Source organism: Vibrio sp. Vb2880 (assembly GCF_033337975.1).
Lineage (GTDB): Bacteria > Pseudomonadota > Gammaproteobacteria > Enterobacterales > Vibrionaceae > Vibrio > Vibrio alginolyticus.
In genome coordinates, this window is sequence record NZ_JAWORT010000002.1 from 1 (window position 1) to 57671 (window position 57671).

Genomic DNA, 57671 nt, shown 5'->3' on the forward strand with positions numbered 1-57671 from the left:
CGTGCTGGATTTATCTAGCAAAGCAGCATCCGATTCTAATGCTTCAATTTGAGCAAAGCGCTTTTGCTTTGGTGAGAGGATGACCTTGATCGGCTCAGGCTAGTCGTAAATTGAGTTTTTGATGTAATTGAACATTAATACCGTAACAATAGCTAAATCATTGAATCAATTGGGCCTAGAGTACTTTCCTTCTTTGTTTTTCTTCCATTCGACTATGGCTCTCATCAATCCAAAAGATCAGAGAGCAAAGGTTGATTAGGGCTGTATTACACTGGTCCCATATAACTGTTTTGTTTCGAGGTTTAAGCATTAATCTACGACGATCCTTGGAATTCGTTCAGATCGCAGCTTATTGATTTAATTCCATCGATTTAAGCAACAAAACTCCAATAAGCAACCAGTATAGTTGAAAGGGTGTTTATAAATCACACATCCAATCGAAGTAAAAACAGGATGTTTATTTACCCGTCCCTACTACTAAAAAGCGTAAAAACTGAGGAGCCTTCCCATTCAAACTTACAAACTCAAATCGTTTATAGCGTTGTAAACTCAGTGACTTCTCCATCTTTGTAGACGAACTGAGTTTTTACACCGTTTTCAGTCCAAAGTAGTTCTTCACCATTAAGCTCACCTTGGGTAAAGTGGCTGGTTGACTGCGGTTTACCATTCTTGTACCAAGTTTGTTGCTTGCCTTGTTTCAAACCAGCTTGATACTCAGCAGTGCGCATTAATTGCCCATTTTTATACCAAATTGACTCTTTGCCCTGCTTAAGACCGTCTTTGTATGTCACGTCACTTTTCAGTTGACCATTCGGATACCAATAACGTTCCCGACCTTCAAGCTTCCCACTAACATATTTGGCTTGGACAGCAATGTTGCCATTTTCAAACCAGTGTTCATGTTTACCGTTATATTCACCGACAGTAAACGTAGTTCGCTGTTTCAGCTTGCCATTGCTGTAATACCAAGTTTGCGTACCTTGCTGTCGGTTATTTACGAACTCACCGCTGAATATCAGCGTACCATTACCGTCCCAACCCTGTGTTAACCCATGACGCTCACCTTGATTCATATTGATGAACCATTGCTTACGGCCATATGTGTCCCAGTATTTGGTTAATCCGTGTTTTTTACCATTGAGATACTGACCTTCCCATGCCATCTGATTAATCAGGTGTGTGTACCAGATAGCAGCGCGCCCATTCAACACACCATGCTCATAAGTATTCAACATTTTAGGGCGACCAGAATAAGTCCAAAACTTCTCTTCACCGTGCTTTTTACCGTCAACATAGGTGATTTCACTAAGCTTATTCAAAGATTGCTCAGGCTCATCTTTATCCATAAAGTACTGTAAGTCAGTGCCCGTGAAAGGTGTTGTATGACCTCGCTCATAAGCAAGCATTTCTTTTTCACCTTTAAATTCAAGAATAGCTGCATTAGCAACCAGCGGAATTAAACACAAGGCCAGCAATCCATGTTTAATAAAATGGCGTGCTTTATCGTACATACTTGTCTCTTCCAACATATAAACGCTTTTAATACTCTGTATTAGATCCATTATGATTACAGACTCCATGATTTTTCTGAATGCAACGTTCCGTCATCCAACCATTTTGTCTGCTTGCCAACGAGCTGACCTTTAACATAGTGAGCTTGCTCTTTCAGTTGACCATTGCTGTACCATTGCTTTGCTTCACCATTCAATACACTCCGATTACCCCACCTATTCTTTTCAATAACGTAACTTAGTTCACTCTTTAGTTGGCCATCCTTGTACCACGCCTTATGTGTACCAATTTCGCCATCACGAACGATAATACCTTGTGTTTTAATCTGCCCGTTACCGTACCAAGATGTTTTTGAATACCTCTCCGGATTCTTAGTCGCTTTTATCTCATGTTTTTGATTACCATTTTTATACCATTCAGCCATACCAATATAAGCTGATTTATAAGGTCCCTTTTTATTTATATCAAGGCGGTCTATCGTTTCAATACTGCCTGAGTCATACCAGGTATATTGCAAATCATCAAAGTGACCACCAAAGGTATACTTCTCACTAGAAAGTAAGTTCGTGTTTCGATGATATCGAAGCCACTTGCCAGTCAGCGTCGGTCTCATACTCAGTAATATACCCTGAGGATTATAACTTTGGATAAAACCATAGTTCTGCCCATCACGGGTACTGTATATCGAACGAATCTTACCTTTGTAATGTTCCCACTTAATCCCTTCGTATTTGCCGTCTTCTCTAAAATAAAAAGACCTCTCATTGTATCGCGCAACACCATCAATCATGTCGATATCATAATCGAGCACCATGCCGTCTTCCCTTCCGCGATTGAAATACTCTTCTCCTTTGAGGCGATGATCAGCAAAGTAGCTGCGACTTAACCCCGCTCTGGTACCGTCAACGTATTGTTCGTCGCTAGAAAGATATCGATTGCCTTGTTTATCAATATCCCATTGCTTTTTATCACCTTGGTATTTGTTATTTACATACTGCACCTCGCGATAAAGACGACCTTCACGCCAAAACTTCTGTTTGCCGTTATAAATACCATACTGATAGGTATTGAGCTCTTCGAGGTAATAGCTTGGCTGGCCTTGGTCATTCTTAACAGAACGATCTATTTTCCACTCTTGTTCAGTACCGTGTTTCTTACCATTAAGCCAATGGCTTTTTGATTCTAAGCGACCATCTTCAAACCAACTAAAGCTTGGTCCATGCTGCTTTCCATTTAAGTAATAAGCCTCAGCACGCTTAGTCCCATTATCATAAAAAGACTCTGCAACCCCGGTATAAGGGCTCTTATCTACCTTTAGTAGCGCCGTCACATCGTTTCGATTACGTATATTACGTTCAAACTCAAGGTCATTGAATGGAGTCGCCGATACCGACAATGAAAACAGTAAGCACTGACTCATTAGTGCTATTGTCATGCTTAATGACAAGGCTTTTTTATAAGGCGAGCCTAATAACAGCATTATCGTTTATCCTCTTCGTTACAAACTTCAGGGCTACGGTTACAGATGATGGGCTTCATATTCATATCAAAATCATATTTTTCGATCATGAGTTTGACCCAAGGATACACTTCCGCATCACGCTCTTTTGGCATGTATTGGTACACTTGAACTAACATGTTCAGCGCTGATGCGGATTCTTTCGCAACAAGTTTAAGATACTCAATCCCTCGCTCCCGATCTTTCTCAACTACCATGCCTTCTAAATACATGTAACCTAAGTTGTAATACGCACAGCTTTCCCCCTTAGCCTCGGCTTGTCGTAACAAAGCTAAGCCTTTCTCACCATTGGCACTGTCCTTGTGTTCAAGGCGAACATAGTCAACGCCCGCTGCGCACATTGCGCCTGGGTCACCTTGTTTTGCGCCCAACCGTCTTGCTTCACGCGCCAATTTCCAGCGCGCATCGCCCTCTTCATAAAGTTGATAGTGATCGCCTAATAGTGCACTTGCTTCACCGTCCCCCATCTCAGATGCCTTAATTAGTAACGCTTTCGCCTCATCGTAATAGCGTGTGTTGGTCAACGCTTTAGCTTTGGCAACCAACTGCTTTGACTTACTCAATGAAGTGATATCTAGTTCAGGCGCAGTTTCAGAGCAATGATTCATTACGCGGGTTAGCATTTCAGCGAGACCACTAACAGGGAAATCATCGTCAAAGTCGTTAGTCATCTGGCTGAGTTGACCTTTAGTATTGATCTCAACATGCACAGCACTGTTGCTTTTGAGTGCATCAATGAACGCCGCTTTAGGTTGAAAAAATTGTCTGTTAGCAGCAATAGTTGGTGCGTACTGGTCTGCATTTTCGCCATGCTCAACACGGTAGTAATGACGAGTTCCATCTCCAAAGGTGAACAAATAATCACTATTTTTAAGGTAGAAATCCATGTATGACTTGTTGATACCAAATTGCACTTTATGGCCATCACAAAAAGCATAGAAACCGTCTGCAACTTCCCAGTCGAATTCCGGGTCTCCGATATAGCTCGCGCCTTGAACTTGCACGTTACCATTATCATCTTCTTCAACCGTAGATGCGTAATAAATGCTCGCATCAGGTGTATAACCATGGGTGACAATGCCTTCAGTGTCACTGGATACACGTTTCTCTTTAATATCGGTATAAACAAACGGCTCATTTTGAGCATAGACATATGAACTTGCTGCAAAAGCAAGGCATGCAAGCTTGATTGATGTATTATTCATTTGAACTCTGTTTTAAAATCTTATTTACTGGAAGTAACTTTTAAGGAATGCTATCGATTCGTTTGTTACAACTAGCTATTATTGCTTCTCCAGTTAGTCCGACAAATTGCTCCATCAAAGTTGGATTTTGTTGCGGTGTAGCCGACAGCGGAGACAACTATAATCGTCAAACCCAAGCTGAGTAATATTTTCTTTTTCATTCTTAATCCATTCTTTAATTGGGTTGCCATGGCAAATACGCCCCCAACAGATTAAAAAATATGAGTATATTTCCCAGCTCTGACTTGTGGGACGCAGACAAAGAATGGTTGACAAAAATTTGAGGTTAATCAGTTAAAAGGACCTTATCATTTTGTCCCTTCAGTATTCTCAGACATCTAGAAATCATATAAATTAGACACATCGCTATAGCAGCCAATAGACTTAATTGGGTGTAAAGTAACACCTCAGTACTGCCCCAAGCCTCTCTTAATTCAGAATAATCACCAACAGCGGCGTTAATAACCACGCCAAGGGCAATAAAGAGGTATAACAACCACAATTGAACTTTATTTCTAGGGAGAGTCTTCCACGGACATCTTTCACTAGACTGAAACACTCTGATAGCCTCACTATCTGTCTTTGCATCAATCATTTCTTCTTCAACGAAAAAGCCTTCCGTTTTTAGCCTATTGATATCAGATGACGATGTTGCACTCATTAGGTCAATCGCCACCGCAATCTTATCCCGATGTAAAATAACGTAACTATTCATTAGTACTCCCATAAAAATGAGACACTTTACGTTATATCAGTTGACGATTCAGCTTTCAGTTTTACTAAAATATTAGCGAATAAGTCGCTTTCCGGACTTCCGTGATCTTGCTCGAATATTCTATATGGAAGACAAACGTCTGCGTCTGAGCCTAGGTAATAAAGCCTCACTGGAGCCAGAAAAGACTGCCTTCAGTAGGTGCTTGCAACACTCTACAGCTAACTACGGAAGCACAATAGTAACTTGAGATACAGGTCCTTTGGTGACAAGCTATGTTGCTCCACTAAATCATAAGCCATCATTCGATAGCCCAACATACAAACTTATATTGAAGTCAATGCCTATTTCGCCAGTACGTAGAATATACCATTGCCACCCTATCCGTCTTTCACGCTCGACGACTGTTATACGGGGGCAAACGGTGATATACACTGAATCGATCACTTTTATTTTTGACTTTCATAAAGCTTCGGTAACGTAAAACGGTTTGCAGGGTAAATCCTTTAGAGCTATTGTAATCTAACGTAACGGCTCAGCTATCTATATTGCCATCAATTCGTTTCAGACACTAAAGTACCCAACCTTACCAGAGCTAGCGAAACTGAAGTTTTCGCCTTTAAATCAAAAATTTACGCCAAACCCAGCTTTTGTATGCCAATCAAATATTCGACCTTCATCCGTATTGTAGCTGTAGAATAAAGCGCCAAATAAGTAGATTTCATCATCGTAGGTTCTGGCCATTATTTAGCCTCCTTAAACCAGTTGCCATGATTTGCAGAGAGGTTATACACAATTGCAGGATCTAACGTGCGCCCATAACCCAATGGAGACCAGCTCCACGCTTGTTTAGTATGGTTTTTCTGCACCGACATCAGCATCGCGTTGTAATTTGTTAGCGAAAAACGATTATTTAAACCGATGGCATATTGCATTGCTCCATCACGCTTAATCTGTTTACCTTTCGCTAGGTCGACGACAAACACATTGTGATAGTTGCGATTAGCCGCCCAGACAATGTCCCCTTCTGGACTTATGGCTTTATAATCCGCTTTTGATTTATTCGTCGCTAAGTCCTTATCCCAAAAAACTGCTTTTGCTTTTTGATTTGTATTTGCATCGTAAATAAGCGCAGCAAAATCATTTACCTGATATCTTTTCCCGTCCTTTATGAAGCCAGTATCACTGATGTAAAGATCGGTCTTTTCCGCCTCACCTTTAGCAATATCCCACTTATAAACCACACGACCAACCTTACCAGTGCGGTAATAAACGTAGCTGCTATCTTCCGCCCATAAAAATCCGGAAGGGCCTTCAATATCATGTGGCAGCTTAATCAGCTTCTGGTTTTTGATATCAAAAAGGTAGTTAGTCAAACCAAAACCGACTGCAACGTAACGATTGTTTGGCGAGCGACTGGTTTTATCAACAGTTATGTCACCATCGCCAAGCCATGGCAAATCGGTCACCAAACGTAAATCGGTGCCATCAGTCTTCATACTCCAAATTTTGGTTCGTCCTTCGTATTCATTATACATAGGGTCTGGCTCATAGCCTGAGTCGTTTGATAAGTTGGCCCAAGTAAACTGAACGCGTGGCAAATCGTAAGAGCTCGCGTCATTTAAGTCTTCCCTTGGCCATTCTTTGGCGCGATGGATAAAGTAACGAGGAAAGTCACGTTGTTGGTATGTCGCAGAGTCAGATTTAAAGATCTCACTTGGCTCCATGGTGTAATAGTTGTGTTCACCAATGTAAGTGCGGCCGTCATCTTTACAACCCGCTATCGATAAAGCAGCAAGCAACAGTAATAGTATTTTCTTCATGGTTTAACCTAGCAATTCTGAAATGGGTACATTTTCTTCTACAACGACAAGACGTTGGCTACCGGTGGAGAGGCTCGAATGAACACCTCGAACAATATCGACGCTCTTGACCTCTTCCGGCGGGAATGCGAACCGAAGCGTCATATAACCATCGTCATCTTTCATTGCTGAACGAAAGTACGATTTGTGAATCCAATCCTGTTCTATGTTACGAAGCCCAAAGAAATCGTCCGGCTGATCTGTCAAAGGCTCGTGAAGGTAACGTATAGAAGGCAATGCGCCTCTTGGAGCCAACTTAAGCCCCGCGATATTGCTCTCTTTGTGTTCGTTGATGATTCCACTGCCAGTGCCTGTCGATGTGGTACCAGAAACTGGAATAATATTCTCGCCCGCATTATTAAAGCTTTGGGATGAGGAGTATATTTGCAACTCTGAAAGAGACTTAGCAATTGAAGCAGGATCACTCTCTAGCTCAGACAGTTCCGTGTTTGTCAAAGCCAACTCGGAGTAATGGATATAACATTCTTGTGCTTTTCCCGCGACTTTATATGGCACCCAAATATGCGGTAGAGGAACGCCTTGCGCAATACGCAAACCATCTTTGCCAGCTTTATAAGGGCTTAGCACCGTTTTAACAGTGATAGGATCAATATCTAATTCTGGAAAAACAACATCTACTTCCTCATCTACAAAGCGGAATACCCTAGCACCTTGATCAAGGCTTAGATGTCCCGAATACACTTTCTGACCGGATTGATAAATCTCAAATGCTTCTTCGCCAATATAGTAGTCTGGTACAAGGTTGGCCCCATCAATGTTGACATGTCGTGTTTTCATCGAAGGTTCAGGATCATTATTTCTGTAGTACTCTAAATCGACATCAGCAAAGTAGCCTTTTGGTGTAACTTCAACCTCTCGCCAAACTTTGTTATTCCAGATTACATAGAAATAACCTTCTGCAACCAACTCATGTCCATTTGGGCCCTCTAGCATAGGTAGTACAGGCACCAACACGTTATCCCACTCATCCATCTGAGTTTCTTTATCAACGGGTTGCATATCTTCGGCGAGTTTAAGCAAAATTGGCTGAGGCTGATCAGTGCAAGGGATTTTGATATAGAGCGTTTTGCCCTCAGCTTCGAGATCTTTAAATGTCGCGAGGCTGCGGTGTTTGTTTTCTGTATCAGCCTTACCTACAGTCACTTTTTCTTTTTGAGCGTCCGTTTTACCCAACATCAAACATGCCGCGTTGCTAGACCACTGCCCTGCAAACTCGACAACAATTTTTTGGTCTGGGCTTGGCTCAGAAGGTACATGCGTGTAACTGCGAACTAGAGCAACATCGTCAGTAACCTGCTTGTAACCCGCTTTAAAAACTTTGCTTTCATTCGAAGCAGATACAGAGTCAACGAGTGATTTAAGTCTAGGGAAGCTTTGCAGCTGAGAGTCCGTCAATGGCGACCGACGAGCAACGGTAGATAATGACACCCAATTGCCTTTTCCCAATTCGATTCTTATAGCTGCTAGCAATGCGCTGGTCGTTTTTTTGGCAGAGATGGAAATCTTTTCGCCAATTCTTGAGGGAGGTTTCTAAGGATGTCATCTGAATTTCGCAAACGCGAAAGCTGTCCTATACACTCGTCCGGTGTAAGAACATAAGATAGCTCGTTGGAGGATAGCTTCGAGCTAGGTATAAATTTGCAAACTAAATGCATTTGAATTCTCCACAACCAACATCGTAAATATGGCTGCGGTGACAATTAAGCTGATAAGGCTTACAAGTACGATTTGGTCTGCGTATCCTACTTACTTAGCCATTTATTTTCAAAGAGATAGAAAAATCGCCCGAAATCAAAAACACCAAAAAAATGGTCATTTTTGCTATCAAAACATGCGATTTGACCACTATAAAAGCCAGTAACATCACCCACTCTGTCAAAATGGTAAAATCTTACTATCTAAAAAAATTTAATTTATGGACTGAAGTTAACAAAAATCGTAGTAACGTGCGCTTCAGGTAAGCACGAGGAAATTCAGAAGTTTATGAGGTGCCCTCCTCAGCAACAAACAACAAATTGACTGTTACTGAGGAAGTCTAAATAAAAAGGTGAGCGCATTACGCACTCACAAAAGTAACTGCTCTGAAGCTTGCTAGGATTAAATTTGCTTCATCGCGAGTTAAAGAGGTGAGGTATTACCCATCGACCTCATGCAGAACACTATACTTAGAGTATAGAAACGAGCGTAAATATATAATATTTAAAAAGATTTTCAACGCGACACATTCACCACAGCACCTGCCGAGCGACCATCACAATCACGTCATACACACCTAAAAGCAACATTGGCCTAGTTATTATAGTTATTCAGCCTTGTATTAAGACGATTCATTAATTCGAGTAACTTATCAATAAAGGCAATTATTTTGATAAATATCACAAAAAGTCCCAAAGAAATAAAGCGAGCTAAACGCTCGCTTTATTTATGCCGCATTTTTTAAAGTTTTGTTATCACTAAAATATCGGTTGTAAACAGCACCTAAGGAGGCTGTACTTGCGAAACGATCATAGTTAAATGTTGCTTGAGCCTCTTCGGCAGAGGCGGAAAGCTTGTTGGTACCATTTACATAAATCGTCACTACCCCCTCCTTCAGTCCTGAAAGATCTAAATCAGTTGTCCATGAGTCTGAAAGCACGGCTGCCATGCCTGTGGCTTCTGTACCATCAGCGTCGACTGCTTTAATATCTATGAACTCACCATCTTCAAATCGTTCACTGCTACCACTTACTGTCACGCTTTCCACTCCAGTAACATCGTTGATAACGTCTAGGTGTATTGTCGGTGTAATTGGCATGGAGTAAGCCGTGCTCTGACTACCGGTATTTCCTGATAAGTCTTGGTAGTCACGAACAAGCAACCCCACATTGAGCTCTGACGTGCTTGGTACCACCACATCACCAGTCCAAACACTTGGGTCCGCGGTTGCCATTAATGAAGTGATCGTTGTACCACCTAACTCCGCCGCTGCGGACTGCAGATCTTTATCGAATTCTAGCGTTACCGTCACGCTTTGGCCGATGGCTTGGTGCTCAGGCGTAAACGTCACGTTAGTCAGCATTGGCAGAGACTGCGCGAGTGTAAAGCTCTGGCTTTCACTCACTTCAATGCCCGCTGAGTTCGTCCCCGTCACCATCACGATGTAAGTGCCATTGGTTTGGTGACTCATGTCCATTGCGTCACTGGTCCAAGTGCCACCGGCTTGTACCGTTGCGCTGCTGCTTTTCAATACCGTCGCGCCGCCTTGGGCTTTCACTTCAAGACGCAGGGACTGACCATCAAAACGTGTCGACGTACCTTCAAATTGTAGCGTGGCGGCATGCGCTTCATCCACATTACCCACTGGCGTAATAGCTAAGGTTGGTGTGATCGGCATGGAGTAAGCCGTGTTCTGGCTACCGGTATTCCCTGAGAAGTCTTGGTAGTCACGAACTAGTAACGCCACATTCAGCTCTGACGAGTCTGGTACCACTACATCACCAGTCCAAACACTTGGGTCCGCGGTTGCCACTAACGAGGTGATCGTCGTGCCACCTAACTCCGCTGCGGCGGATTGCAGATCTTTATCGAATTCTAGCGTTACCGTCACGCTTTGGCCGATGGCTTGGTGCTCAGGCGTAAACGTCACGTTAGTCAGCGTTGGCAGAGACTGCGCCAGTGTAAAGCTCTGGCTTTCACTCACTTCAATGCCGGCTGAGTTCGTCCCCGTCACCATCACGGTGTAAGTGCCGTTGGTTTGGTGACTCATGTCAATCGCGTCACTGGTCCAATTGCCACCGGCTTGTACCGTCGCACTGCTGCTTTTCAATACCGTCGCGCTGCCTTGGGCCTTTACTTCAAGACGCAGGGACTGACCGTCAAAACGTGTCGACGTGCCTTCGAATTGTAGCGTGGCGGCATGCGTTTCATCCACATTGCCCACTGGCGTGATGGCTAAGGTCGGCGTGATCGGCATGGAGTAAACCGTGTTCTGGCTACCGGTGTTTCCTGATAAGTCTTGGTAGTCACGAACTAGTAACGCCACATTCAGCTCTGACGAGTCTGGTACCACTACATCACCAGTCCAAACACTTGGGTCCGCGGTTGCCACTAACGAGGTGATCGTCGTGCCACCTAACTCCGCTGCGGCGGATTGCAGATCTTTATCGAATTCTAGCGTTACCGTCACGCTTTGGCCGATGGCTTGGTGCTCAGGCGTAAACGTCACGTTAGTCAGCGTTGGCAGAGACTGCGCCAGTGTAAAGCTCTGGCTTTCACTCACTTCAATGCCCGCTGAGTTCGTCCCCGTCACCATCACAGTATAAGTGCCATTGGTTTGGTGACTCATATCCATTGCGTCACTGACCCAAGTGCCACCAGCTTGTACCGTTGCACTGCTGCTTTTTAGTACCGTCGCGCTGCCTTGGGCTTTCACTTCAAGACGCAGGGACTGGCCGTCAAAACGTGTCGACGTGCCTTCGAATTGTAGCGTGGCGGCAAGCGTTTCATCCACACTGCCCACCGGCGTGATGGCTAAGGTCGGCGTGATCGGCATGGAGTAAGCCGTGCTCTGGCTACCGGTATTCCCTGATAAGTCTTGGTAGTCACGAACAAGCAACGCCACATTGAGCTCCGACGTACTTGGTACCACCACATCACCAGTCCAAACGCTTGGGTCCGCGGTTGCCACTAATGAGGTGATCGTCGTGCCACCTAACTCCGCCGCGGCGGACTGCAGATCTTTATCGAATTCCAGCGTTACCGTCACGCTTTGGCCGATGGCTTGGTGCTCAGGCGTAAACGTCAGGTTAGTCAGCGTTGGCAGAGATTGCGCCAGTGTAAAGCTCTGACTTTCACTCACTTCAATGCCCGCTGAGTTCGTCCCCGTCACCATCACGATGTAAGTGCCATTGGTTTGATGACTCATATCAATCGCGTCACTGGTCCAAGTGCCACCGGCTTGTACCGTTGCGCTGCTGCTTTTCAATACCGTCGCGCCGCCTTGGGCTTTCACTTCAAGACGCAGGGACTGACCATCAAAACGTGTCGACGTACCTTCAAATTGTAGCGTGGCGGCATGCGCTTCATCCACATTACCCACTGGCGTAATAGCTAAGGTTGGTGTGATCGGCATGGAGTAAGCCGTGTTCTGGCTACCGGTATTCCCTGAGAAGTCTTGGTAGTCACGAACAAGCAACGTCACATTCAGCTCTGACGTGCTTGGTACCACCACATCACCAGTCCAAACACTTGGGTCCGCGGTTGCCACTAATGAAGTGATCGTCGTGCCACCTAACTCCGCTGCGGCGGATTGCAGATCTTTATCGAATTCCAGCGTCACCGTCACGCTTTGGCCGATGGCTTGGTGCTCAGGCGTAAACGTCACGTTAGTCAGTGTTGGCAGAGATTGCGCCAGTGTAAAGCTCTGGCTTTCACTCACTTCAATACCCGCTGAGTTCGTCCCCGTCACCATCACGGTATAAGTGCCATTGGTTTGATGACTCATATCAATCGCGTCACTGGTCCAAGTGCCACCGGCTTGTACTGTCGCGCTGCTGCTTTTTAGTACCGTCGCGCTGCCTTGGGCTTTCACTTCAAGACGCAGGGACTGGCCATCAAAACGTGTCGACGTACCTTCGAATTGTAGCTTGGTGGCATGCGTTTCATCCACATTGCCCACTGGCGTAATAGCTAAGGTTGGCGTGATTGGCAATTCGTGAGCGGTGTTATCCTCACCTATGTTGCCAGTCAAATCTTTAAACTGACTAACAACCAAGTCGACACTTAACAGCGCGGTGCTCGGAACTTGTACATCACCAACCCAGACCTTTTTATCTGCCGTTGCTGACAGAGAACTAATGCGATTGCCGCCAAGCGTAGCGGTCGCCTCTTGGATCTCTTTGTCAAACTCAAGCGATACATTCACGCTTTGACCCGCACTCTGATGCTCGGGGTTAAATGTCACATTGGTTAGTTTTGGTAAGGTTCCTTCAACCGCGATACTTAAGCTGCTTCCTTTTCCAGGAATGGTGTTGGTACTTTGGTAGCTATCGTCCTCTACCTGTATTGTTATGTTTTTATCTTGCTTTTCTGGACTGATGTAATTAACCGTCCACGTAACGTTGTCTGAAGTGGACCACGTATCTTGCTTTAACGTTCCTGTTGCGCCGTTATCACTAGCGACAAGATGGACATCTGAGATATCAAAGTTCGTAACTTCTTCTGTAAAGTTAAACGTAAGTGTAATCTCTTCACCTCCAAAAAGAGGGGCGCTTGAGGCGGTAGAGATACTTAGCCCGGGAACGGTTGCCGCTTCCACATGCGCATCAATAGAACTTTCACTCTTGTTATCCACCTTGTCTGTTGCTGCCACCGTGATCGTATGATCGCCTTTCGGTAACAAATAGCTTATAACATAAGGCCCCGCTTCAGTTGTCGGCTCAGTAATCGCTTGAGGAGCCACTGTGCTACCACCACTCACCGCTTTTGACGTGACGAGATTTAAATTTTTATCTGTAATGTATGCACTAATTTCTAGTTGATACTTATCGTTTGTCGGCACCTTAGAGGCTTGATTAGCACTTAAGCCCGAAATACTTGGAGCGTCATAATCAACAATAGACTCGATAACCTTTCCATCATAACTTTTTCCTAGTAATTCAAAGCTTGTATTCTCTCTTCCAACTGAGTCCGTCACCGTCACCTTAAGGGTATATGACCCTTGGTTATCGACGGCAAAGTTCATCATTCCATTACCACTAGATGAGATAACATCACCTAAGTAACGCAAGGAATCACCGAGGCTTGGAATAAGCTCCACAGAATATTGTGAAGCTTTCACTCTTTCTCCTTCCACCGTAGATACCGTAAACGGCTGGCTTGCCTTGGTTAAAAACAGTTTCCCACCCTGCAAACTCGTAATTCCATCGAAATCAACCGTGACTTTAGGAACACTAATATCAATGACTTTTCTGATATCAGAATACAGTCCGACGCTATCTGTCGCTTTGATGTCTACTGTGATTGAACCACGCCCCTCTAACTGAGATTTCGGTAGTTCAAAGTACGTAGATGAACCATTCCCATCCTCTACTCTTTCTTCTTGATAACTCGGGTTTAAAACCGAGTAGTTTACTTTTGCCAGGCTGCTACCGGTGTCCGTTATGTCAAAACGAAAACGAACATTATCAGGATTTGTTGGCGATTCGGTTACGATAATCTCATCGCCAACACTTGGAGGTGTGTTGTCAACTTTAATATCAACGGTCGCTTCACCGACTCTCGACCACACATCCGTTGCGGTAATCGTTGTCCTGATCGTTTTTCCATCCGCATCGCTAGGAAGTTCACTTGTAAATGTTGAACACTTGTAGGTTGGATCATCTGCACACACCTCTAATTGTGCAAACTTCTCCGGATTATCTTTATAGTTGTAGGATTCCGTTCCAAACCTGGCCATCACATTGTCTAGTCTAGAGTTTTCATACAGCTTAATTCTGAATTTGGCGACAAGCTGCTGACCATTAATGGTTGTGTTTCCAACCGGATCTGTAATTTCAACGACTACCGAACCTTTAGGTAATTCAAGCAGTAGATCGTGCTCTGGCGTCAAGTTTCCTGCTAAATCAGATAAGTTCTTGATTTTGTATTCTTGAGTTGTACTCAGGCCATCAATAATATCGGCATAGGATTCAGAATACGTACACTTGATATTTCCAACACCTTTGGCACAAGTCGTTGGTGTATAAGCTTTGTTGCCAAGATTACGAACCAACTTTGGATATTCATCTGAACTTTCGGTATTCACGCCTGATAAAGCATCATTGAAAGAGAGCTCAAATGTGAGCATCTTCTTCTTCAAAGCTTCATCAAACCAAACATCACTTCCTTTAAAACTGTATGAGTTACCATCTACGACTGTCGGTGCATCAATATCCACCATCGAGAAATTGAACTTGTTGATCGTTTCACGCCCATTTGTACCCAAGGTTTTAGTGATCAAAGTAACAGGTGCTTTGGTCATGTTTTGCCCAACATTGACACTACAACTGTAAGGTTCTTGCGATACGTTGATAACACCAGAAGTTGGTTGCTCATTAGTTGGTGGCGCATCTAGAGAGTTGTATTCTTCACGAACCCAACACTCTAACGTTTTGGCTTTGACCGCACTCAATGTAGTAAAGGTGACATCAAGAACACCATCAGATAAGTAATTTTGGAAGTCCAGCGGGCTTTCAACTGTTAGAACCACGCCTTCACGCTGTACGCTAAAGGTTTGGTTTACTTTTCCAACCTTTCGGTCTTTTTCATCAAGGTAACGAACTTTGTTATAAACTTTGATATCAAGTTCATAATTACCATCTTTGGCAATTTGTGTAGAAAGCAACGTTGCAGTCCAAGTGCCATCTGCGGTTTCTGAGAACGTAAAGTTAGTCCCGTTTTGCTCTCCAGAGAATCTATAAGTTGAGTCAATTCGATCAACGCCACTATCATCAACAATATCAAGCGTCAGTACGATATTTCCATCTTGATAGATGGTGTTGTTTGTAATTGGCGTTCCATCCGTGTAACTCATCGCCAGCGTCACCTGCGGGATTGAGTTGTACACTTTGACGGTAAAATCTTGCTCATCACTGGTTAAGGTTGTGTTGCCACGAACATCAGACCCTTTTAAACGAACCTTGTGTGTACCCGTACCTAAATCACCAAGGCTCACTTTGAGATCCTCATTGATTTTTGTACCGGGAGAGCCAGGTAATGGTTCCAGATCGCTAAACGTCCAATACTCTAGGCTTTCTCGATTGACACCATTAATTGAAACATCACCGTTTGCATTTAGGTCTAGCGCCGTTAGGTCAAAGACATAGTTACCTAAGTAGTAGTCATTCGCATTGAAACCACTTAATCCTAATGTTGGTCCATCACGATCAAGAATAACCTTGTGCGTGTTAGAACTAGACTCAAAACCATAAATATCGGTTGCTTTTACATACAATGACGTTGTTTTTTCATCTTCAGAAATGTCTATTTTATCTGTGTCACTCTTGATAAGAGACATGACAAACTCTTTAGATGAATCCGTTGGCACAATTGTCTTAATTGGCGAATCTTTACCACTTTGATACAGCGAGACTTGCTCAAGGTCTGAATCGTCTATTACGGATTTAAATCGCACATTGAACTCACGCCCTATGACATAGTTCTCTTTAGACAATGTGTCTTCAACCCAAGGCGTATTTAGGATGATTTCAGGGCCTTTGTTATCGACTTGGAAGGTAAATTTCCCTGTTGTACTAACATTGGCAGGGTAAGCGTTGTCCGTCGCAGTGACGTAAAATTCATTCCATTCATCGTAATCAAATGCTTTTGAAACCAGTTGGACTTTGACGTCAGGCTGTTCACCAACTAGGTATGGTACGTCACACGCATCTGTTAGAGGGTCACAGCTTTCTAATGTCAGAGCCTGACCAGATCCGCGGCGCAAATCTATTTTTACGTTATTGCCAGAGCTTAACGTCCCCCAATCAATGACAGGTGCCCATTGGTTATTACCACCTAAACGGCTTTGAACCTGCTCACTTTTTACAATAGGGGCTTCAGAGTCGATACGAATATTGAATCTCGGAGCGGTGCTAGTTAACTCTGAAACGGAGTTACCTAAGTTGTCCTCTGCTGCTGCAACAACTAACCAATCTCCATCACCAGGATAAATCGTAGAGCCTTGATTTGAACAAATCTCGCCCGTACATAGTTTGACTTTAAACGCGTCTTTCGAGTTACTTGCAAAGTTTTCTGGTGTGTATGTTACTTTTTCACCGGTTTGCTGGTAGAAAACAAGGCCCCTCGAGGCAAGCTTATCACCAACAATATCCTCAACCTTGAAGGTTAATTCATGAGTATTGTTCGCATTTAAATAAATACCGTTTTCTACAGGTTTACCATCGACATCATTGGGTGGAAGGTAACTGGCCTTAGGGAAGTCGTTATCAATAAACACCGATTCTATAAACGGAGATTTACCATTGTAACCATACGCATTGCCATGTGGGTCCATAGCACTGGTCTCCACGGCAAACTCTATAATATCTTTTAGTTCACTAGACTGGGAGTTAAGGGTGAAGAAGTACTCTTTTCGATAAGTATTGCTGCTGTCTGAGTTTTCTACGATGTTGATGTCCAGTGGTATTTCAATATTTGGCTCATTGGCTTGATACCACATCGTGTTAAACTTCGGGCCGTGAGCGTCGGTTCCTACAATACCAGAAGGATCGTCTAGGACAATTTTAGAAACAACCTCGCCAGCGATATAAAGCCTATTACCAACCATCGTCTCTCTACCGCTTTCAATGGTTAATTTTGGCTGCGGAGGCAAGGTATCGATACTGCTACCCTCTGTATCAAAAATGTTCTTACCATTTAAGTCAGGATTAGCCATCGAAATATCATCAGCATAGAGCTGCGCGATATTGGTCTCAATACCGTATTTGCTCGCCATGATTTCATAATAGGATTGCGCCAGATCTTTTCGATAAGTTTCAGCGCCAAACGTGTAAGAATCGAGCGTAACTTGACTTCCTCCTGCCCCTACACCATTTGCTTTTCCATCGTAGCTAAAATCATCGTAAATAGCAGATGCAAAATCTAATGAGTTATTTCTTGGCATTCTCTCGGCAATACTATCAATTGCTTCAACAAGGAATCGGTGTAGATAGTCATTTGATGGCTTGTCTGGAATCGCTTTAGTCGTAAGCATTTCATTGGTTGCATAAGACACAACCGTTGGGTCAAACCCAAAGAATGAGTTGTTATTCGTACCTGATAACGCGTAGCGCACCTCATCAAGAATTTCAATCGCACGTTCTGAAGTTTTCTCTCCCGCTGTCACTTGATCCCACTGGAAATCAAACAAACCAGTCTGATATGTCGATAGTTCAGTAATATAGTAAGTTTGAGAACCTTTGAGCTTAAAATACACACCAATATTGGCCTTATTTAAGTCAACCGTTACTTTCTTGGTCCCTGGATCTCTTTTCCATTGGTAATAGTATGGCTCACTGCCTTCGATACCAATTAAACGAACACGCATGAAGTCATAATTCACAACATCAGTTGTGGTTTCACAACTCGCGACGTCAAGAGCCATTGATTGGTCACTTTCCAATTGTTGGATAGTGGTACAACTCGCAAGTGAAGTGAATTCACCACTTGGGCTCAACCCTTCAAGTTGAGCTCGCGCACCAATAAATGGTGTCACCACTTTTATGGTTGGTAGGTCAAAGCTACTTCTAAAATATACTTCTCTTGGAGTGCTTTCGTTATCAGACTCATCGACGGTTTGAATGACTAACTTTTGACTACTGTTTTCTGATACCGATTTAAAGCTGTCACCCAAAATATCTCTTACAAATGGAATGTAATAAATGACATCCTCTACTCGCCCATTGCTATCTAACAGCGTTTCGTGCGGAATTTTTGCGATGTAATCGTCATCGGATGCGGTTGTGTCAATAACTTGCTGAAGTGAGTAGTTGTTATCGTTGTTTTGGCTTACGTAGTACTTGACGACGAGCTTAAGCTTATTAGCGTTGGAGCCTAAAACCGTATCGGTATTTACGTCTGAAACTTTCACACGAACATAAGGGATTTTATTCTCTTTCAATAAATTAGCGTTGAAGTTACTAAAATCTATCCCTTTTAATGAGTTCTGAATCCCTAAACTTGCGTACGCATAGTCAATCTTCAGGAAATCGCGGCTTGCTTGAACATTGTCTGGGGTGTACGTATCTTGAGAGTAGATACCATCGTAAGTGGTTCGTTCACCATCTAAACCCACATTTACGTACGTCATTGACGTACCTTCAGGATAGGTTATCGTCTGTGCTGGCGCTTGATCGTCACGACTTACTGCATGCTGCGCAGAGCCCGTATTGCCTTTGCTATCCTTAGCTCGAACCTCAAAGACCGTCGTAGATAGGAATTCATCAGTTGGGTAAGCCTTACTAAACTCACAAGCATTTCCAGACTCTACAGTGACAGGAGAACATGTGACGCCCTCATGTAAGCCATCTTTAAATGAAATACTGACCGAACTAATCTCTTGCGAGCTTTCTTTTACAACCCCTTTCAGAACGTATTCTTTAAGTTGGTTATTAATTGCACTCGCCGATGTAATATCGATAACAGGCGCATCGTTATCCCATTCAAAGTTGATATGAAGACCCGAATGGCTGCCTGGAGTTAACTCATTACCCAGTACATCCGCTGTATATAAGACTAACCGTGCTGCTGTTACGTTTGAGAGCCCTGTGGCAGGGTTCATATCTACACTATCGATCTCTTTGGTATTAATGTTAACTTTAACGTTGGTCTCTCGAAGGCCAACTTCAAAATCATCAAATTCAACCGAACAGAATGTGCTTCCAAAATCTTGTATGTCGTTACATTGAAATTCACCAGACCAAGAGCCATTAATCTGATACTGAATAAAGGCGGATACGTCTTCTACACCGATATCATCAACAATTTTTAGATCAACTTTATCGGTGCCAGCAAGTACATCACGGTCAATGCGTGTCACGATAGGCGCTGTGGTATCAATCTCCGTCCCATCTCGCGGAGGAATGACGCCATCTGTACTGCCATATGTACCTAAGTCATTAAGCTTCTTACTAAAGTCGACATAGTCGGCAGCATCAGTACCTGAAATATTGATACTTGGGTCGTTTACCACGATCAAAACGTGCTGAGATAAGTCACGTGTGTAAACGTCGCTGTTTATCTTTTTCTGTCCAAAGCTGAGGGGAGTCACTGCTCCTGAAGTCTTGCTCACTTCAAGACCATCAAGAACACCATCTGCAATAACATCCCGATATTGGATGTCGGCGAAATGCATTGAAGTGTAGACGTTATCGCTGTTGCCGTATTTTTTTATAAGATCGTAAGAGTAAGACGAGTATGCAGTTAATAAAGCGCCGTATTGATGCCCAGCACTAGCAAAACTGCTTTGCCCACCTTTGGTTATATCAATAGGTTTGGTCTCATTTACGTCAAACCCATACATGCTATTGATACTATCCAAAGCGGTTGAAAAGGCACTCTTATCTGTGGCCCCCTGAGAAATTTTGTACTTTGCCAAGCCTGCTGCCAAGTTCGACAGCGGAGTAAGCATTAACTTTTGCTCACTCCCCTCTTTAAAGTTCACAACACCTTCAAATTTAAGTGTCTTCGCATTACTCACAGATACCGTTTCATTTGTAAACGGATCGGTATAACTCCCCTCTTTTGCAACAACAAAAAGAGGCATTGACGACGATTCAAACTCTAGCAGATAGTTTCCGAAGGCATCAGACGTAGTGTTAGCCAACTTCCGACCTAAGTTTCCATTTTTGAACTCGAAAACCTCAATCTTGGCGCCATTGACTGGGGCGTCAAACACCATACCGGAAATGCTTCCTTTGCTTCTAGCTGGAGGTGTGTTGTCTCCTCCATCACCACCACCACATGCACTCAATAAAAGAGATGTAAGCGTAAGACCTAATGTTAATTTCAGCGTATTTTTAGCGAACATAGTAATTTGGCAAAATATATTTTCCCGAGATTATATTATTGAAAAATATTTTCTCAACGTGACATTAACACCAACAAAATAGGCATAAACACCAAGCCAACCGTCACTTTGACTGAATTATTAAAATTATTTTTACATCCTATAATTATTAACTTAGTTAAAACAGAGGAATTACTCATGCTTTAATGCTAGTTTTTATTTAAAATATTATACTCTACGCACAACTGTCAGTATTGATAAACCAACAAAACTAATGACTATTTTAATAATAAAAAGGAGTGTGCAAGCTCCTACCGTAGCCCTTATCACTACTGCGTTAATCATATTGATTAGCGTATCGCTTTCTCACTACTTCCTCACTCCTGTGGATAGGCTACCTACCATCAAGCCTTTAGAATTCGAAAGTGAGAATGTGCAGCCACCAATTAAAAAGAATACTCGTAGGCAAAAAATCACTATCGGTGTGGTTGAATACTCTTTTGTCGCTTCATTATTAAAATCAGGAGTGAGTCAAAAAGAGATCAACTTGCTATTAGCACTGATCAAAAGCAAGTTTAATATTATTGACTCTATTAAAAGAGGTGATAACTTTATCTTAAGAACTAAATTAAATAGTAAAAATGAAACTTACATTAGTTCTTTTTACTATTTAGGCAGTAAAACTGATTTATTTATTATCAATGATGGTCACGGCAACGTATTTGATGAGCATGGTGTGTCGATAAATAATCAGTTCATGTTTTCTTCACCCTTTGATAAAAACTACAGAGTGAGCTCTGACTATGACTTAAAGCGAACACATCCAGTGACCAATATAACGACTCCGCACTTAGGCACTGATTATGCCACACCTGTAGGTACACCGATTCGTAGTATTGCAGATGGCATCGTTTTAAAGTCCCGCTACAACCGTTTTGCCGGCAACTACATTAATATCCGCCACACAAATGGCTCTGTATCACGCTACCTACACTTATCTCAGCGCAACGTCCATGTTGGTGAGAAGATCAGCCGAGGACAAGTGATAGGGAAAACGGGTAACACAGGAAGAACAACAGGGCCGCATTTACATCTTGAACTGCACATCAATGGTGTTCCGGTTGATTACGAGCGATACATTCAAAGGCACCCAAACACTGACGTAAATATAGAAATGCTGATTGCAGCGAGAAAAGAAAAAGCGGAATTAACAGCGGAATGGCAACGGTATAAGTAGTCAAACAGGTAACAACAGCCACTTCGATTCGCTCTTTCTTCATTTATCTGAAGCGAGTCCTCGTAACCCTCTGAGCGCTTCGTAGTCTGTCGCACTAACCAATTTCAGGATCAAAAAGAGCCGCTACATGCGGCTCTTAATAATTATAGTTTCCCGATATTCCATCGGTTTCCCCTTTACCAAACACGTTGTCCTCTTGTTCTTGAACGCAAGTGGTGCGCGCCATTATCATATTCACATAAAAAATCAATAAAAGAATAAAATGATTACTCATTGTATTGGTTAGATATTTAATACAAAGAGGCCCAACAATGGCCTCTTTCTGATTTTTTAAATGGTGACGTTGTCATGATACTGAATGGTTTCTATCATATTCAGCGCTTGCCTTTCTCAGCCCTTCTAAATCGTCTGAACATAAAAATCTCTTCAGGCTGTCGATTTTCTTATCAGGCCAATCATATATCCTAAGAGCAAGCAGTTCGTCTATCGTCTCTCGAGAAAAGCGATATTTGACATGCTTAGCTGGTGAACCCGCAACCATGCTGTAAGGCTCAACATCTTTCGTCACCACACTGTTTGCCGCAACGATTGCTCCTTCTCCGATAGTCACACCCGGCATTATCATGGATCGCATACCGAGCCAGGCGCCATCGCCAATATGAGTGTCTCCTTTCCCGACGTACGCTTCTTCAATAAAGTCCATAAATGGGTACAAGGAGAACCAATCAGCTCTATGTGTACTGTTTCCCCCCATAACAATCACAACTTCCGCTGCAATACAGACAAAATCACCTATATGTAACTTATCAATCTTCCATTTTGGTTCCCAATCTCGGCTGAACTCATCGCCTTGTAGATATCTTACAACAGACTCTTCAAAACCGGCGTCCCAACAATCACTGTAATAACTATGTTTACCTTTAATCGTTATATTTGGGTTCGTAACAACTTCATGTAGCAAAGTCACCTTAGACCAATGCTTAGTTTTCATGAATACTCCTATAAATACTATCGAATAAAACACTGCAGATAGTATGTATCTAAATAAACTCTAATAATTACGTAGTGCCTATTACCACTAAAATTCACTTCACCACTGAGCTAATAATATGGTAAGCAGCCTCTACTCTTTCGGCATTAGGGTAGTTTTTATTCGCTAGAATCACTATGCCTATTTTTTCAGAGGGTACATACGCGACATATGCCCCAAAGCCACCTGTTGAGCCCGTTTTGTTATACCAAATGTCTCGACCGAGAGTACCGGATTCACTTGCTTGAACCGGTTTAGCGTTGAGAATTACGTCGCTGGAGTTACCTTTCAATAATTGTGAAAGTGAGACGGGATAATCATAACCTTCCCACCCTACTGCTTGCGTAAATGTATCGGTATTAAAATACTTAATGTGAGTTTGCTCTAGCGCATTCTCCATATCATTATTCAGTTGCGCTTGCCCCATATTTGCTTCGATATATTGAAGCATATCTGAGCTCGTTGATTTAATACCATAGGCTTGCGCATCAAGAATACCTGGATTAACTCTAACGGGGTTTCCCTCAGAACTATAACCAAAAGCATAGTTATTAAGCTTATCCTTTGGTACATCGACAAAGGTATTGGTCATACCGAGCTCAGGCAGGATGACGGTTTCCATCATTTCCGTATAGTCTGACTTCATACTCAAGGCACCGATGTAGCCAAATAGACCAATACTAGGGTTTGAGTACTTCCTCTTAGTACCGGCTTCGTACTCCGGTTTCCACGTTTTGTAGTACTGCATCATTTCAGCGTCGTTCGTTACTTCGCTAGGAAATTGCAATGGTAGACCACCCGCAGTGTAGGTGGCGACATGAACTAGCTTGGTATTACCCAGAGCACTATTCTCTAATTCTGGAATATAATCTTTGACCTTGTCATCCATGTCTAGCTTACCTTTTTCTTGGGCATACCCAGTCAAAGTAGCGGCAAAAGTTTTACTGATAGAACCGAGTTCAAAAATTGTGTCGTTGGTGACTAAACTCCCCTTACTTTCGTCAGCAAAACCGTAATTGTAAAAATAACGCTTGCCATCAATCGTTACTGCAACAGCCAACCCCGGAATGTCGTATTCGTTTATTAATCCTTTAGCGCAATCATCAACTACGCTCTTTAATTGACTGCTAACCGTTAACTCCGTTTTCGCAAACGTGACGAAAGAAGTGAGCGATAAAATGGCCAGCAAGGCATTGTTTAACTTCATTGAACCCTCAATTTTTTAATTTTAACTTATAATTAATTTCTAGTTTATTCCAAGGCTTTTAACTTTTTATATAAAAGTAATCCTGACTTGAAGAACTCCAATCGTTAACCCTCGATGAATAACACTGTGTCTTCAAATTTTTAGTGCGATATAAACAGGTCTAAACCTGATCACCGTTGATAGGTAGGCCGGTTAGATACGAATGTAAGTAACATCCGTTTCCAAAATGGGGAAATAGTGTACTCATTACGCTTTCTCCATATCACGATAACGGTATACTAGGTAGATATACTTGGTATATACAGATCCACATCCTCACAACGCTTTAGAACCACTTTTCAACGTCTACAGAGAAAACGATGCCATTTTCACTACACTTCGAAACTGGAAAAGTCACCAGCCAACAGCTTTATTCCGAGATATACCAAGGGATATTAGAAGGCAGATTACGATCAAATGAGAGATTACCGTCAACCCGCATGCTGTCGAAAAAGTTAGGCATAGCAAGAAACACTGTCATTTCGGTGTATGAGCGACTTCAGTTCGAGGGGTGGATAGTAAAAAAGGCAGGGTCTGGCACGTACGTAAGTAATGCTCTAGAACAAACGATGAATCAAGATAAGAGACCAATAAAACACTACCAACTAGGGGTGTTTGGCACTAACGCAGCGAAGAAGCCAGAGATCATCGCACCAAAGAATCTAGACTATGACTTCACTTTAGGCGTTCCTGATCATCAGAGAATAGCAAAGCATATTTGGCGACACTCAAGACTGAGTAGGCTCAATGCATTAACTCCAGAGTTTGCACATGGTGGTGATTTGCAAGGGTTAGCTTGTTTACGAGAGTCTATCTGCGAGTATGTGAGACACTCGAGAGGCGTAATCTGTGACCCTGAAGACATCATCATTACGCAAGGGTGCCAGCAGGCAATAATGACGACTCTCCTTACATTACTCTCTCCCGGGGATCTCGTGTCGACGGAAGATCCAGGATATCCTGTTTTTCGAAATCAAGCTCGATTACTTGGCGCGCAAATAGGCTCCGTGCCGATGGACGACCAAGGTGTTATCGTTGAATCAATCCCTTCTAATACCAAAATTATTTATACAACGCCTAGTCATCAGTTCCCTTTAGGCTTTAGCTACTCAGTTGAAAGGAAGTTAGAACTGCTGAGATGGGCAGAAGTTAATAACGCAATCATTATCGAAGATGATTATGATGCGGAATATCACTACCTCAATACCAGTAAGCAAGGTCTCAAGTCACAAGACAAAAATGACTGCGTCGCTATGATAGGCAGTTTCTCTAAAATACTATTTCCCGGCATACGCATTGGCTATATGATTCCGCCAAAGTCTTTAATAGAGCCAATTTCAAATATGTTATGGCACTTGGGAAGAAGTACATCTGTAGTGTCTCAAATCCTACTTGACGAATTCATGCGTGACGGTCATTTCTCTCACCATTTACTCAATATGAATAAAATCTACAGCGAAAGGTATAATAAGCTAACTCAATTAATTGACAACATAGATTGCTTACAACGTATTCCAAGCCAAGGTGGATTGCATATAGCAGCTGAAGTATCGGGATGCGCGACACAAATGATGAATAAATTTGCTTCATCAAATGTAGCGGTTTACCCATCATCGCATTTTTCTATCAACAATCATTCTAATGCCCTCTTATTTGGATTTGGCATTATTCCTACCCAAAAAATAGAAAAAGCATTTGATATTATTCAATCAATATTGGATTAAAGCAGATATAAAATTATCGTTTTGCTCGGTATCAATTTATCGTCGCAGTTATCAGCATCAGGGCGACAGCCAGCGTGGAACGCTTTTCAACCCAATAAGGGTTCAATACGAACTGTGTCGCTCTGACACGCTTGGTTTGGCTTCAGCCCCAACACTATATTTCTTCGACTGTAAACGTACTAGGTTCAAAGTAAAGCGACGTATCACGCTGACACTTTCAGCGCCACCAGCAACCCTATTGCGTAAATCATCTTCTTTTAAGTTCACATCGAGCATTCAATGAACCTTATTTTTCTAATATCGAACAGTAAGTTCTGCTTAACACTCTATCAAAACACTATCTTTCGCTAGATGTTAAAGAAGAAAAGACTTCAAGGTAATTAAGGATTTGTTATAGAGTATTGACCTATATAATAAAGATCACAATCACGACATTAATCTCCAGTAATTTACCATATCGCTTCATGATCGCTTAGGATACAAATTATCGAAAAATACCAAACCCTAGGTTAATACGCTGTTAACGGCTCAAAAAAATAACGAAGTTGTACCGCAATTATATCAACATCATTTTCATGTAAAAAATAACGAGCGCCTTGGATACCGATCTCCCAATTATCTGAGAGGTTGTAGCCAACTTCTGCACCAATATATCCATCAAAACCATCCACTTCCGTCGTTATCTTGCTGCCTTGATACGTACTTTCAATATCGGTATCCCAGAACAAGCCCCCCAAACTCAGTTTTGCGGACCATGAATTGTATTGCCAGAACTTATAACCGATGTCGAAGCCCATGCCCTTAACAAGGAGTGGGGCTATAGATGCGACATTGGCGTGATAGTCTTCTGGTGAAGTAGTAGCACTACGCAATGTAGCACTACCTTCACCCATATCAATATAACGAATAGTTCCAGACCATTGATCAGAAAAAGTATATCCCAACCCGACAGAGCGATAGAACCCGGTGTTGTCAGTAGAGATTACGTTATCACCTTTAACAGCATCACGCTCATCTGCATGGCTTGACCCCATTTGAACATCAACATACCAGCCCGCTTGACTACTAAAACTAAACACAGCAATTAGTGCTAGAGCACTGTTTCTTCCATAACGTTGCATGGCTCCTAACAAAATCAAAAGCATCAACACCATGCCACCCAATGATCCTGCTGAAGTATTTTCAACCTTTACATCTCTTACCAACTTAACGGTCACTATAACTTTCCCCGCGTCTTGCAGGCCTTGGCTATCCTGAATGATATATGTCAACACATCATTGCCTTCAAACCCTGAGGTAGGGGTATAGGTCACGCTCTGATCTGCATTCATGACCGCCTGCCCATACTGCGCTTGGACTGAAACCAACTTCAATGTGTCGTTATCCGGATCGGTATCGTTAGCAAGGACATAAACCGTGACAGGGGTACGATCATCGGTGGTAATATTATCGTCCACCGCATTCGGATTCTGACTGTTTACCACATTTACCGTCACCTTCGCCGATCCCGTTCCACCATTACCATCCGTTACGCTATAAGTGATCAAAGCCTCCCCGTAGTACTGTGGTTGAGTGACATAACTTAGTTTGTTATCAACCACACTAACACTACCAATATCTACAGAAGCGCGACTTACCTTCAGCCCATCACCATCAGCATCAGCATCATTGCTCAATACATCGATCGTAACCGTACCATTGAGACTAACAAACGCATTGTCGTCAATCGCTTGAGGGAGTGTATTATTGCTTACACGAGCGGCAACGACGCCAGGGTCAACGACACTGCCATTAGCCAATCCGTCATCATCGTTCGGACCACCGTCTTCAATGGTAAGTTGTACACACCAGTCACCTTCAGTCAGACCCTGTGACCATGAACTGTGCCCTGGTGGCGGACAATAACCAGCCTCGCCAGCACTAGAAGAAACCGTGTTTTGAGCATCCTCAATAAAGTCTATCCACCCCTGTTCAGCGTTATACTTTCGGTACACTGCATTTGCTGGAACAGGTAAACGCTGAGGCAAAACTAATTGATAGCTTTGGCCGGGCAGCGGCAAATTAGTTACTACAAAATCAAAGATTCCCCCTATGCTCTTCATGTTGATATCTTTAGGAAGCTCCTCATCCAGCAATAAAGCTCCTCCTGTTGCGTTAGTCAGAATGGTTATTCCTTTGCGTAAACAGATACCTGGCTGCCCCTCAATGAGGAAGCGATCTTTTTCTGACACAACCTGTTGAATTACGTTACAGTCAGAAATTGCATCAAGATAATCAGGGATACCATCACCATCACTATCATTATGACCTTCTTGATCATCCGGGATTAAGTCGCCATCACTGTCTTCACTCCCGAGCTCCGCCAATGTTTGTACCACTTCTAAATAGACATTCCGTGTCACTGATAATGGTGGAGTGCCATTGTCAGTAACTGTCAATTGCAAATTGTAAATCGCTGAACTCAGTAATTGCGGAGAGAAAGTCAATGTTTCGCTGTACATCTGCCCCGCAATCGCTTGGTTAAGTACATCGCTATCACTACTCCATCTGAAACTGTGTATATCGGACATATTGGCATCACTAACACTGCTCGTGATTGTGACCGGTTCAACACCATTTTCAATTTGGCTCCGCTGCTCCCCCGCCTGAGATACACTTACCGTGACCTTCGGAGCCACATTCTCTTCAAAGATTGTCAAGGTGTAACGACGCTTACTACCTAGATTAAGGGTGCTGTCCAGATCAATCACTAAGGTTTCAACGCCCTCATTTTGTCCATCATTAAGTAGTTCGAACGAAAGTTTGCCTTCGGTACCACTAGGTATCACCACTTCACCAGAGGTGAGCGTGTGGTCATCACTGTCCGTGCTTCCTGAAACCGTATAAGGTATGATTACTGGGTAGCTCGGCGAAGGACCGTTAAGGTGTATCGATACGCTATGATTGGTGCCTTCCGTGGTTTGCGCATCTTTGGAGATACTTATCAGTGGATACACTGTTACCGTTTGACTAGCTTCAGCGACGTTTCCATCAGAGTCTTGAGTGCGCCAATAGACCGTATTAGTTCCAGGTCGGAAAAAGGTCGTGCTGTCGACCAATGAAACAGGTAATAGCTTGCCTGTACTATCTCGTGCCACAGCAGAGCCTAATGCAACTTTAGTAAAGAGCGAAGTTGCGTTCACTTCGATATCTGAAGGTGCGGCTATTGTTGGTGCGTCCAATTTCGCACTTTTAATTGTCACGATTGCTTTCGCGGTGGCCTTTCCACCGTTACCATCTTTCACACTGTATTGCACTGCCACTGTACCAATTGAGGTCGTTACCAATTGGATTTGACTGCCCACAATCGTTGCCGTTCCAGATGTAGGTTTAACCCATTCCAGTTGTAATGTATCTAGATCAACATCGCTGTCGTTGCTGAGTACATCCAATAAGTAGCTACCATCGTTACTCTCGGTAAAGACATAGGTATCATTAACCGCCACTGGCTCATCATTAACGTTGATTACCGTGATGCTAAACGCTGCTAAAGATGTGCTTAGCTCACCGTCTGAGACACTAATAACAATATTATTGGTGCTGCCAACATGCTCATTTTCCGGCGTACCACTTAGCAACCCAGTTGCTCTATCAAAGGTTGCCCATGATGGTTTATTGCGGATTGAAAAGCTCAAGCTACTACTATCAACATCCGATGCCTGCAGCGCAAAGCGGTACGTACTGCCTTCGTTGACGGTAAGAGCAGGAGTGCCACTGATCACTGGCGCGTCATTGACATTGTTAACCACAATACTGAATCTATTGAGCATTGTGGTCGTGAGACCATCAGAAACCGAGATAACAATGCCCTGATATTTGCCAACATCACCATTATCTGGTGTACCACTAAGCGTGCCTGTTGATGCATCAAAGCTAGCCCAAGATGGCTTGTTCACGATACTGAAGGTGAAGGCTTGGCTGTCAACATCTGACACTTGTGGCGTGAACAGATAGGTGCTGTCTTCATTCACTTGTGTTGCTGGTGAACCAGAGATAACGGGTGCATCGTTAACGTTAGTCACAGTAATCGAAAAAGCTGACAATGAGGAAGAAATAGTGCCATCGGATACGCTAATCACGATACCTGGATAAGTCCCCACATAACGGTTACTTGGCGTGCCAGAAAGCGCTCCTGTTGTCTTGTCAAATGTAGCCCAAGGTGGCTTGTTAGCTATCAAGTAGGTCAGAGTATCCGCTGGGTCATTGTCCAATGCCGCGGGCACAAACTGATACACACTATCTTCATCAACTTGCGCCGATGGGGTACCCGTAATCACTGGCGCGTCATTAACGTTATTCACCGTGATGGTCACTAACGCCACTCCTGAGGTAAGATCTCCGTCACTTACGCTGTAAGTGAAACTGTCCTGACCAAAGAAGTTACTGTTACCCGTATAAACCGCGTGATTGCCTGTGACGGTAACATTACCGTTGACTGGCGATTTTACAATTTGATAGCTCAAAGATGAGCCTTCTGCATCGTTACCATTTAAAGTAATGGTCAGCGGTATTTCTTCCTCTCCCGTAGCACTGATATCGGTCGCGGTTGGTGTATCGTTGACTGCATTAACCGTCAAATCGACACGAACCTCTGTCGAGTCGAGATCACCGTCGTTGACCTTGAACAAGAAGAAGTCGGAGCCATTGAAGTCCGCTTCTGGTGTATAGCGCCAACTATTATTGGTCAACTGCTCTAGCACGCCATGACTGACTTGCTCAGTGATAAGATACTGCAGAGTGTCATCATCGTTATCAATATCTGAACCAACCAGCGTGATCACCAAACTATTGTCTTCATCAAGCGTTTGTGACTGTGCTTGCGCCATTGGTGCGTCGTTGACTGGTGTTACTGTCATGGTCACTGTTGCGGCGTTAGATACAGCACCTGCTAAGTCTGCCACCGTATAGGTGAAGCTATCTTCACCGAAGTAGTTCTCATTGGGGTTGTAAACAATCGCTCCTGACGCCGTCACGTTCACACTGCCATGTGCTGGCGTATCGACGACTGTGACACTAGTGAGTTCAAAACTGTCTCCAACATCGGCATCACTATCATTGCCTAATACATTGACCTCGAAGGAGCCTCCCTCTAGTAGTTGTGCACTGTTATCAACAGCAACGGGGGCATCATTCACTGGCGTAATATTGAGCGTGACGGTTGCAGGCACTGAGACTGCTTGACCACTATCGGTTAGCATGTAGGTAAAGCTATGTTGACCATTAACGTTCGCTGTTGGCACAATCTTTAAGGTCCCATCGACATTGACACTGACCGTAGCAAAACTGTATACCCCCTCTCCTTGACCAAGATCTTGCAGGGTAATACTACTCGGGGTGAATGACCCATCTTCAATATCACTGTCGTTACTTAAAATATCGAGTGTCGATGTGATATCTTCATCAAAAGTAAAACTGTCTTCCTCCGCTACTGGTGAGTCATTGACGGAACCGATATTGACGCTGACCGTGGCCGCAAGAGAAACGCCGCCTTCACTGTCTGCGATCGTGTAAGTAAAGCTATCGCTACCATTTTCATTCGGATTCGGCGTATATACAAAAGTGCCTACAGTTTGATCAATGGCTACTTGTCCTTTTTGAGGCAAACTAACTAACGATAAATCACCCGTTGGGATGCCATCTTCAACATCCTCCGCTTGACTACGCGCGCTGACTGCTGCGCTTGCGGTATCTTCGTCGGTGTTGATGGTCAGCGCTTTAGCGACTGGCGCATCATTTATAGCCATGATAGTGACGGTCACTGTCGCCTCTTGCGACTCCTGCAGCAGGGCATCTTTCACGGTATAGGTAAAGCTATCTGTGCCTGTCTCATTATTATTTGGCGTATAGGTAACAACGCCGTTGCTGATCGACACCTGACCTTTAATTGGTTGCGTTTTAATCGTTGTAGAAGAAGCGACCATGTCATCATTAACATCGGAATCGTTGGCTAACAGATTAAATTGTTTCGCCGTATCTTCCTCAGTCGAGAAGCTATCATCAACTACCGTTGGCGCGACATCGTAGCGTTTGGTCACAGTATCCGTCACTGCATCAGATGCGTTGCCTGCGGCATCGGTTACCACCACGCTTACTGTCAACGTCCCCTCTTGCAAAATAGTGACGTCAATGCCCGTTACTTGCATGGTCTCCGAAGAAATTGTTTGACTAGCGCCGTCAATGGTCGTGGTACCGTCGGTCACGCTATAAGTGAACATCGCGTTCACTTCAGCTGCTGCGAAGGTAAAGCTCATCGCCTGTTCGTTGGTTTTGTTAATGCTCTCCTGATCAATGCTGATGCTATGTCCAGTCGGGATCCCCGTATCCACTGAGATCAACAACTGAGTCGCTGCTGTATTGAGGTTGCCAGCTGCGTCGCTAAATTTCTCGGCTGCAACATCAATAGTTGCATCCTCAGTGCTTTCTTCTGCAGGTGTAAAGGTAGCCGTGTAACTGGCGCTACTGCCCGCAAAGTTAGAAAGAGTTCCTCCAGCCACGGTCACATCGGCTTCGGAAAAATCAGTTGCGGCTTCACTCAAGGTAAACGTGAGTGTTGCCGTTTCACCCGCTTTCAACGCAGCGCTGGAGCTAGTGATACTAACGGTTGGAAGCACAGTATCGACGCTGATGGAAAGTGGTGTAGCTGCACTATTGGTGTTACCAGAGGCATCGGTAAATGTGCCTGTGGCAACTTCAATAGTACCGCTCGTCGCACTCTCTTCCGTTGGTGTAAAGGTCGCAGTGTAGCTGCTACCACTGCCAGCAAAACCAGACAAAGTACCGCCACTAACCGTGATATCCGCCTCGGTAAAATCGCTCGACGCTTCACTTAAGGTAAAGGTAATGGTCGCCGTTTCGTCCGCTTTCAGCGCCAATTTATCACTGGAGATAGTCACACTCGGCACTAAACTATCAACGGTTATAGACAGTTGAGGCGCAGCAGTGTTGCTATTCCCGGCAGCATCGGTAAAGAAATCTGCCGCCACGTTAATCGTCGCTGTACTTGTACTGTCTCTATCCGGCGTAAAGGTGGCCGTGTAATTGTCACCGCTGCCCGCAAAGTTAGACAAACTGCCGCCAGTGACGGTGACATCTGACTCAGTAAAGTCACTTGAGGACTCACTTAAGGTGAACGTGATACTCGCCGTTTCGCCAGAGATCAAATCAAGGTCTGAGCTGCTCAAAGAAACAGTTGGCCTCACGTTATCTAACGTAATTGTTGTGCTATCTATACTGGAGGTGTTGCCCGCCGCATCGCTCTGGCTCGCCGCGACCGTCAGGGTGCCGTTGTTAAACGCACTTACATCAAACTCACTGCCAATAGTCGTCCAAGCCCCGGTATTGTCGGCCGTCACCGTACGACTGACTGAGTTGTTATTGTCCGTGATGGTCACGGTCACACTATTGCCAGCCTCCGCGCCGGAGCCAGCAATCAGCACGTCGTTGTCTTCTGCCGCATTGACGATACCGTCGATTTCAATCGGCGTGGAAATGCTAACAGCGGATGGCGCTGCGTTATCTAGGGTTACGCTCTGGGTGGCTACGGTGGAGATATTACCTGCTATATCAGCTTGGGTTGCAGACACCGTCAGGGTGCCATTGTTCAGGCCACTGACATCCAGCTCGCTGCCGCTCAGCGTCCAATTGCCTGAATTGTCGGCCATCACCGTACGACTGACAGAGCTGTTATTGTCCGTGATAGTCACGGTCACGCTGTTGCCTGCTTCCGCGCCGGAGCCAGCGATCAACACATCGTTATCTTCTACTGCATTGACAATACCATCGGTTTCAATCGGTGTAGTGATGGTCACAGCTGATGGTGCGGCGTTATCTAAGGTAATGCTCTGGGTGGTCACTCTGGAGGTATTACCCGCCGTATCCGATTGCGTCACAGCAACTATGAGTGTGCCGTTGTTCAGGCCACTGACATCAAGCTCACTGCCGCTCAACGTCCAGTTGCCTGAGTTGTCGGCCGTCACCGTACGGCTGACAGAGCTGTTATTGTCCGTGATAGTCACGGTCACGCTATTGCCTGCTTCCGCACTGAAGCCAGCGATCAGTACGTCGTTGTCTTCTGCCGCATTGACGATCCCATCAGTTTCAATCGGCGTATTGATGATTACAGCAGATGGGTCTGCATTATCCAGAGTAATACTCTGGGTGGCTGCGGTAGAAGTATTACCTGCTATATCTGCTTGGGCTGCAGACACAGTCAGGGTGCCGTTGTTAAACGCACTTACATCAAGCTCACTGCCGCTCAACGTCCAGTTGCCTGAGTTGTTGGCCGTCACCGTACGACTGACAGCGCTGTTATTGTCCGTGATGGTCACGGTCACGCTGTTGCCTGCTTCCGCGCCGGAACCAGCAATCAGCACGTCGTTGTCTTCTGCCGCATTGACGATACCGTCGATTTCAATCGGCGTGGAAATGCTAACAGCGGATGGCGCTGCGTTATCTAGGGTTACGCTCTGGGTGGCTACGGTGGAGATATTACCTGCTATATCAGCTTGGGTTGCAGACACCGTCAGGGTGCCATTGTTCAAGCCACTGACATCCAGCTCGCTGCCGCTCAGCGTCCAGTTGCCTGAATTGTCGGCCATCACCGTACGACTGACAGAGCTGTTATTGTCTGTGATAGTCACGGTCACGCTGTTGCCTGCTTCCGCGTCGGAGCCAGCGATCAACACATCGTTGTCTTCTGCAGCGTTGACGATACTGTCAGCCTCAATCGGTGTGGTAATGCTCACTGCTGATGGGGCTATTGTATCAATGGTGACACTTAACGCGTTGGATGCCGAGCTAACATTATCATCGCTATCAGACGCTTTAGCGCTTATTGCATGTGTAATACCAGACGCCAACTCATTGGTTGTTATCTGCCAGTTCCCTCCAGTAGCAGTGCCTGTGCCAATAACCGTTGCACCTCCACCGACTTGATCACTGTATAAAGTAACGATCGATCCACTCTCAGAAATCCCACTAAACGTTGGTGTAGTGTCACTGGTAATATTATCAGTATTTAATGGCCCGGTATCCGAACTAGCATCTAAATCGGGTGTAGATGGCGCATTTGGCGTGGTATCGACTGTCGTAAAGTTAAATGTGGCATCATCGCTGATCCCAGCGAAGCTATTATTTGCGCTGTCAGCCACGGCACTGGATTCAATATGAATGGCGTAGGTCCGGTTCCCTGCCAGATCACTGGTTGGGTTTAAGTAAACTTTATTGTTGGTAACACTGATGCGACCAGCGCCTGGTGATGTTGTTGTGCCATCGCTTTCGGTGGCAACATTAAATACTTCAAAGTCGCGACTGTCGGTAACATTACGAATGGTAATATTGCCGCTCTTCAGCTCAATATTTTCATCGAAGGCAATCTCGATGTTGTTGCTAACAGAAACATTGGTTGCATCATCAGTGGGGGTTGAGCTCGCACTGACAAAAGTAGGCGCGGTAGAGTCTGAAACCGCAGCGTCATCAATCTTGATACTTCTGATAAGATAACGAGAGTCAGCACCCGGACTTCGGGTAAACGCCATAGTCACTGTATCAACGTCCTGCCATGCCGAATCATTAAAGTCTGTACCACGGGTCAGGGTAAACAAGTCCTGTAACCCTGAGTTTGCTTCACCACCTTTTGGCAAGGTGACAGTTTCGGTCACTGTTTGAGTATCATTAGAGAAGCCAGTTAACACAAGTTGATACGTTTTATCTGAGTCTCGGGCCGACCCCTGCATAAAGGTAATTTCGTCGAAACTGAAGTTAGTACTTGATTTCTCAAAAAAGCGGAAGCCACGATTGTTGAACTCATTAATCATGGTATTTGAGTAAAGAACACCAGCTACAAACCCGAGGTCATTTAGGCCAGTAAACGGAGTGCCATCCGAGCTAGTGCCCGCATCTAATACCATAGATACAGCACCTGCATTGGTAAGAGTGACTGAGGGCATACCCCCTGTGACGCCGGTCTCCACCTCACTAAAATTGGAACCTGAACCATTAGAGTAGTTAATCGTTTGCTGTGCAGCCCAGACTCCACCGGAAAAAAACGCTGAGAACACCCATGCTGTTGTAATTGCGATCGCAACCTGACGATGTAATCTCATTTTCCTCTCCTGAAGATGACGGCCTTATCAACATGGCCGGGTTATCATAATCAACTTAAATATTTAATTTTTTATAGGAAAGGATTAGCGAAAGATTCAGCCAATTCTTTCTTGGTTGATTAGCTGTGCGGTGGGTATACTCCCGCAGTGGCAATTAACCAATTAATCGGCAATACCGGGCTCAAAATATTAAGTGGCATTGAACCGCCTGTTTTAGTCACAGTTACAGTACCTCCGCCCGAGCCACCACCAGAAACACTTAAGCCTTCGATCTCGGTCAAATCTGGTTGCTGAAACGTCGGTTTATAGAACCCGGGGGCAGAGTTTTGCGCTATATACGAATTACTATCAGGTACCTGTGTATTTGCAGCATTGGTAGCAACCTTCATCCTGCCTGTTACAGGTGCAGAAGTGCCAAGAGGGGTAAAAATTGCCGTATGTAAGTGTGCTGGCATTTGAGTTATATCAATAGTTACCAGTTCAGTACCCAATCTTTCTCCCTGATGATAATCCATCCCCCCAGGTCGTGTGCCTACACCAACTGGACTGCGGCCACGCAAATCAGGTAAACCAAAGGTAGTTCGGGCGTCACCTCCGTATAGAGTGCTAACTAGAGAGAAGAGCGCTGGATTATCTTCAATTGCCTGCATTTGCCCCGAGCACATTGCCCAATTTCTAATTGCAAAATTGCCGCCAAATGCGGTTAGTGTCCCAAGATACGGTTCTGTAGCCATACTGTTCTTCCTTTTAACGTATACACTTAAGTTAAAACCAACCCATAACGTAATTGGTGTGGTTGGTTAAAACTTTCCAATCTCGCATTACTAAATACCGTTAAGGGCTTCATTAATGCCGCAAAGAGCCGTATTGAGATATTTCTTTACTCGCAGGCCGAAGAGCGCTGAAGCAATGACATCCCAGCGTCCAGCCCAGCCATTTGCGCGTAGCGATAACCCGAAAACACGCCTTGCTGTGTAGCAATAACATCTATTGATATGGCGCTATCTAACGTTTTCACTTGTAACCCATGTTGTGGGCTGATCTCGAGAATGCTCCCCGCCTCAACACCAACTAAAGAAGTCTCCACTGCGCTTGCTTGCAAAACATTGGCGACACCATTTGGCAAGCTCAACATCGCACCTCCGAAGTCATGATTGCCTGCTCGCACTAAGTTGACGATTTCGCGACTCGTTTGCACGTTCCAACGAATGTGCAGATCATGTTGGTTTACTGCTCGTGCCACTTCGTTGGGGTTTGATACTTGCTCACGCCAAACCAGCCCTTGCTTTTGTTGCGCGATGAGGAAGTCATACATCAGCTTAGCCGTCATTTGTGACGCTTTTTGCTGAGCACTGGTTAAGGTCTCAAACGGGTGAAATGGTACCTCTAACTCCATTCCTATAGCGCCGGAATCAGCCGATGCCTCAAGACGATGCAGGGTGAGGCTAAAGGTGTCTAAACCGTCTCTTAATTGCCAATAGAGAGGCATCGGGCCTCGATACTCGGGCAGCTTTCCCGGATGAATGTTGTACAAGTTTCCGTTGAAAAACTGACACAGCGAGGAATGAACTATGTGCCTGAACAAATAGATGACGCCATCCGTGACTCGCCAAGCATCGAGTTGCGCTATCAAAGCACTGCTGTCATTGGCGGTATACTGAGCAATATGAATCGATTGAGCGCTCAGATAGCTCTGTAGCTGCTGTAAGTCAGGATTTAGTTCTCCTTCCGGTACTACCACGCCCGCCAATTTATGCTGTTGTGCCAACAACTGAATGATGGGCAAGGCGTAACAACTTCCTGTAAAAACGACGTATTTTTGCTGCATATCGAAATCATCCATGGGTGGCGACAAAACCTGGCAATCCGGTTAACTGATAATAGAAACTGACCTTATCCCCTCCCCTCGCTTCGAAGTAATGGTGTTCAACAGCTTTGGGCTTGGCATCCACATAAAAAGTCATGTCGGGTTTAGGATGTGTAATACCGGAGTCGTATTGTCCGACCATGGCATCTCCGTAAGTATCGATATGGCTGTAAATGGCGAGGATACGTTTTGCCATATCTGGCACATCTTTCGGCAGCTCTACGGTGTTGCCTTGCAGCATTTTTATTCCACCATCTAGCTCAAAAATCTCGCTTTTGAGCAACATGGCTTTATTAACATTAAGAATTTCTCCCAGATCAATTCGATCATCTATCGCTTCCGGTTGGCAATGGTTGGAATGTGCATACTCTGCTTTTTTCCATTGTTGATTAAATTCCGTCTCCCCGATGACCATCATGGCGCGCACAGATACCTGCTTGGGGATCATTTCGCCTTGAATATGTAAATATTGAACCAAATGTTTCGCGATGCTGAGGAACCCTTCCCGACTAAAGCCATGCTGCATCGCTTCAAGTATCAGGAGATCAAACGTTTGAGTTGGCGAAAATTGGGTAGCATCTTCTTCCACTAAGGCTTCAATGTAGTCTGCGATATCGAGATCCGCGATCAATTGATTGAGTGCTTTAATCGCTCCGGGGTGAATATCTACTAGTGTCACCTGAAGCTGCTCTGCGCTAATCCGATCACTTTGTTTGTAGTGAGCAAGTAAAGGCAGCAGCAACGGTGCAAAGGGGCCGCAAGCTGGATAAAGCACTTTAACCTGTGACTTGTTGGCAAGCATTTGTTGGATAGCTTTGTTTGTACCACACGCAAAGCCTTTAATTCGGTACACATCTTTGATGGTGTGTTTACAGTTAAGAGGAGACATCACCAGCCCAGATGTGGAAATGTACTGTCGGGTCAGTTCCTCTTGAGTGAGTTTAGCCAGAGAAAGAGATTGGCAAGCGTTGCCATACATGGTCTGAAAGGCTTGCACCAGTGTTCGGTGCTCAACTTTCGTCTCCTTCAATACGAGCTCAACTGCCGCAGCGAAACTCTCTTTCAGTTGTCGTCGGCGTTCAGCCGTGCTGAGTTGGTTTTGGAGCATAGCCTCAAGTTGAGTCCGTAATGAGTACTTAAGCAGCTCATCCATTTCGGGTTCAGCAAAACCAAACTGTTGAGTTTGTTGCTGCACTTCTTCAACACCGACCGTCTCACGAGATTGAGGACGTTGCTGGTAGAATTCTATAGATGAGCCTTTTTGCATAATTCATGAACCTCACTTGCCGCTGTAGCAGTAGTTAATGATGTAACACACCTGTACTTGAGAAAAACATATGCCAGAGGTCCGCGTTACAATATCTCAGCTCCCGGCTCTAACTTCATAAACCGTACTGACAAAATTGGGCAGAAAAATTGAGATAAAAACAGTTCTAATCCTGTAAATTCAGAGAGTAGTAAATAGTTAGGGTAATAGGCCTTTCGATAGGATTCTTCTAAAGCAAGCGCTTGCCAATCCCCTCGATGGCAAGATCGTTTGACATATGGCAGCCACGCAGTCTCCTTAATAGAGGTAAGCGCGGCACTCAAGTGTGGTGTAATATGAAAGCCTTTTAACAGGCAGAAAAAGCCAATATCCATAGTATAAAGCCAACTATTTATAATATTGAAATTAAAATAATTTTTTCGGCAGTTATTTTGAAATTGCCGATATTTGATTTATAGACTAGAAAAAATCAGTTAGCCAGAATAGAGATCAAAAAAAACACTAAAAATAAGATTGTCAATTTATATCTCTAAAATTAAAGAATTTAATTTTTAAAGTTTAATGAAGTCCAATATAAGTTTAAGGTGTGCAATCTTTTAAAAGATATAAGTTTAAAGATATTTCAAAAAACTTATTAAGAAAAACATGAACTCACAAAAATAAATATCAAAATTATTAATAAAAAAACACCACTAATATAACAATGAATTAAGGTGGATTGAGGATTAAAATGCCCATTTCATTTTCGTATATAACATTTTAACTACTAGTATTATATATGTGGTGAAATAAGATAAATTTATTCACTCAACATATCCAATCGATTCAGGTTTACTGGGAAAAGCTATACGTTACAACGGAGTGAAATATGGCAAATAGGGATGGAAGAATTCCACTCAACGTATTACGACTCAAAGAACTGAGAAAGAAATTAGGACTGAGCCAAGAAAAACTGGCGGAAGAATGCTTTCAACAGGGTTTTGTCGTATCTATTGCTTCTATAAAGCGAGCAGAGTCTGGGGCGAATGTGCTGTATCGTACCGCATCCAATCTCGCGGAATACTTTTCTGTCCCCGTAGAGGACCTTTTAATAGATCGGGCCTCAGAACCATTATTTACAAATGTATCTTCATCACCACCATATTTTTTTATTTTTGCAATCGAAGCAAAGTGTGATTTGACCGCAAAGGCTCTGCAAACCTTACTTCTCAGCCAAAACACTACACCCATAATACAAAACCGAACGTTTGTTCTTACTTGGTCTTTACAGGAATCGGACGAATATATTTTTGAGCGAATTCGACAACTAGCCCTTCAATTAAAGGTTGCTCTTTCGGCTTCGATTCGGTCTTTTATCAATGTGAAATACATGCATCGAATCACTGAGCTATCGGAACATCCGAATGCGATAACCCCAATCAATGAAATCCTAGTTAAAATCCCTTGGGGAGAAATAGCTGCTTGTCCTTGCTTTATCTCGTCCAATTGTGCCAGACCAATAAAACCTTTTCTAACAGGAGAGCCAGACTTCAACAACTGGCATTTTGTATCCTTACACCAAAACCATACTGACTGTTTCGTAGGGCGTAAACTTGAACTAGAAACATTGAATAGCGGAATCAAGCGATGGCAAAAACAAGAAGCAGGCCAAACGTATTGTATTACTGGTACCGCAGGGATAGGAAAGACCAGCCTACTCAACCAGGTCATTTCGTCTTTGAGTCGTTCTTCGTGTTTAACCACAGAGATTCAAATCCTGAATCATGGCAGTGCTGATCTCTTGTCCCCTCAAAATATATTCACTCGGGCAATTTGTTCATTTACTCGTGAAGATACCGATGATTCTATTCGTCAGCAGACTGTCGAGTCATCAATTCCCTCTTCTTTCCATCTCTGCCTTTATTGGTTAATGGGGGTAACACTCAACGAATCAGAAAAACAGCTGCTGAACTTAATGGAGTTCCAAACGCTGAAACAAACGATAGAGCAATCTATCCCTTTCTTAATTCAACAACGGCAGACCAGCAAACCGCATTTGATTATTGTTGAAGATGTCCATTGGGCCGACGAGGTAATGTTGGCATTTCTTGAGACACTGCTACCTTATATTACAAACACCAATATTTTACTCTTTCTGACGTTTAGGCAGCAAAAACGACTTAGTTCCAAACAATCTTGGTTTGCCAACGTGAATCTAATCGAACTTAGGGAGTTATCATCTGAAGAGTCTTACGAGTTAGCTTGCTCAATCACATGCCAACAGAATAAACATATCAATGACTGTATAAAGCTTGCGAAAGGCCATCCTCTATACTTACGCCAAACACTACTTTGTTCTCAGTTTGATAAAGACGTTCCGGAGTCATTGGAACATTTAGTTTCGATACAATTAGCTCAACTTCCAGCCCAAGATCGCCAAGCACTCTGTACTGCATCTGTGTTGGGGCAGTACTTTCAACTGGAGCAACTGCGTGAAATCACTCGAATTCCCGGCTACGTACCAGATAAGTTAGTCGACGCTGGCTTAGTAAAACTCAATGGCGATCAATACCTTTTCCATCATGATTTGATTTGTAATGCTGTTTTCCGTCAAATAGACAAGTCACAGTGTTCAAAAATACACATGGCCTGCGCAAAATGGTATGAGAACCGAGATCGGTTCTTATATGCAGTCCATATCAATCATGCCAAGGGCGAAGGTGTATTTACTGTTCTTGACCAGACCGCCAAACATTACCTGAGCAATTATCAATTTGAAAAAGCACTGACTCTTATTGAATACGCTATTAAAGAGTCACCTAAAGCACAGATGGCGTATGCACTAAATATGAAAGGAAACTGCCTGTATTCGATGGGACGCATCAAAGAGAGTATTGAGGTTCTTGAGCAAGCGATTCATCACACAGAAAATGATTCTGAACGTGTTCAATACTATTTAGACCTCATTAACCCCTACCGTTTAACCGACAACTTTGTACAAGCGATGTCGATTTTAGACCAAGCCCAAGCCCTGTGCGAAAAGCTGACGTTAAATAAATCTTTGTGTGAAATTCACTCGATGAGAGGTAATATGCTGTTCCCCACTGGGCAGCTAGACGAATGTGAGAAAGAACATTTACTTGCATTAGATTACAGTCAACGAGCAAACTGTTTTCGCGCGAAAGCAAAATCGCTTGGCGGCCTCGGTGATTGTGCCTACGCACAAGGAAAAATGGCTCGCTCATACGAGCACTTAACCGAGTGTTTGCAACTGTGTGAAGAGCATCAGTTGCTTTCGATTGAAACTGCCAATCGCTACATGCTGGCAACAGTGATGATCTATCAACTGCAATCTGACGAAGCACTAAAACAGGCTCAGCATGCCTCGAATCTTGCCTATCTCACGGCAAACCGCCGAGCAGAAATTGTTTCTAGGCTTACGGCTGCATGGATCTTTCTCGACCGTAATGTCTTGGTGCAAGCTGAAAACGAAATCTCGACCGCTCTACAACTTTCAAAACAGCTTAATGCTCATCGATTTGTCGCTTTTCTTTTGGAGTCCAGTGCAAGATTGCACTGGTATCAGGGAAAAGAGGAGAAAGCCCTTTCGGACATCGACACGGCTCTAGATCTTGTTCATATCAATAAGCTACACAATTTTATTGGTCCTTGGCTCGTATCTACCAAGGCACTTATTTGTGGCGATGAATCAACGGCCCTCTCCGCTTTGCGCACTGGTGAGGCTTGGCTAGAATCTACCTGTGTTGGTCATAACTATTTACGCTTTTACCAACAAGGAATCCAAGTAGCGTGGCAGTATAAGCAGCCTACGCTACTTCGAAAATATCGCGATAAGCTGTCTAACTTCACCCAAGAAGATCCGCATCCATGGGGTGATTTTTATATTGAACAAGCGAATCTGATGCTTGCCTTACTCGACCAGTCCAGCTCCGTCTCTGAGTTGTTAAACTTCAATCAGGCCGCGCGTAAGCATCAACTGAATCAGGCTCAAATAAGTGTTGATGAGCTCGACCATTGGCTCTCCACATCTACTCAACCATGAAATATTCAATAAACGAAGAAAGTCGATTAATTGCACCGTCAAGTCATCGTGTTTACTCGATTTACCTCGTCAAACACAGATATTCGAAACCATCGAATATCTGTGTTTTGGCACAGTTTCATCGCTGATGAGATTTATGCTGGCGCAAGATCATTTTGCTCCACCTTAAAGTTCTCGATGCTAGGAACATGCTCAGCCAAAAGTAGAGTAACGCGTTGATTTGCTGCTTCAATCCATTTACCTGAACTATTTTTATATCGATAGAATGCCACGCCTGACTTCCAATCATCATTAAGTAGGAGGTTGAGCGTTACGTTATGAAGATCAGCTCCTAAAGGAGCAATGCCTAGATAAGGCTGGTAGCCCTGCAACGTCACCATGATATGACAATCACGCATCGTGCATTGATAGTTGAAACTACCATTGAGATCAGACACCACATTTAACGGTGGGTTAACGGCCTGAAAGATATGTCCTTTACCCACTATTGATTTGTCTTCGCTGGCCACGAGTAGATTAACATCGAAGCTCACTCCTCCAGGTAAGCCGTTACCAATTTGATAATGAGCAGTAAAAATTGCTTGTGATTCTTTTGAGTCCATTTTCATTGTGTTCTCCAACTGAATTTATTGTCGTTAGTGACCCATTCAATGTAGATAACACGTCATTCTGGTTCAGTATCAATTTAGGCTCAGATCTACTTGACTACATAAATTATCCACGGTCACGCAGATGCCGATCGTTCTTTTCATCAACCAGATATTGTTGCTCTCTCGCTGATGCTTTTGGCGATTTGTACAGAACAACTGATACCAAACTGATATGGTGAATGTATGCATTTGGTTTAATATTTGAACAACTATTCAATACATAAGCCAAATGGAAAAAATAATGGAACATGAATGGATGCAGGGAACTAAAGAAAACCAAGTGGTAGAACAGCACCCTAACCCTCAAATACAACGCCTCGCTGTACTTAGCGCGTACTCAATCTCAGTCAATAATGCCAAACTGTTTATTCAGAAAATGGATAAGTGCGGTTTTCCTAAAGAACGATTACTGACACCTCTTGAAAACACGGTTTCACCGGTTCCCGGTTTGAACCAATATCAAGTCGAGTCACTCATCTTCAATACTCGCTATCAACACCAACCCTTTGTCATTGTCATGTGCGAAAGTACGCAAGAAGTTCAGCAAGCCTATCTAACAGCAACTCAATTCAATCTCCCGATTCGTGTTCGCTCAGGAGGGCATGATCACGCAGGTGAATGCAGTGGTGACAACGTCATTTTGATTGACGTGAGCAGAATTAAGACCTTCCAATTGTGTGACAATATTGCCACCATTGGTGCTGGCTATCGCTTCTATCAACTGACACCAAAACTTGCAGAGCATGATCGAATGATTGCACATGGAACCTGTGCCACAGTTGGGTTGACTGGCTATATTCAAGGCGGAGGATGGGGCCCTTGGACGCGAAAATACGGCATGTGTTGTGAGCACCTAGTGAGTGCAACCGTGGTATTGGGTGATGGTACGATCACAGAAGTCTCAGCAGAGTCCAACCCTCACCTATTTTGGGCACTAAGAGGCGGCGGAGGCATGAGCTATGGCATTGTTACCGAGCTACGCGTAAAAACATTCCCTTTACCCAAAGAGATCCACCGCTTCGAGCTTCAGTGGAACCTCTATCCAAAAATCAACGGTATGCTTCAGCCAATACCAACGCACCCTACCATAGATGTGCTAAAAAATTGGGAGCAGGCTATAAAAAGCCTCGATACGCCTAAACTTCTTGGCACCAACTTGCAAATTGATGCTCTGCCTGAATCATCTAACCACTGTGATATTGAAACCATCAGCCATCACTGCACCATGTATGGCTACTGGGAAGGAACAGAACAAGATCTTCACCAATTTATAGCCGTTCAATTTGGCGCTTGCTTCCCTGATTTAGTTCAAGTCTATGAAGCACATGGCACTGACTTTGACGGGAAGAAATACGATCACTCCCTGATGAGCACATGGGGGCGCGATTCTTTGTGTCAAAACGGTTCTCCTTTCCCTCCCGATTATGACGCCCCAGCACCTCACAAAATCACTTCGCGATTGGTGTCAGAGCGAGGTCTTAAACCAGAAGGCTATACTGCACTTTTGCAAAGCTTAACTTCACCTTTGATAAAGCCAGAAAACCGCGATCAAGGGCTATTTAGTTACGTAACCTTAGGGGCGATCACTGGCGGTTTTTATCATCACTCAGACGACCTTGAAGACATATCTTTCCCCTACCGCCAGTGTCAATATACAGTCCAATACCAAACCTGGTGGAATGAAGAGATAAAGCAAAAACTAGAACTACAAAATAACCCAGTACTTGTTGATGTAAACAGAGCCATGGACTGGATTGATAAAGCCAGAGAAGCTGATATACCGGGAACCTATGGTGCCTTCATCAGCTTTAAAGATCCGGCAATTCCGACAAGCGTTTATTTTGATCGAAGCTACCGCGACTTAATCGGTATAAAAGAAAAATACGCTAAGGATAAGTTTAATCACCTTAGAACTAATAAGACCATCATTTAACATCAATATGCATCTTAAAAAGCATATATTAACAGAACGTCATTTGGCCGTTCTATCACGTATAGAAATTAAAAAAGAGGAAAAATTATGACAACTAAGGGTTCATTTTACGTTAAAAATAACTCCAACGATAAAATCACCGGATATGTGAGATTTAAAGACTCTCCGGAAATGGAGGTTCATTTCGACTTGAATATTGGCGAACAATCTGAATCTGCTAGTTTTGAATCCGGTGCCGCTACCCATGACTCCTGGTATTACAGTTTCAAAAAGGCAGGTAAAACCTATACTGGGGACAAGTCCTGTGCATACTATGCAAAAGATGAAAATAAAGGCCCCGTCGTTGTAGAAATCTTTAATGATAATTTAAAAATATCTCCACCACTTAGCGGTTCTTGTGAGAAAACTTTATAGCTGCTCACCTGATTCATCACTTCGCCCGAGACAGTTGCACAACTTCTCGGGCAGTTTCATTTCTCGGTATTTGGATTGAAGACTCTCCCCATTTTCAATCACAATCTGAAATTGTTAACTTTATGTTCTCACTTTATATCACCACTGCAAGATAATCGAATAAATACAAATCACTTTTAAAATAAACTTTAAATCTAGAGTAACCAAGATTGAAAAAATAAATATATTATTAATTTCTAAGATCAAAGAGTTTTACTTAATACATCACTTTTTATTTTAACTCTATCAACTGATACTAAACTGCTACTGACGTTTTTTGATTGAATGCTTAACTTAATAGCATGCGCTTATCTCAATGGCTAAAACCATTACTAAAGCGCAATTCATCTATATCCACGTAATCTCTAAGCATTTGATTCAGAGGGTTTCTTGGATATTCATCATTCAAGATAAACAACGGAAAGCATGGCTATGTGTACAGATGTTAATATCAATTATGGTTGCAACAACCAAACCTTATCCGCTAGAACCATGGAGTTTGCAGTTAACCTTCAGACCGAGATTTGGTTTAGAGCCCAACAAACTTACCAAATTACGACCTTTACTTCCGACGGAAAAGCCGACCGTGTTTTCAATGGTCAGCCGCCAAAACGTCACAGTAAAGAATGTGAGTTTCGAGCAAATTGGCAGGGAGAGTTGAGCTTCATACACTGCAACGCCATTACCCGGTATAATAACCCTCTTTTAACAGCTGATGGCATTAATGAATCTGGCCTTTCTGTTGGGTCACTGTACTTGCCCATTCTCAATCAAAATGTATCGACCTCTCACATCCCTGATGATGCCTTTGCATTAGGCAGCGGCCTGTTTGGTACTTTTATCTTGTCTACGTTTAATACTGTGGACGAGATGGTGACCTACTTCACCACCCACCCCGTTTACGTGTTTAACTCGACTATTTCAACTGGTGAAACAGAGAGTGACAACATGGCTTTGGACCAGCATTTCGTGATTCACGATGCAAATAATGACAGTGCCGTCATTGAGTTTCTTAACGGTAATATGCATATCTATCGAGCATTCAAAGAAAGCGATATGTTCAGCAAAGAGGAAAATCAGCAAGCACGCTATCAATGTACCGAATACGACTTTGATGATTATAAAGTGGTTGTGGACCACTCCTACGTTGGAGTAATGACTAACTGCCCAAATTACCATTGGCATGTCAATCACCTCTCTTATTTTTCCAATTTGCGCAACTACAACCCAGAACCGAACAATGAAGCAACCATGCAACGTCATGTCCAAGTGCCTGGCCCACTTCAATCAATCAATGGCGCTGGCTTGATGGGTCTACCCGCCGACCCAACACCGCCGTCTCGATTTGTACAAACCTATGCAATTAAGCAGTTAAGCGAACAACCAACTAACTTCGACGAAGCCTTCTCACTCGGACAAAAGCTACTTAATCGCGTTGATATACCTTTGGGCATCATGGCGAATGAGTTTGAGACATCCGATAACCCTGAAGTCTTTTTTAGTGATATTACCCAATGGAGCGTTATTAGACATAACAGTCATCAATCACCCGCGTTCTATCTGCGTACTTACGGAGACATGACTTGGCGAGTCGCTAATGTCAAAGACTATATTGGGTTAAATAGAGACTGTCAGATTTCAAGCGTTTTACAGCTCATGCCAGTTACAACATCATTACCGTTTGAACAAGTCGAATCTCGACCAACTATTAAAATCGCTTAGAGTTAATTTTGAAGCGCAAACAAATGAGAAGCAAAAAGCCAGAGTAAGAAATCAATCTCACTCTGGCTCATAGCTGCATATAGTATAGTTTTATCTGCTATAGATATAACGTATGGTTGCTTTTACACTTGTTACATACAGTCGATTTACTCTTTACCGAACACGTTGTTCTCTTGTTCTTGAACGCGGATGAATGTAGTACGCTTGGTTAGCTCTTTAAGCTTTGCTGCACCTACGTATGTACATGTTGAGCGAACGCCGCCAAGGATGTCTTGAATAGTGCCGTGAACGCTACCACGGTATGGCAATAATACGGTTTTACCTTCGGCCGCACGGTAGCCAGCGACACCACCTGAGTGCTTATCCATCGCGCTCTTCGACGACATGCCATAGAATTTCATGAACTTCTCGCCGTCTTTCTCGATCACTTCGCCGCCTGACTCTTCGTGACCCGCTAGCATCCCGCCTAGCATTACGAAATCCGCGCCACCACCGAATGCTTTCGCTACGTCACCCGCACAAGAACAACCACCGTCACCGACGATCATGCCACCAAGGCCGTGCGCTGCATCACCACACTCGATGATTGCAGAAAGCTGCGGGTAACCAACACCCGTTTTTACACGAGTTGTACATACAGAGCCTGGGCCGATACCCACTTTAACGATGTCTGCACCAGCTAGGATTAGCTCTTCACACATATCACCAGTAACCACGTTGCCTGCAGAAATGACCTTGTCTGGGAACTCAGCTCGCACGCGTTCAACATACTCGACCAAATGCTCTGAGTAACCATTAGCAATGTCGATACAAATGAAAATAAATTCATCTGAAAGCGCCATGATGTCTTTGGTTTTTTGGAAGTCTGCGTCAGATGTTCCCGTAGACACCATAACGTTATTCATGGTTACTTTATCTGCTGATTTAGCAAACTCAGCCCAATCTTCTACCGTGTAATGTTTGTGAACAGCGGTCATTACACCATGCTCAGCCAGCGCTTTAGCCATTGCAAAGCTACCAACCGAATCCATGTTTGCTGCGATTACTGGCACACCAGACCATTGACGACCACTATGCTTGAATGTAAAATAGCGGGTTAAATTTACTTGAGAACGGCTCTTAAGGGTAGAACGTTTCGGGCGAAACAGTACATCTTTAAAACCTAACTTAAGTTCTTGTTCGATACGCATTGTGTAATTCCTTGATTCATATGTATATGTGTCATTCCAGAGTGTGTAGTGATTTCGTTGGCAGACGAGTTCACTGTTCTTCGGACACAAAAAAACCGGAGCGTTGGCAGACGCTCCGGTTTTCAGCATTATAGGCTGTGATTTATTTCCTACAAGTCTGATATTTGAATTTTTTTTGTGATACCATCTTGAAAATCGCATATCAAAAACGCTCCCCAAGTCACCAAAACCTCTTATTATTTATAACTATCAACAACTTGAGAAAGCACTTGAGTTAACCTATTGCGCAAACCTTTGCGTCATATCTTAAAAATTAAAACGCATCACCTCTCAAACCTGCCTAAAACTCAATCACCTAATACTAAGATGCCCTGCTAATTCGTAAAAAAGTACTCAAAAAAATCGACCAATTTTCTCAGCAATGCATGAAATCTAATTAATTTCGATAGAGCTCTTGGGTGATAGCGGTACGAAGAGTGCTAACGACATCACTTGCCAAAAGACCAATTTGACCATTCTGACTCACGTTTATATCAGCAGCATGACTGTGAAGTACCACACCTAAACGTGCGGCAACAGAAATTGGTAAACCTTTGGCTAGTAATGCACCAATGACTCCAGATAACACATCTCCCATTCCCCCCGTCGCCATTCCGGCGTTACCCGCTAGACAGACGTACATTCTCGTTCCATCGTAAATAAGTGTCCCCGCGCCTTTTAAAACCACTACACCGCCATAACGCTCTTGCAGTTGTCTTGCAGCAGAGTATCGGTCACTTTCTATTTGTTGAATGGTTACATTTAGTAGTCGAGCAGCCTCTCCAGGATGCGGCGTGATCACTCGATGGTTGTCGTACACCAGAGTGCCATCGCATCGCTGGCTCAGCATCGCTAGAATATTGAGGCCATCAGCATCAACAACTTTAGGTTTCTGCTCTTGAGCCAGATATTGATAGGCTTGATAAGCCCACTCATCATCTCCAAAGCCAGGACCAAACACGAATACGTCAGCCCAGCGTATGCGTTTAGTTAAGTCGTTCTCAGTATCCCTGAGCAAGTCAGTGGTGATGCTCTGGCTCATTACTTCTGGGCAACCAACCTGCAGTGGAATAAGGCTACTCGTGTGAGTAATTGCGGCAGTTAAACCCGCTCCGGCTCTAATCGCTGCGGAGGAACATAAACGAATCGCCCCAGACATCCCTTGATTGCCACCAACACAAAGCAACTTCCCGTTGTCACCTTTATGGACCGTTGGATTTGGCTTGGGCATTAATCTTGAAACAACCTGATGATCAATACCTAATGCACTTTCTACTTCGATAGTATCAAACTTAGTATTGACGCCTAAACCACAAAAGTAGAGCTCGCCAACTCGATCTCTCGCTTGTCCAGTGCATAAGCCTTGCTTAACCCCAATGAAGGTTACAGTATGCTCGGCACGAATAGCATCACCTAAAACTGCACCTGTATTAGCACACAGACCAGAAGGAACGTCGACTGCAATCACAGGGGTATGAATTTGATTAATTTGGTCAATATAGCGACGATACTCCGAACGAACCTCACCGCTTAAACCAGTGCCTAACATGGCATCGATGATCACATCTGCTTCTAGCAATGCGGTATTCCATTCATCCCAATCATTGTTAACACCGTCGATTGACTGCCAGTCTTGGTATGCGCGCAAAGCATCACCTTTTAGCACAGATACATCACCAATTTGGAAAACATGTACATTGAGTTGAGCTTGTTTCGCAAGAGATGCAAATACGTAACCATCGCCACCGTTATTCCCTTTACCGCAAATCACTAAGATATTTTTTGATTTAGGATACAGATGTAAAAAGCGCTCATACACGGCCATACCAGCGCGTTGCATTAAGCTATACATAGAAACACCAGCCATTTGCGCAGCCAGCGTTTCACCGTTTTTTACTTGCTCTGCGGTGTAGAGTTTTAGGGCGAGATTAAAGTCCATATTCACGTTCTACGCATTGGGAAACACAATTATAAGTATACAAAAAAGCCAAGGCGGACCTTGGCTTTTGAGAAAGTTTTTTATCGCTATTGTTTCTGAGACATCAGAGCTTCAGCCGTCGCGTCTTGTATAGACAAAAACAACGAGTTGATTTTTCCAGTCGGTGTGCGCATTGGGTTCAACGTAACATTCTGGTACATAAACTCCGCTTGCTGCGTAACTGGTCGAACATTGCGACAGCAGAATAAGTAAGGTCGTTGTCGCCATGTGATGAAGCTGCGACAGCCTAGGTCATACACTGGTTTTGTTTTTAATTTAAACCACTCCTGTGGGATTTCAGGGAAGATATCAAATATAGAACGACCTATCGCATCATGAGACTGCAAACCACTGTGATGAGTCATAAACCCATTCCAGACCTGTACATTGTAATCTCGATCAATGACCACTAAGCCCATGTCAACGTTTTGTACCATATCCACCATCCAATGGAATTGTTCAAACTCTGCTGGCATATTCAACATTAGAACTCCTCCATTAGATAAGACAGTTTGTTATCAAGCAGCGGCAAGGATTCATCCACAAACATAAACAACAAGTCACAACGAATCGACGTTCCTTCAATGTTGTAGCTCACTTCGAATGTCATCGTGCGGCTGAATGCTCCAGTTGTAGATTCAATGATCGAGTCAATTGAGATATGCTGACCAAGGAGTACTGGTGGACTTTGGAAGAATCGGACTTCAGACTGCTCGCCTAAACCATTTAAGAACGACCCCACCAAAATATTAGAAATATCCATTAGCAGCTCAAGCTCTTCTAGCTCTTCGCTGTCTGCTGGTACTTTCATCAACTTTTTGAGATCAGATACGCTTGAATCACTCAAAATCACTAGCGCTTCGCCAGCAATACCTTCGCCACAAAATCCCTGACAAACACCCGATACGTTGTCATGCGACGCCAAGTCGCGTAGGGCCATGTGAAGTTCGCTCACTTCAAAGATATTGACGTTCGGCAGAGGTAGTTGCACAAACACATCAAAGTGACGCGCCAATGCATCGGCTGCTCGACCAATTGAAACGTTAGCCACTTCCATGTAAATATCGCGACGACGTAAAATCGGTAACTCAATAGAGACAGGCGTGATAATTTGAGGACGAGGTTCTGGCTCGACCAACTCTTTAAGCGCCTTCTTGAGTTCATCTTTGGCGATCGGTTTTTGAATAAACGCTTTTGCACCCAGTGCGAACACGCGCTCTTTCGCTTTAGGTTGGATATCCCCCGACACAACAACCACCGGAGTTTTATCCCCCAACCGTTGCATGTGCTCTAGTGTTTCAAAGCCATCCATTTCTGGCATGGTCAAATCAAGAAACATCAATTTAAACTCGTTTTTTTCGAGTTCTTCTAGCGCGTTTTTTCCGTGGATAGCAAACGTAATATCGGCATTCAATGTGGCTGGTAGTGATCTCGCCATCTGTTTGCGTGCTAACGCTGAATCATCACAGATGAGTACGGGAAAAGACATTCAATCACCTTTTTATATTCCACAATCTGCGCCGGAGTCTAACAGATTGTTACAGCATGTAATACGAGAAAACTGACGAGTTTTTTATTTCTTTATTATTCAATAAGCATACGCAATATGAATGAATGAGTGAACAAAATGACTAAAAAGCAAGCATCACATTCGCTGTTTAGTGACATAAAACAAACATGGGTAAAACTCCTCCACCCAAAGTAAGCAAAAAGTTGCAGCTAACATCCAAAGCCCATTTTTGCTCGAATTTCATTCTTTCCATTTCCATAATGGGTAAACAGTAACGCGCTAAAACTAAAAAGGCACCCTGCTAGAGGATGCCTTTAATAACAATTTCATCGATAAGATATCAATTCTATGGCACACCATGACCTTTAGAAGCCACCCATACGCGATACCATTGCTCTCGAGTAAGTTCGATGTTCAATGCATTAACTGCAGTTTGCACACGCTCGATTTTACCAGAGCCAATGATTGGAATAGGGTTAGATGGCAAACGACGTACCCAGGCATAAATTACTTGGTCAATACTCGCTGCGCCCACTTCTTCACGAATTGCTTCTAATTCGTTACGGACACGAACAGCTTGCTCACTGTCACCACTAAAAATTGAACCTCCACCGAGGCAAGACCAAGCCATTGGTCGCGTACGCAACATTTGCATTTGGTCAAGCGTTCCATCGTGAGCAACCTCAAAGTTAAGTGGGTTGATTTCCACTTGGTTAGTAACCAACGGCTTACCTAAGCGAGATTGCAGCAGTTCAAACTGGCGTGGAGTGAAGTTAGACACGCCAAAGTGCTTCACTTTGCCGACTTTATGAAGCTCAGAAAATGCTTCTGCAACCTCGTCTGCATCCATTAACACGTCAGGACGATGAATTAAAAGTACGTCGATTTCATCCACATTCAAACGTTCTAGCGAGTTGTTCACCGATTGGTAGATATGTGCTGAGCTCGTGTCGTAGTGATTGATCTTACGCTCTGGCGTTTTATCGCCACACAAATTGATGTCGCATTTCGTCACGATCTGAATTTGCTCACGAACACTCTTGTCTAAAGCTAACGCTTCACCAAACAACGCCTCACACTCGTAATTACCGTAGATGTCGGCGTGATCGACTGTCGTAATGCCTAACTCAATGTGTTGCTTAAGAAATGACAAACGCTCTTGAGCCGTCATTCCCCACTCAACTGCACGCCAATATCCTTGAACCAGCTCTGAGAACTCTGGGCCTTTTGGTGCAGTTACTACTTTTGCAACCATGGGTTTTCTCCTTCAATTGATCTGCATTCATCGTAGTCTTGTTTTCGTACCGGCTCAACGGGTAAACTTTCGCAATTCGAACTGGAGTACGAAATATGTCTTTTGCCCAACGCCTAGCCACCCTGATCGGAGAAGAAAGCATCAGCGGGTTCGCTCGACGCGTCGATGTGTCTGAAGCTTTAATACGCAAATACCTTAAAGGCAGTGAACCTAGCCTAACTAAAGCAAATCAAATTGCAATGCGCGCCAATTGCTCTCTCGAATGGTTAGCAACGGGATGCGGTTATTTATATCGCCGTGCTGAAGTCGTGGATATGGATGCGTACAAACTTGCCTTTCAACACGTTATGAATCAGCCGTTGTCAGACGATGCAGAAGAGCTACACCGCAAGCTAATTGCAGGATATCAATACCTGCGCGCTCACAAAAAATCGGATGGTTTTTTGGATGAATCTGCAATGGCGACCTTCCTATCTCTCCATAAAGAATCTAAAAACGAGTCACTTTGACCTCGATAATTTCGCCATCACTGCGCAAGTGCACATTTAAGGACGGTGATGGCGTCAGAAACTCGTCCGGCTTTACCCAAAGCAAACTTCGAATCGTTTCTTGTGGATAGCGGTTCATCAACAAAACAACTTCTTTATCGACAAGTTCGGAAGATTTCTTTTCCAGAGCTTCAACGACATCATAGTGTTCTTGTCCGATAGTAACTCTGCGTAAAACTAACCCATCCTTTCTTAAGTTGAGAAGTAAGTCATTCAGACGCTGCCACTCGTATTCAGTGAGAAACGAGAACTGAGCACTTTCTCTTCTCAAAATCACTTCACCATACAAGTGCTGCTGGTAGTACGAAAAATCATCCAAACAAAATGCGCTGATAAACGTTGAGTTGTCTCGCAACTGCACTTCGCAACCATACCAGCTTCCACTTTTTTCTATACGTTCTTTTAAATTGGAATATGGCATTGCTGACAACGTGTCTTGCCACCAGCTCGGCGTTGAAAGTGCCGGAAACGTTACCGAACAACAACATAAAGAAAGTAAGAGTCGAAGATAAAAGCGCATGCACTGCTCTAGTTGGTTGACATCGAACCAAGACATTACTAACTGCAAGAAAATGTTCAAGAGAAAAATAGTGGCAGGTGGCGATGAAAGTTATGGTGATGAAAGTTATAACGCAGAAATTAAGAAGGCGCACATGTTCGTGCGCCTCTACCTCGTTACTCAATCGTGAGTGTGCGAATCGGCGATGTCTATTGATGCATCCCGAACATAAAACGAGGACTTACCGTAGGGTTTGAATCCATCCAAATTGTGTGTAAAACCTCACATCCCTCCTTCTGAAGCAGTCATGTTGCTTTACATTTAAAGCATGGTTCATTTTTCTCAAAAAACAAGTTTTTTATCCTAAATTATGAGAGCAATAGCACAATCTGAGTGAATGAATAATATCGCGACACTTCGAACACTCAATAGTGAAAAGCTAAATTGCATCTTTATTGATTAGGTCTAGACTCTGCGAAGCGTATACTTTCTTTCGTCCCTTCCCCCCAGCAACAGGAGAGCTTTTTAATGACCAAACGCGAGAGAATTGTGAAATCTGTGTTGGCGCACGTACCGAAAGATGCGATTAACCAGTTTGTCTCTCGAGGGTCAACATCATTTTCTGTTCTCATTATGGCCGCCATTGTGGGTACGTTGGCTGGTTTTGTCGGTACGTATTTCGAGCTTGCCGTTCATTTCGTTTCTGAAACACGAACAGAATGGTTAAGAAGCGAAATTGGTAATGTTCTACCATTGTGGCTGGCAGCGGTTCTCATTAGCGCACTTTTAGCTTTTATTGGCTATTTTCTTGTGCACCGCTTTGCGCCAGAAGCGGCAGGCTCTGGTATTCCTGAAATCGAAGGGGCAATGGATAATATTCGTCCAGTGCGCTGGTGGCGCGTGCTACCAGTAAAATTCTTCGGCGGCATGGGCGCACTTGGCTCTGGTATGGTGCTTGGTCGTGAAGGCCCAACCGTTCAAATGGGTGGTGCTGTTGGTCGAATGGTGACCGATATATTCCGGGTAAAGGATGACGATACCCGCCACTCCCTGCTCGCTTCTGGTGCTGCTGGCGGTTTGGCTGCGGCCTTTAATGCCCCACTCGCAGGCATTATGTTTGTTGTGGAGGAAATGCGACCTCAGTTTCGCTACTCTTTGATCTCAATTCGCGCAGTGATCATTTCTGCCATTATGGCGAACATAGTGTTTCGCGCCATCAACGGGCAAGACGCCGTTATCACTATGCCGCAATACCAGTCGCCAGAGCTTCAAGCCCTATGGCTGTTTTTATTGCTTGGCGCATTGTTTGGCGTGTTTGGCGTGATCTTCAATAAACTGATTACCGTAGCACAAGACAGTTTTGTCGCAATTCACAAAAACGATCGTAAGCGCTACTTGATTGTAGGTTCGTTACTGGGAGGCGTGTTTGGCTTGCTTCTTTTGTACGTACCCCAACTAACTGGTGGTGGTATCGGCCTTATTCCTGACATTACTAACGGTAACTACTCGGTATCCATTTTAGTTTTGCTTTTCTTTGGTCGTGTAATTACAACCCTGCTCTGTTTTGGTTCTGGTGCGCCGGGAGGCATCTTTGCACCTATGCTTGCTCTGGGAACCTTATTTGGCTATGCGTTCGGATCAAGTGCTGATGTCTTGCTCCCTGCGCTTGATATCGAGCCTGGTGTATTTGCGATTGCGGGCATGGGGGCCCTGTTTGCTGCAACGGTACGTGCACCGATTACTGGTATTCTGTTAGTGATTGAAATGACGAATAACTACTACTTAATCCTGCCATTGATCATTACTTGTTTGGGCGCTGTGATTATTGCTCAATTGTTGGGTGGACAACCTATTTACAGCCAGCTGCTGCATCGCACAATCAAAAACGAAAAGTTACGCCAACAGGATCTACCGGAGAATCAATCAACATAACATTCTCTTTGTTATCACTTCGCTCCAGACTATCGAAGGGTTTGGAGCGATAAACTCTGCATTTTTGCATCTTTTCCCAAATATTCGATACCAAACTCACAAAATTATCATTCTCTGATATTTGCTCACCACCTTTCATGAGAAACCCCTCTCCATACTTGTTAGTATTCGCTACCTAAATAGAGCATTTCATCCAAATCGTCATGTTTTGTTTCATTCAGGCAAAAATCAAATGGAGTAGATTTGAACTGGAGAAGACTTGTGCAGTTTTATAGTGTCCCGCCGTCTCAAGCCGCGTTGGCACTAGGTATGATAGGTTTAGGGCAAGCTTGGGCACTCTATGTTCCTGAGATTGGTGAACCGATACGCCCATTTTTGGCGTCACTCGGCGCACTTTTACTCGCCCCTGTACTCATAAAATATGCCGCGAATCCACGATTATTCATGGTCGACATTCGTCACCCACTGAGTGGTAGTTTAATGGCACCAATGAGTATGGCGTTACTGATCCTTGCAGATTATCTTGCCGCTGTAGCACCTATCATCGCTTATCCACTTTGGTTTATGGCGCTTTTGCTGCATTTTACTATGATGGTGCTGTTTTTTAGCTTTCAGCTAATGAACTTCAAAATGTCCAATATCGTACCGAGTTGGTTTCTTTATCCGGTGGGGCTGATCAGTAGTTCACTAGCCGGTTCTCAACTAGGTCACAACTTATTCTCCGAAACGTTAGCGATGATGTGCATCGGCATTTATTTCTTCATGCTGCCACTCGTGTTGTATCGTTTAGTGTTTTTCGGCTCTCTACCAAGGCGAGCAAGACCGACCCTCGCGATTATGGCCGCGCCGGTAAACTTGTCATTAGCAGCATACTTGGTGAACTTTCCCTTACCAGATCCGATACTGACAGGCGCATTGGCCGGGATCGCCATCACTATGACGTTATTGATCTACTTATGTTACTTCCGCTTACTTCGCTTGAAGTTTCAACCTTCTATCGCGGCAGTAACCTTTC

Annotated in this window: 29 protein-coding genes and 1 pseudogene (1 of these 30 running past the window's edge); 9 read left to right on the forward strand and 21 right to left on the reverse strand. The window is 43.9% G+C overall.

Features of this window, described 5'->3' with window-relative positions; translation table 11 throughout:
- Positions 1-533: 533 nt before the first annotated feature.
- The 7 genes and pseudogenes from R7M92_RS02005 to R7M92_RS02035 form a co-directional block, all read right to left on the reverse strand.
- The gene (locus R7M92_RS02005) at positions 534-1511 is read right to left on the reverse strand and encodes a toxin-antitoxin system YwqK family antitoxin (protein ID WP_315957079.1); all 978 of its coding nucleotides are present in this window, start codon (positions 1509-1511) and stop codon (positions 534-536) included.
- A gap of 56 nt (positions 1512-1567) precedes the next feature.
- Positions 1568-2992, reverse strand: a complete 1425-nt coding sequence (locus tag R7M92_RS02010) for a toxin-antitoxin system YwqK family antitoxin (protein ID WP_053304432.1) — start codon at positions 2990-2992, stop codon at positions 1568-1570.
- Positions 2992-4236: a tetratricopeptide repeat protein gene (locus R7M92_RS02015; protein WP_017635775.1), complete on the reverse strand. Its 1245-nt coding sequence runs from the start codon at positions 4234-4236 to the stop codon at positions 2992-2994. Before R7M92_RS02015 ends, R7M92_RS02010 begins: the two co-directional genes overlap by 1 nt.
- 325 nt (positions 4237-4561) lie before the next feature.
- Entirely contained in the window at positions 4562-4990 is a 429-nt protein-coding gene (locus R7M92_RS02020; protein WP_017635776.1) for a hypothetical protein, read from the reverse strand.
- 740 nt (positions 4991-5730) lie between these two features.
- Complete coding sequence (locus R7M92_RS02025) at positions 5731-6810, reverse strand: hypothetical protein (protein ID WP_258508951.1); 1080 nt, start codon at positions 6808-6810, stop codon at positions 5731-5733.
- A gap of 3 nt (positions 6811-6813) precedes the next feature.
- Positions 6814-8525, reverse strand: a pseudogene (locus R7M92_RS02030) (hypothetical protein).
- A 767-nt stretch (positions 8526-9292) separates the two neighbouring features.
- On the reverse strand, positions 9293-20413 hold the full coding sequence (locus R7M92_RS02035; RefSeq protein ID WP_318132578.1) for a tandem large repeat: 11121 nt from the start codon (positions 20411-20413) through the stop codon (positions 9293-9295).
- A 253-nt stretch (positions 20414-20666) separates the two neighbouring features.
- On the opposite strand from R7M92_RS02035, the gene R7M92_RS02040 reads away from it, so the two are divergent.
- Positions 20667-21629, forward strand: coding sequence for a peptidoglycan DD-metalloendopeptidase family protein (locus tag R7M92_RS02040; protein ID WP_262635999.1), 963 nt, complete (start codon positions 20667-20669; stop codon positions 21627-21629).
- Between the two features lie 346 nt (positions 21630-21975).
- On the opposite strand, the gene R7M92_RS02045 is transcribed toward R7M92_RS02040, so the two are convergent.
- On the reverse strand, positions 21976-22620 hold the full coding sequence (locus R7M92_RS02045; protein WP_017635780.1) for a CatB-related O-acetyltransferase: 645 nt from the start codon (positions 22618-22620) through the stop codon (positions 21976-21978).
- 94 nt (positions 22621-22714) lie between these two features.
- The gene (ampC, locus tag R7M92_RS02050; protein WP_064369345.1) at positions 22715-23866 is read right to left on the reverse strand and encodes a class C beta-lactamase; all 1152 of its coding nucleotides are present in this window, start codon (positions 23864-23866) and stop codon (positions 22715-22717) included.
- Between the two features lie 359 nt (positions 23867-24225).
- Between ampC and R7M92_RS02055 the strand changes: the two genes are divergently transcribed.
- On the forward strand, positions 24226-25629 hold the full coding sequence (locus R7M92_RS02055; protein WP_167416134.1) for a PLP-dependent aminotransferase family protein: 1404 nt from the start codon (positions 24226-24228) through the stop codon (positions 25627-25629).
- Positions 25630-25731: 102 nt separating this feature from the next.
- Here R7M92_RS02055 and R7M92_RS02060 read toward each other — a convergent pair whose 3' ends face one another.
- The 5 genes from R7M92_RS02060 to R7M92_RS02080 all read right to left on the reverse strand — a co-directional run bounded on the left by R7M92_RS02060 (position 25732) and on the right by R7M92_RS02080 (position 38905).
- A complete protein-coding gene (locus R7M92_RS02060) occupies positions 25732-25905 on the reverse strand; it encodes a hypothetical protein (protein ID WP_262635580.1) in 174 nt (57 codons plus the stop codon).
- 233 nt (positions 25906-26138) lie between these two features.
- Positions 26139-35576, reverse strand: a complete 9438-nt coding sequence (locus tag R7M92_RS02065; protein ID WP_411974272.1) for an Ig-like domain-containing protein — start codon at positions 35574-35576, stop codon at positions 26139-26141.
- A 314-nt stretch (positions 35577-35890) separates the two neighbouring features.
- On the reverse strand, positions 35891-36505 hold the full coding sequence (locus R7M92_RS02070) for a phage tail protein (protein WP_318132582.1): 615 nt from the start codon (positions 36503-36505) through the stop codon (positions 35891-35893).
- Between the two features lie 146 nt (positions 36506-36651).
- On the reverse strand, positions 36652-37599 hold the full coding sequence (locus R7M92_RS02075; protein WP_262595941.1) for a formyltransferase family protein: 948 nt from the start codon (positions 37597-37599) through the stop codon (positions 36652-36654).
- 7 nt (positions 37600-37606) lie between these two features.
- Positions 37607-38905, reverse strand: coding sequence for a hypothetical protein (locus R7M92_RS02080; RefSeq protein WP_258656456.1), 1299 nt, complete (start codon positions 38903-38905; stop codon positions 37607-37609).
- 868 nt (positions 38906-39773) lie between these two features.
- On the opposite strand from R7M92_RS02080, the gene R7M92_RS02085 reads away from it, so the two are divergent.
- A complete protein-coding gene (locus R7M92_RS02085; protein WP_017819913.1) occupies positions 39774-42947 on the forward strand; it encodes an AAA family ATPase in 3174 nt (1057 codons plus the stop codon).
- Positions 42948-43081: 134 nt separating this feature from the next.
- Here R7M92_RS02085 and R7M92_RS02090 read toward each other — a convergent pair whose 3' ends face one another.
- Positions 43082-43555 carry a DUF1842 domain-containing protein gene (locus R7M92_RS02090; protein ID WP_318132583.1) on the reverse strand — a complete coding sequence of 158 codons (474 nt, stop codon included), beginning with the start codon at positions 43553-43555 and terminating at the stop codon, positions 43082-43084.
- Positions 43556-43838: 283 nt separating this feature from the next.
- Between R7M92_RS02090 and R7M92_RS02095 the strand changes: the two genes are divergently transcribed.
- From R7M92_RS02095 to R7M92_RS02105, 3 genes are all read left to right on the forward strand, one after another.
- The gene (locus R7M92_RS02095) at positions 43839-45530 is read left to right on the forward strand and encodes an FAD-binding oxidoreductase (protein WP_005373452.1); all 1692 of its coding nucleotides are present in this window, start codon (positions 43839-43841) and stop codon (positions 45528-45530) included.
- Positions 45531-45617: 87 nt separating this feature from the next.
- The gene (locus tag R7M92_RS02100) at positions 45618-45944 is read left to right on the forward strand and encodes a hypothetical protein (protein WP_005373454.1); all 327 of its coding nucleotides are present in this window, start codon (positions 45618-45620) and stop codon (positions 45942-45944) included.
- A 471-nt stretch (positions 45945-46415) separates the two neighbouring features.
- Positions 46416-47705, forward strand: a complete 1290-nt coding sequence (locus R7M92_RS02105; protein WP_017635214.1) for a linear amide C-N hydrolase — start codon at positions 46416-46418, stop codon at positions 47703-47705.
- Positions 47706-47851: 146 nt separating this feature from the next.
- Here R7M92_RS02105 and R7M92_RS02110 read toward each other — a convergent pair whose 3' ends face one another.
- The 5 genes from R7M92_RS02110 to R7M92_RS02130 form a co-directional block, all read right to left on the reverse strand.
- On the reverse strand, positions 47852-48895 hold the full coding sequence (locus tag R7M92_RS02110) for a GMP reductase (protein ID WP_318132585.1): 1044 nt from the start codon (positions 48893-48895) through the stop codon (positions 47852-47854).
- Between the two features lie 436 nt (positions 48896-49331).
- The gene (locus R7M92_RS02115) at positions 49332-50873 is read right to left on the reverse strand and encodes an NAD(P)H-hydrate dehydratase (protein ID WP_318132587.1); all 1542 of its coding nucleotides are present in this window, start codon (positions 50871-50873) and stop codon (positions 49332-49334) included.
- Positions 50874-50959: 86 nt separating this feature from the next.
- The gene (locus R7M92_RS02120) at positions 50960-51397 is read right to left on the reverse strand and encodes a PAS domain-containing protein (protein ID WP_318132589.1); all 438 of its coding nucleotides are present in this window, start codon (positions 51395-51397) and stop codon (positions 50960-50962) included.
- Positions 51397-52401, reverse strand: coding sequence for a response regulator (locus R7M92_RS02125; protein ID WP_005373466.1), 1005 nt, complete (start codon positions 52399-52401; stop codon positions 51397-51399). The genes R7M92_RS02120 and R7M92_RS02125 overlap by 1 nt, the downstream gene beginning before the upstream one ends.
- 367 nt (positions 52402-52768) lie before the next feature.
- Positions 52769-53677, reverse strand: a complete 909-nt coding sequence (locus R7M92_RS02130; RefSeq protein ID WP_005387688.1) for an aldo/keto reductase — start codon at positions 53675-53677, stop codon at positions 52769-52771.
- Between the two features lie 95 nt (positions 53678-53772).
- Between R7M92_RS02130 and R7M92_RS02135 the strand changes: the two genes are divergently transcribed.
- A complete protein-coding gene (locus R7M92_RS02135) occupies positions 53773-54186 on the forward strand; it encodes a helix-turn-helix domain-containing protein (protein WP_005387686.1) in 414 nt (137 codons plus the stop codon).
- On the opposite strand, the gene R7M92_RS02140 is transcribed toward R7M92_RS02135, so the two are convergent.
- Positions 54167-54781, reverse strand: a complete 615-nt coding sequence (locus R7M92_RS02140) for a hypothetical protein (RefSeq protein WP_318132591.1) — start codon at positions 54779-54781, stop codon at positions 54167-54169. The genes R7M92_RS02135 and R7M92_RS02140 overlap by 20 nt on opposite strands.
- Positions 54782-55252: 471 nt before the next feature.
- Here R7M92_RS02140 and clcA point away from each other — a divergent pair, with 471 nt between their 5' ends.
- Positions 55253-56656 carry a H(+)/Cl(-) exchange transporter ClcA gene (gene clcA, locus R7M92_RS02145; RefSeq protein WP_017635209.1) on the forward strand — a complete coding sequence of 468 codons (1404 nt, stop codon included), beginning with the start codon at positions 55253-55255 and terminating at the stop codon, positions 56654-56656.
- A 261-nt stretch (positions 56657-56917) separates the two neighbouring features.
- On the forward strand, positions 56918-57671 hold the 5' portion of the coding sequence (locus tag R7M92_RS02150; protein WP_005373475.1) for a TDT family transporter. 194 nt of this gene lie beyond the right edge of the window; the window shows 754 of its 948 coding nt (coding positions 1-754); the start codon lies at positions 56918-56920; the stop codon falls past the right edge of the window.

Coding starts and splice junctions, on each gene's coding strand:
- R7M92_RS02005 (WP_315957079.1), bottom strand. CDS start 1,511: ATGTACGATAAAGCACGCCATTTTATTAAACATGGATTGCTGGCCTTG.
- R7M92_RS02010 (WP_053304432.1), bottom strand. CDS start 2,992: ATGCTGTTATTAGGCTCGCCTTATAAAAAAGCCTTGTCATTAAGCATG.
- R7M92_RS02015 (WP_017635775.1), bottom strand. CDS start 4,236: ATGAATAATACATCAATCAAGCTTGCATGCCTTGCTTTTGCAGCAAGT.
- R7M92_RS02020 (WP_017635776.1), bottom strand. CDS start 4,990: ATGAATAGTTACGTTATTTTACATCGGGATAAGATTGCGGTGGCGATT.
- R7M92_RS02025 (WP_258508951.1), bottom strand. CDS start 6,810: ATGAAGAAAATACTATTACTGTTGCTTGCTGCTTTATCGATAGCGGGT.
- R7M92_RS02035 (WP_318132578.1), bottom strand. CDS start 20,413: ATGTTCGCTAAAAATACGCTGAAATTAACATTAGGTCTTACGCTTACA.
- R7M92_RS02040 (WP_262635999.1), top strand. CDS start 20,667: ATGACTATTTTAATAATAAAAAGGAGTGTGCAAGCTCCTACCGTAGCC.
- R7M92_RS02045 (WP_017635780.1), bottom strand. CDS start 22,620: ATGAAAACTAAGCATTGGTCTAAGGTGACTTTGCTACATGAAGTTGTT.
- ampC (WP_064369345.1), bottom strand. CDS start 23,866: ATGAAGTTAAACAATGCCTTGCTGGCCATTTTATCGCTCACTTCTTTC.
- R7M92_RS02055 (WP_167416134.1), top strand. CDS start 24,226: ATGCCATTTTCACTACACTTCGAAACTGGAAAAGTCACCAGCCAACAG.
- R7M92_RS02060 (WP_262635580.1), bottom strand. CDS start 25,905: ATGCTCGATGTGAACTTAAAAGAAGATGATTTACGCAATAGGGTTGCT.
- R7M92_RS02065 (WP_411974272.1), bottom strand. CDS start 35,576: ATGGTATTAGATGCGGGCACTAGCTCGGATGGCACTCCGTTTACTGGC.
- R7M92_RS02070 (WP_318132582.1), bottom strand. CDS start 36,505: ATGGCTACAGAACCGTATCTTGGGACACTAACCGCATTTGGCGGCAAT.
- R7M92_RS02075 (WP_262595941.1), bottom strand. CDS start 37,599: ATGCAGCAAAAATACGTCGTTTTTACAGGAAGTTGTTACGCCTTGCCC.
- R7M92_RS02080 (WP_258656456.1), bottom strand. CDS start 38,905: ATGCAAAAAGGCTCATCTATAGAATTCTACCAGCAACGTCCTCAATCT.
- R7M92_RS02085 (WP_017819913.1), top strand. CDS start 39,774: ATGGCAAATAGGGATGGAAGAATTCCACTCAACGTATTACGACTCAAA.
- R7M92_RS02090 (WP_318132583.1), bottom strand. CDS start 43,555: ATGAAAATGGACTCAAAAGAATCACAAGCAATTTTTACTGCTCATTAT.
- R7M92_RS02095 (WP_005373452.1), top strand. CDS start 43,839: ATGGAACATGAATGGATGCAGGGAACTAAAGAAAACCAAGTGGTAGAA.
- R7M92_RS02100 (WP_005373454.1), top strand. CDS start 45,618: ATGACAACTAAGGGTTCATTTTACGTTAAAAATAACTCCAACGATAAA.
- R7M92_RS02105 (WP_017635214.1), top strand. CDS start 46,416: ATGTGTACAGATGTTAATATCAATTATGGTTGCAACAACCAAACCTTA.
- R7M92_RS02110 (WP_318132585.1), bottom strand. CDS start 48,895: ATGCGTATCGAACAAGAACTTAAGTTAGGTTTTAAAGATGTACTGTTT.
- R7M92_RS02115 (WP_318132587.1), bottom strand. CDS start 50,873: ATGGACTTTAATCTCGCCCTAAAACTCTACACCGCAGAGCAAGTAAAA.
- R7M92_RS02120 (WP_318132589.1), bottom strand. CDS start 51,397: ATGTTGAATATGCCAGCAGAGTTTGAACAATTCCATTGGATGGTGGAT.
- R7M92_RS02125 (WP_005373466.1), bottom strand. CDS start 52,401: ATGTCTTTTCCCGTACTCATCTGTGATGATTCAGCGTTAGCACGCAAA.
- R7M92_RS02130 (WP_005387688.1), bottom strand. CDS start 53,677: ATGGTTGCAAAAGTAGTAACTGCACCAAAAGGCCCAGAGTTCTCAGAG.
- R7M92_RS02135 (WP_005387686.1), top strand. CDS start 53,773: ATGTCTTTTGCCCAACGCCTAGCCACCCTGATCGGAGAAGAAAGCATC.
- R7M92_RS02140 (WP_318132591.1), bottom strand. CDS start 54,781: ATGTCTTGGTTCGATGTCAACCAACTAGAGCAGTGCATGCGCTTTTAT.
- clcA (WP_017635209.1), top strand. CDS start 55,253: ATGACCAAACGCGAGAGAATTGTGAAATCTGTGTTGGCGCACGTACCG.